Below are 57,671 nucleotides of genomic sequence, written 5' to 3'. Positions count from 1 at the left end.
TTATTTTTTATAACAATGACTTTGAGATTTTTATTAAGCCCAATCAGTATCAACCTTATTATGGTGAATTTGAAGTAAATGCTCTCGGCACTCTCTGGGAATTATTTTTAGCCCGGCCATATCGCAGAAATGGTCCGGTATTAGACCATTGGGACTTAAATGGCACCAAAGTCGGAGTAGATGTTCAAGGAACTTTAAATGACCCTTCAGACATAGATGAAAGCTGGAGCGTTGAACTAGCCATTCCCATCAAACCATTAGCTAATATAGACCGTGGCAATGACTTCGGGGTTGGAAGCATGTGGAGAATAAATTTCTCCAGAGTTCAGTGGCAGCATCAAATAACCGATGGTGTGTATGAGAAGAAAACCGATGATCAGGGTAACAGATTACCTGAGAACAACTGGGTTTGGACTCAACAATCCGCCATTGACATGCACCGGCCGGAGCATTGGGGATACTTATATTTCGCTGAAAATCAGGACTCAGAAATAGATAAGGATGGCTTAGAAAACGAATATCAGCTTCTATTTCACCTGTATAGAAATCAGCTTAATTGGCAGAGAGATAACGGTACCTTTTCTGCAGATATTAAAAATCTCGGGGGGAGTAATTTCAATATTAACGAAACTAAACTTACCGCTAGCACCACCTTAACAAAGCTGGGTTTTGAACTTACCGTTACAAATTCTGAACAGACTTCTCTTACCATAAATCAAGACGGCTATATCATAAAAACACCATGAACCATAGATTCACCCTCTTATTCGTACTCACTTTTGCTCTTATTTCACAAAGCTGTACTCAAAAAACTGAACAAGTAAATACTTTTATGGTCGCAGCTTGGACCGGTGCAGATATTGCCGAAACTGAAGATGAATGGCGTGACAAGCTTGAAGATTTTTCTGCAAATGGTCTGTCTGACTTATTTCTGTCTGCAAGCCCTGAAGAAACGGAAAGAGTTGTGGAGTACGCTTCAGAATACAAGATCAACATCCATGCATGGGTTTGGACTTTAAACAGACCTGGCGATTCTACCGCGGCACAGAATCCGGATTGGTATGCTGTGAACCGTAATGGAGATAACTCTTATGACTACCGGGCTTATGTTGACTACTATCAGTGGCTATCTCCTTTCTCACCCGGAGCTCGGGAATACATTAAGTCCACGATGCAAGAATATGCCGAGATACCCGGTTTAACTTCTGTCCACTTAGACTATGTTCGTTATGTTGATGTGATACTTGGAGCCGATCTTCAGCCTAAATACGATTTGGTTCAAGACCGCCAGTTTCCAGAATATGACTACGGTTATCACCCTATCGCCAGAGAAGGTTTTGAAGAACTTTTTGGGGTTGATCCCATTGAAATGGAGCATCCGGAATTGAGTATGGAATGGTTACAATACCGGCTTAATGCGGTCACCAGCTTGGTGAATGAGATTTCAGAAATTGTACACGATCAAGATAAATTACTGACTGCTGCTGTCTTTCCTTTTCCTGAAATGAGCCGTCAAATGGTCCGCCAGGATTGGGCTAGCTGGAACTTGGATATCGCACTACCTATGCTCTATCAAAATTTCTATCGACAGAACCTGGAGTGGATTAAGTTTTCTGCAGAACAAGGAGTCCGTGAAGCCCATGGGAGATTCAATATCGTTGCCGGACTCTATATCCCAAGCTTAACCCCTGATGAACTGAGAACAGCTATTCAAAAAGCAAAAGAAGGTGGTTCTAAGGGGATTTCAGTTTTCGATGTGAATGCCCTTAGCGATGAACATTGGGAAGTACTGAAAGAGACTAATAATTAGTCTTCAGCGAGAGCATTCAGTTTTTCAAGGTTATCCTGAACTCTGAGTGCTTCAATAGCCTCGTCTATTCCACCTTTCATGATGTTATCCAGATCATATAGCGTAAGGTTAATACGGTGATCTGTAAATCGGCCCTGCGGGAAATTATAGGTGCGGATTTTTGCTGATCGGTCACCCGTGGAAATCTGACTTTTACGCTCCGCAGCTCTTTCCTTCTGTTTCTGCTCCAACTCAATGTCGTACATCTTGGCGCGAAGCATGGTGAGTGCTTTTTCCTTGTTTTGATGCTGAGAACGCTCTTCCTGACATTCAACCACAATTCCTGTCGGTTCATGGGTCAGGCGAATGGCTGAGTCCGTTTTGTTAACGTGCTGCCCTCCTGCTCCACTGGCACGGAAAGTATCCACCCGAACGTCTCCCATATTTATATCTATATCGACTTCCTCAACTTCCGGTAAAACTGCCACTGTTGCAGCTGAAGTATGAACGCGTCCCTGACTTTCGGTCTCAGGAACTCGTTGTACACGATGAACGCCACTCTCGTACTTCATCTTCCCAAATACTTCATTTCCTTCCAGCTGAAATACAATTTCCTTATAACCGCCTTTTTCGGAATGATTGATGCTCATGATACTCATCTTCCAGCCCTGCTTATCCGCATAGCGACGGTACATCTCAAACAAATCGCCTGCAAAAATAGCCGCTTCATCTCCACCAGTTCCAGCCCTGACTTCCACAATCGCGTTATTAGAGTCTTCCGGATCTTTAGGAATCAGCTTCATCTTAATCTCTTCCTCAAGCTCAGCCAGCTGCTTTTTTATCTCGGTATTTTCATCTCGGGCCATCTCAGTAATTTCAGCATCCTCATTCATTTCAATGAGTTCATTGTTGCCTTTCTGACGATCAGTGAGATCTTTCCATGTATCATAATCCTGAACCAGTTCTTCGAGATCACTGCGTTCTTTAGTAAGTTCAGTATACTTATCAGGGTCATCAAATACGGCAGGGTCACTCATAGCCGCGTTCACTTCTTGAAACCTTGATTTAATTTGCTTTAGCTTTTCTTCTATATCCATTGTAGAGCTGATATTGTTTGAGCCTCAAAATTAAGGATTAAGAATCAGTATTAATACCTATTTCACAAAAAGCTTTTAAACCGGAAGATAGATTCACTCCCTAATCATCCTTACCTTAAAAGAAAAACTCTTTATGTCTCGTACTTCTATTCCTGCGAACCTCAAACTTGGATTTCTTGGTGCCGGTCAGCTTGCCCGAATGAGTGCACTTGAAGCCTTTCGATTTGGTATTCAAGTTTCCGTTTTTTCCGATCGAACTGAGAATGAACCCGTTCAGTTTATGACGCCTTATTCTACTTCAGGATCTTTTGATTCAGTAGATGATATGGTGGAATTTGCGAAAGGCTGTGATGTAATCACTCTGGAAAATGAATTTATAAGTTCTGACATACTAAAGGAAGTTCAGGAAAAAAGCGGGACTCCGATCTTTCCATCTCCTGATAGCTTTGCACTCATCGAGAACAAACTAATTGAGAAGCAAACATTTGAAGCAGCAGGTATTCCTGTCACACCCTATAAACTGGTTAAAAGTGAATCTGATTTGTCAGAATTTGGAGATCAACATGGCTGGCCGTTCATGCTTAAATCTTCCAAAGGCGGTTATGATGGGTATGGAAACGAGACGGTCAGGGATTTAGAATCCGCAAAACAGGCATTCTCGAACCTTGGCGGAGATAAAGGGCAGGATATATTAGCTGAGGCCTTCGTTGATTTCACCAAAGAACTCGCAGTACAAGTAGCACGTAATGAAACGGGCACCGTAGTTTACCCTTGTTGTGAAACCGTACAGAAAAACCATATTTGTGTGGCGGTTTTATCCCCCGCTCCTGTAGAAAAAATCGTGCAGGAAATGGCTCAGGAACTTGCTGTAAAAGCAACTGAGGCTATTGATGGAAAAGGTATTTTCGCCTTTGAGTTTTTCTTAACAAAAGATGGTCACCTTATTCTAAATGAATCTGCGCCCCGCCCTCACAACTCCGGTCACTACACCATTGAGGGAACCGTAGCATCCCAGTTCGAAAATCATGTGAGAGCCGTATTGGGACTTCCACTTGGATCAACCCGACTAAACAAACCTGCTGTTGCCATGATAAACCTGTTGGGCACTCATAAACGTGCTGCTGAGACTGACCATATTTCGGAAGCACTGAATGAAGAAAACGGACACCTTCATGTATATGGAAAAGTAGACAGCAAGGTAGGTCGTAAAATGGCTCATTATACTTTGTTGGGTGAAAATCTGGAAGAGACTTATAAGAGTGCTCTGCATGTGACTCGAAAGATCGAGATTTAACATTGGTTCGCACCGACGCAGAGCGTGCGGAGCGAGGTATCTATATCCCACAAAATTGGGATTCTGATTTCTAAATTCTGAATTCTATATTCCTTTTCAAAGATTAAACTCAAATAATGATTCAACAATGAGTAATCCAATCGTCGGAGTAGTAATGGGCAGCGACAGTGACTGGCCCACCATGAAAGAAGCCACTGAAATTCTGGATCATTTTGGCGTGCCTTACGAGAAACGAGTGGTTTCAGCTCACCGCACCCCCGATGTTATGGCGGATTATGGAAAAGAAGCCCGAAATCGGGGAATCAGGATTATTATTGCCGGAGCCGGAGGAGCTGCCCACCTTCCGGGGATGCTAGCTAGCCATACAACCCTGCCTGTTATCGGCGTACCGGTTAAAACAACGGCTCTTGGCGGCGTTGACAGTCTTTACTCTATCGTCCAAATGCCCAATGGTATTCCTGTAGCTACAGTTGCTATTGGTAAGGCTAAGAATGCCGGTTTACTTGCTCTTCGAATGTTAGGTATGAATGATGATAGTCTCACCCAGAAGCTGGAAACTTATCACAAAGAAATGGCTGAAGAGTCGATGAAAAAGACAGAAAACCTGAAATAGGATTCTAATCTAGCCTGGAAATCTGTCACAGCGGCTAAGGGTTCCTGCTTAAATAAACCGGGAAGGAAAAACTCCTTAATTTCTGATTGATTTAAATATTTGATTTATTTACTCTGGTAAAAAGGGTCAAATATTGAGTTATGAGAGATATAAAGGGGTTTTACGTTCTACTTTTCTGCTTTTCGCTAATGATAGGCGGTTGTTTTCGAAATATGGACTGCTTATTTGAATTACCGGAGAACAATAACCAAATGGCACTGATGGAGATAATCTTTAGTCCTGATTTCTCCCAATCAGAAATTCTTAGAGAATCTATTTTCCCTGGTGAAGGAACACACTTTTCGTACGAGCATGAGCTCTCTCGATTTCATTATTCATTCCATAGGAGAATTGCACTTTTTGATAATGCTGACCATGGATTTGTTAACTATGGGTTTGATAAGCAAGTATTTGATCAAGGGTTCTCGGTAACAATCATTCCTTACCTGCCAGATAACTCAAGCCCAAACCGAAGTGATTATGACTACCTCCTCGAAAATAATGAGACGGTATTTGACCTGTGGTCCAGCATAAAGCCTGAGAATCCTTTTTCAGGAGATAGTGTAAGTACTTTTTCATCATCTTTGATCAGGTATAATCACACGAATTCAGACACATCCGTCATATTTACACATGAACCGGTTTTTATCGATTCGTCTACCTTTTCCAATATCAGAATAGTTGATCTGCGATATACCCTAGGTGGAACCCTTCTGGTTATCCTTAATGAAATAGAGTATCAAATAGAATACATAGAAGACTACAATTACTACCATGGTGTTGAAAGCAACCATAATATGTTCTTAATTGAAATCAATAGCGATAATTCGGTAGATACTCTTTTATCTGTTCCAGAGTCCGATGCTAAATTCCCCCTTACTAACCTTTACGTTACTCAAAACATGATATTGATGAGTGCAAATCAATACACCTATGAGTATAACATGACATCAGGAGAAATGGGATTATTATATGAAGGTACCATTCCTCGTAACGTGGCCGTGGATGAGCAATCACTGACTTTTGACGATGGGAATAAATACTACCGGCTTGAAGATGATCATGTGTTTGATCTCTCTGCATACTTTAGCAGTATTGCTTACTCCATTCCTTACCAAAATCTGGTTGCTGTTCAAACTTTCGCTGATAAAGATAAGATTTTCATTTTTGACGTAGATACCGAAGCTATAGTACATACCATTACTATAGATGATTTACCTGAATTTAATCCTGTTAATGGTGATTCCAGGTATCGTTTAGAGAATCCTATTTTCACTGCACAGGGGGAATTAGTTCTTATGTATTTCCGCGAAACTTACTTAACAGACGAAGATTATGAACGCCGGTGCGAATAACTTGCCCTTTAAAATTAATTACACGCTATCCTTTGTGAAAGGCCTAAAATAACGTACTTTTAGGATGGATTTTTGACGACAGTTAGACTACAAATTTTTCTGATATAGCTCTTATTTCTCTTACAATCCGATAATTTATAACCACAATTTGATACTATGAATATTTATATAGGAAACTTGAGCTACGACGTAACAAGTGACCAACTTAGAGAAGTTTTTGAAGCTTATGGTGAAGTTAGTTCAGCCAAAGTTATTACTGACAGAAACTCAGGTCGTTCTAAAGGCTTTGGTTTTGTTGAAATGGACAATAAAGCTGCAGCAGAAGCTGCTATTGAACAACTTGATGGCGCCGAAATTGACGGCCGTTCTGTAAAAGTTAACGAGGCTAAACCTCGAAACTAAGTTTTCCGTTTTTTTGATTTTCAAGCCCTGCATAACAACCGTGTGCAGGGCTTTTCTGTTTTATTAATTTGACCAAAAAAGAGGGTAACTTTTACACTCCCTGTTAGTACATAGAAGAGTATTATTAAATTTAAAAACTATAGGAGCTTTCATTATGATTATGACAACCACAAATAACCTGGAAGGTAAAGAAGTAAAGCGCTATCTCGGTATCGTAACCGGGGAAGCCATTTTAGGGGCGAACATATTTAAAGATTTCTTTGCTGGTATCAGAGATATAGTAGGTGGGAGATCAGGTGCGTACGAGAAAGAGCTTAAAGAAGCTCGCAGAATTGCATTCGAAGAAATGGAAATGAAAGCTAACAGTGTTGGCGCTAATGCTATTCTGGGAATTGATATTGATTACGAAACGATTGGGGCAAATGGCAGCATGCTTATGGTTACCGTGACCGGCACAGCCGTTTCTGCTGAATAAATAAATTTAAAGATTGAAAGGGCATGATTAAGCATGCCCTTTCATTCAACTACCCAAACATATCTTTCATCTTAGAAAAGAAGTTCTTCTCACTTCCATCCAAGTTTTTTGGGTCGAAATTATCTTCATCTTTAAAAGACTTCATCGCTTCCTTCTGCTTGTCAGAAAGGTTTTCGGGCATATAAACATTTAGGCGTACATACTGATCGCCGTCTCCGGAATTATTGAGTCCTTTGATTCCGCGCCCTCTCATTCGCAACATTTTACCAGGTTGTGTACCTGCATCAATTTTTAGTTTGGCTTTTCCTTTCAGAGTTGGAACCTGAACTTCAGTTCCAAGAACTGCATCTGGGATGCTCAAGGTGAGGTTGTAATAAATATTATTACCATCACGGTCAAAGTGCTCGTGCTCTTTCTCTTCAATAAGGACAATCAGCGATCCTGCAGAGCCACCACGTCTTCCGGCATTACCTTGCCCTCTTAGGGTTATATAATTCCCGTTAGAGACGCCTGAAGGGATATTCACCTTAATGGTTTCCTCTCCTTTCACACGTCCTTCGCCACTACATTTCTTACACTTATTCTTGATGATGCGACCTTCACCCGCACACGTTGGGCAAGCCTGTACATTCACCATTTGGCCAAGCATGGTTCGGGTCACTTGCCGAACTTCACCCATTCCGTTACATGTAGAACAAGTTTCGAAATCTGAATCGGTTTCAGCGCCGGTTCCGCTACATTCGTCGCATTTAATCTGTTTTTTGATCTTGAGCTTTTTCTCTGCTCCAAATGCAATTTCTTCCAGAGTTAACGGCATTCGGATCTTCATATCTGAACCAGGCTGTCCTGGCTCGCGGCGACTACGTGAACGGCCTCGGCCACCCCCGCCTCCAAAAGCTTCTTCACCAAAGAATCCACTTCCGAAAATATCACCAAATCGACTGAAGATATCTTCAAAGCCCATATTGTCGAAGTCGGCTCCGCCACCGAAACCTCCCTGACCATTAACACCTTGATGACCAAACTGGTCATAACGAGCTTTTTTATCGGGATCTTTCAGCACTTCATATGCTTCTGATGCTTCTTTAAATTTCTTTTCGGCATCATCATCCCCCTTATTTCTATCGGGGTGAAATTTCATGGCCTTTTTGCGGTAAGCTTTTTTAATCTCAGCTTCCGAAGCACCTTTATCTACACCTAATATCTCGTAATAATCTCTTTTAGTGGACATGTTTTACTCGCTTACAATTACTTTAGCGTGTCTTACTGTTCTATTTCCAATCTTGTAGCCATTCTCTATTACCTGGAGCACTACATCACTTCCTGTCTTTTCATCCGGAGCCGGCTGTTTCATCATTGCATCATGAAGATTAACATCAAAGGGAACGCCAGTATCATCAATTCGCTCTACTCCATGTTTCTGAAGTACATTCTGAAATTTGTCGGATACCATCTGAACCCCTTCCAGAAAGCTATTTTCTATCTCCGATTCTTCTGCAGCTTTCAGAGTTCTTAGCAAGTCATCACTAATAGGCATGAAATCTTCTAGTGCTCCGGCCTTAGCTTCCTCAAATAGCTGAACGCGTTCTCGCTGTACGCGCTTTCTCACATTATCTAACTCAGCTGCTTTCCGGAGTAAGCCATCCTTTGTATTAGCCAGCTCTTGCTCCAGCTCTTCAATTCTGCTATCCCGTTCATCCTTTTCTTCTTCTGAAGCTGCTTCTTCAGTATTTGTATCCTGAACTTCTTCAGCAACCTCTTCTTGGGTTGAAATTTCTTCTTCTGAAATCTTTTCTTTGCTCATCTACCTATTCTCAGCGTTAATTCTTAAAAATTTTCTTTGATTTGTTCTGATTAGAGCAAATAGCATGCCATCAATTGATATCAATAACCGGAGTGACAAAGTTACTTCATTCTGTCATCACGCCGGATTAATGACACAAAAAAACCCACATACAACTTAATGTATGTGGGTTTTCTTTGAATCTCTTATCGGGCTATGAGCCGATCTGGCTTACGCAATCACCGGCACAAGTTTGTACACTTGGTAGATTTAGCACGCTTACTTCAGGCAAAGTTGCTCCAAAAGTACTTTCCACGGTTTCAAGTACATCATTTACAAGCAACGCATTTCCTCTTTGATTAGGATGAATCCCATCCGTAGAGAAGACACCATTTGGACTAAAGTCTGGCGCTAGATTTGTTCCGGAAACTCTAATTCCAAGCTGACCATCGCTTAATCCAAATAAATCTGCAAAAGTGCCATTAGCTGCATTTGTACTATGGAAAGCAATCCGGGTTGAATTTGCGTTTGCTCCTTGTACTACCTGTTGCATAGTACCATTGAAAGTCTGGCGAGCAGTCTCAATCTCTACAATCTCATCACTTGTCAGCGTATATTGGTCAGCTAAAGGAACAACGACACCAATTTGTGACTGAGGATTGTTTGGATCAGCTAAGGTACCCAGAATTGAACCTGCTGGAAGCAGAACCAACTCGTCGCCTAACTGAGGAATATCTCCCATCATAGGTCTTGCCTGCTCGTACGGTACTAATGCAGCGCGTTGTGCAGCACTGATAGCACCTGCTCCTTCAAGCTGATCGAACTTAGGACCAAGATCTTCCAGGTTATCATCAACAATAAGAATTGGGTTGGCACCAGCTGAGTATTCTACTTTTCTCATCGCAGCGTCTTGTGCATCGTGGCCAAGGTTTGCTACAATCCCATCAAGGGCAGCATTAAATCCGGCAAAAGCTTGATTAAGTGCTCCTGCTGTAGCCTCATCAAGTGTGACGTTATCATAGGTAACCGCACGGAAATAAGGAATAGCAAGAATTGGCGGAATATCAATTACAACCCCTTTAAGATCAGGTACCGACATCAGTGTGTTGACCACCGCACCAAAACGAGTCTGGTAATCAGCAGTAGATGTGAAAATCGCATCGTTTGTAGCTCCGCTTACTGCAAATCCAAGTACATCATTGTTCCCAATCCAAAGTGAAAAGAATGTTGGCCCCGCGCTAATAGCATCCCCTAGTATGGTTGAACCGTTTGATCCATCCTGACTTGGGTTACTTGCAAAGCGAGCATAAAATGGACTGTAAGCAGGATTCATATCAGAATTTGGCCCACCGGTTGCAGCAGTCAGAAGCTGACCTACCTGTATTCCCGGAACCCCAAAGTTGTTTAGCTCATTTGTTGCCCCGGTATAAGGAGTAATGGCGTCACCACCCACTACAGGTGATGGCCCCGGAATACTGGTATCAAGCTTAAATCTTCCTAAGATACCAACTTGTGAATTCGGGTTTGCCACAGCTGTATTAAACCCATTAACAGAATTTATGTCAGGCTGATTGAAGTTCTCAGTTCCGCCTACAACTTCGAATTGTGCATTCATCATTGCTGCAACTGAGTTTCCCTGACCTGCGTTGTACAAAGCAGCATCCATATAACCAGCAGTAAGCGAATTACCGATGGCTACATAATTACTGAAATTAGCATCACCTGCGGTATAATTTACATTAGGTTCACCGGGTAATGGATTATCATTTATTCTGTCATCTATAAGGTCTTGTTCCTGACCTTCGCAGCCTGTAAAAACGAGAGCTGCTACTAAAAGTAATTTTGAAAGTTGTTTAAAGCGTTTCATAATAAAATCTCTTTTTAATTAGTTCAGGAATTGATCGAATGTGACGGAGAAGTAATAGATAGCTCCCATCTTCGGGTTACCAAAAGAGGTCGTATATCTTTCATTTAGAAGATTACTTCCACCCAGCTTCAGAATCGTGTTGTAGTCATTCAACTTGTAGCTTATCTGACCATCTAGCGTGCCGTAAGCAGGAACTACAGCAGCTCCAAATGATGATTCCCAGAAGAAAGCATCTTGCCAGCGGTAGGTTAAGCCGAAACCAAGATTGTCAACAACTTCACGGTTTTCAAACCGAACATTATATCTCCATTCCGGAGTGTTGTAGCTGGCTCGGAAACCCTGATCGATTAGATCATCCTGATCCAACAACTTGTTGTATGAAACATTACCGCCTACAACAAAGCCTTTAGGCAACGATAAGTCTAAATTCACGCCCCATCCATGAGAGTTCACGGTACCATCAGCGTTCACATCAAATCCATACTCCTGAGTGACAACACCGCCATTAATAATGGCATCTTTACCAGCATCACTGTCTGAATCGAAAGCACCCGGATCTTCTGCTAAACCATTCGGGACACCTTGAACGAACTGGATTTCAGCAATAAAATCTGTGTATGAGCTGTAGTAGTAGTAGGCATCTACCATGAGCCTATCGAACAGCATCGACTTATAACCTAATTCATAAGTTTGAACTTTTTCCGTCTCAAACTCTTCGAATTCAACAGCCTCTAATGCTGCCCTTGCGTCTGCAGCGCTACCTCCACTATTGGCAATTTGCTGAGCGTCATCTACACTTTGAGCGGTATAGACAGTATTGGTTTCAAAGCGGTAACGGTCTACAAGAGTTTGATTACTACCAATCAGAAGTCGGCTTACTACATCAAGGTTAATAAACTGATCTTGTGTAGTTGGGATTCGGAAACCGGTCTGATAAGAAGCACGAATATTGTGCTGATCAGCTATAGTAAATAATGCAGAAACACGAGGAGAAAATTGTCCGTCGAAGTATTCGTTCTTATCGTAGCGAACAGAACCTTGTAAATTTAACTGATCATCTAAAAAGCTCTTGGAGGCTTGTACATAAGCACCCCACTCATTGATATCGAATTCCTCTTCGTTGTTTACATCTTCATAGGCAAAAAGAGTTCCTTCTGAGTTCAAATCATATATACGGTAATTACCACCGGCTACAAGTTCAACTGTTTCAGGATCAATGATTTCTGAAAAGTTATACATCCCTTCTACGTGGTAGAGATCTGACTTCTCGACAAACCGTGCACCGCCATCTGCAATAGAAAGGGATCTCAGAGAATCAACGGCTCGATCAAAAGCAGGGGTTCCAGGAAGATATTGCTGTTGACTTGCGGTAGCTGCATTATCAGCGGCAGCATGAGCTTCTTCAATTGTGGCGCCCTGTGTTCTTGCTCCTGCAAAGGTCTGGAAATACGGTGTTATATAGGAAATTTGATTTACCCTCGTTGCCACCGTATTAGCTGCGTAAGAATCGCCCGCATCTTCCTGAGTGGTATATGCTCTTAAGAAGAAATTCTCATTTCTAAGCTCAAGTTTTGCGGTCCAAATATTGAAATCATCAAGAACAAAACGGTCATTTGCAGTATATACTGTACTACCATAACCAATATTGTACTGACCTAAAATCTCGTATTCATCATTTATACGATAATGAAGTGCAGTACCAAGTTTTAAACTTTCTGTGGTGTTATCCACGAATTCACTTTCACGAAATCCCGGTGCAGAAAAATTTCCTCTTGGTCCATCGGGGATAAGACTTCGGATAGCTGCAGTTTGTGCACCCTGTGCTCCGCCACCGGCAATTAAGCCATCAGCTATAGAACCAAGGTTGAGGATATCATCCCCATAAATATTAACTCCGTTAAATACTCGTCGGTCACCTCTTTCGTAATCGCCTCGCTCTACAATTCCGCTTTGGTCACGATAATCCTGCCCTACGAAATCCTGAGCCCTCAAATATGAGCCCGTCACTTTATAAGCGAATTTGTTATTCACGGCGTTGGCATACCGAAAATCGTAGCTTTGATATAACGAAGGGTCTTCAATTTCGCTGTCTATCTGATTAACACCTTGCTTAATGTTGAATGAGACCCCTTGGTACTCAAAAGGACTTTTACTGTTCATAAGTAAAATACCATTCAAGGCATTTGGGCCGTAAAGTGCAGAAGCAGAACCTGGAATCAATTCTGCGCTTTCTAAGTCAATCTCAGAAATACCTACAATGTTACCTACCGAAAAGTTGAGGCCCGGAGCCTGGTTATCAATACCGTCAATTAATTGTACAAAACGTGTGTTACCGTTTGCGCCAAACCCACGGGTGTTGATAGACTTAAATGTCAAACTTTGAGAACTGAAATCAACTCCCTGCAAGTTTGCAATCGCATCATAAAAAGAAGGAGATGCTGCAGTTTGAATATCTAAAACGTCCATTTTCTCAATGGATACGGGTGATTTTAGGATACTTTCTTCCACCCTTGAAGCCGAAACAACTAAATCGCCTCCGGAAATAGTTTCTTCCTCTAATGCAATCTCAAGGTCATCTACCATTGAATTGGTAATTTCTATTCGCTGGCTTCTAAAACCAACAATAGAAACAATGAGTGTTAATGGAGGGTCTTGTTGAACCGTTAAACTGAAAGTACCATCAGGCCTTGTTGCCGTCCCGATTACTTTACCGTCAACCCGGATATTAACCCCGGCTAATGGTTCACCTTCAACATCAGTAACTAAGCCTGATATTACGGTTTCATCCTCTATTATTTTATTTGATGCATATGCAAGCGTACTGCATATACAAAAGGTTAGTATCATGCATAGTGCAAATACTCGCTGAATCATGTTGCTCATTGGTTTGATCCTTTTGATTATTGTTTGGCAGGCCAACTATTTTATTCCGTCTGTTAATTTTCTCTCAGACAGGCGAACTGCTTTTATTGCCGATAATTTTAGGTAACCAAATAAAAGTCTGTTTTGGGCATAAATGCAAGCGCTTCCATTACTTTTTATTTGTGCATGAATCCTTTGCAAATCTTATCCTTAGCAATACTCAACAACGCTCTTTAGCTTTATAGTCATGAACACTTTCTTAAAACCATTTTTACTGTTACCACTTTTTTTGACGCTTTTCCTTGTTTCTGCGAATTGTCAGCCTGACGAAGAGTACCAAAAGCTTGAAAAAGAATCTGTTCGGTATTTAGCCCTGGGAGACTCATACACTATTGGAACAGCCATTAATCCCCAAAATAGTTACCCTTACCAGTTGGCTGATACGCTTAGAATGATGGGTATTTCAGTTGACACCACACAAATAATTGCTACCAACGGCTGGACAACCACCGATTTAAAAGGTGGAATTCAGGAAACAGCTCCAAGCTCCGACTTTGACTTGGTATCTCTTTTAATTGGAGTGAATAATCAATACCAGGGAAAAGAAATTGAGCTCTATAAAACCGAATTCAGAGAGTTATTAGAGCAAGCTATTGGTTTTGCCGGAGGAAATGCGGGGAACGTATTTGTCATATCCATCCCAAATTATGGAGTTACTCCTTTTGCAGAATCCCGAAACCCGAAGAAAATTGGGGCCGAATTAATCGAATATGACCGCATAGCCAGAGATATCAGCAGTGAATATGATATTCCTTTCATCAATATTACACCGATTTCAGAATTAGCTAACTATGATTTATCACTATTAGCTTCTGATGAACTTCACCCTTCGGCTAAAATGTATAGCATGTGGATTGGAGAAATGCTGCCAACAGTCACAAAAATCATAGAACAATGAAGTATGAATTTAACCTTACCCATCTTGTTGCTTCTAAAGATCCATTAACGGATCGTGTAACTTTTACTGAATCTATTGAATTCAAACTTTGGACCACCGTTGCGATACTTAGCTATTTAAGCTTTCACTTGTTTACTCTGCTGGATATTGAATTGGCTGACTGGCAGGTAATGCTGTTAGCTGCTACCATGGTTATTGGCTATGGCTTTGCATTTATGGGAGTGTTGTTCAGAAAAAGCGCCGGTAAAGCAGAGCTAACAGAAAATGAAATACAGCTGTTCCCAACTAAAAAAGAGGAACAGTTTCCCGATTCTCCCATAGAAGTAAACACTGATTCTGAAATCAAAGTATACGTTATTCAGAAGCTAAACTGGTTTAGCCCAAAACTAATACTCCAGGTATCTATTTCTAACGGAGAAGAGCCGGAAACTTTCACCATTAAATTGGGAAGTAAAAAAAGTAAAGAACAATATTTAGAGGTTCTGGAAAGTTGGTACAGGCGTGGATATTCATTAGAAGAATACGACGTTTCGGGAAGCCGGATTTTTAAATTAGACAGAGGAAAAAATTATGCAGACGTTCAAGAAATCAAGAAAGAGTATGGTATCAACTGGTAGAAAACTTGGGAAAATCACACTCACTGTAAGCCTTCTCTTTTTTGGTGTGAGTTGTAAATCCATGGCTCAGCAGCAGCCTATTTCTGAACGTACAATCACCATAAACATGAGTGCATCTGAACTCCTTCCGGCTAACCTCATTATCTTTAATGTGAACATCAACGCTGAAGCTGATACCCCAAAGGAAGCTTTTGAAGCTCATAAAGAACGAGAATCTTTACTTGCTGATCTTTTAAAAGAATTCGACATCAAAGAAGAGGATATTGATTTTGAACCCATCAGAATGAATAAAAGGTATCGGAATGAAAGCCAGACAACGGTTACAAATCAATCCGTAAGTCTGTCTTTTAATAATTTTGGAACGTATGAGAAAATCCAAATTACACTCATCGAAAATGGGTTCGACTCATTTAATGGTCAGTTTTCTTCTACTGAAATTTCAGAAGGAAAAGAAAAAGCTTTAATCAGCGCTATAGAAGCGGCGAAAGAGCGAGCCGAACTCATTGCAAACACTTCGGGAGTTGCATTGGGACCAGTGCAAACTATTAATTATTCCGATCATCAGATTGGGATACCCCGTAAATCAAGTATGATGGCTATGGATGCAGTGAGAAGTGAGTCCTCAATGATGGACTTTGCTCAAACAGTTTCCGTTACCGCCAACATCAACATTTCTTTTTCCATCAAATAGTTTTGTGATTGGCTAATCATCGACCTTCATCTGACGACTTAAGTTCGTCCGATGAATAAATAAAGGCTAGGGATAGAATTGCGTCTGTTTTTGGAGTGAACAATTCGTCAGACCACTGATACATTGTATCTCTGTTCAGGTTTTTGCCAAAGTGGTCGGACGAGCACGGAGTAGCATCCGGTAAAATTCTAAATTACCATCGAAATGGAACCCGGATGACACTGGTCTTTTTCTATTGAGTAGGTTCGTTATTGGTTAATCGTTATTCGTGGTTTACGCTTCACGAATAACGATTAACGAAATCACGGCTCAACGGCATTTACTGCTTTAAAAAATTCGGCGGTTTTAGCCAGTCCCTCTTCACCGTTCAATGCAACATACCAATATTGCTCAATAACACCTTTGTCACTCTGCATAAGCAGCTGCATGGTTCCTTGCGATTTATGTTCAGCAATCACCCAGTTTCCGATAATGTTGTAATTCATTCGGTCATTCGCCCCAAAAGTCTGATTTCGGTTAAACTCGAAAATCTGATCAGTCATCACTCTTGTTTCGGGATGGTTCTCAAGCTGGCTGAAATCAACACCCGGATCTTCTTCACCCCTTCGGATAAATCCCTGGAGGGCAATAGGGCGATTTTCTTTAGGTAAGGTCTGCAGAGCCTGCAGGGCTATCACTGCTGAAGCCTTATGGTGACCATGAGTAGTCTCATAGGGCAGCATCAGGAAAAGAAAATCATACTCTCCCTCTTGCATGATGTTTGCAAGTTTGGTTCGTGCCCAATCCGTGTTCCATTTTACTAAAGGAATACTCACATCCTCGGTATACTCAAAATCGGGCTGATCTAAAAAGAAGTAGTTGCGGATTCCTACAATATCTCCCCCGGCCATCAATTCCTTTTTACGGATACCCGGCAGCCACTTTCTTCCCACCTCTTCTGTATCCAACTCTTTTCCATCCAGCTTCCCTTCATAAATATAGCTTCCCAGGGTTGAATAGGTGTAGCCTCCCTCTCCATTGGTAAGCAAAGCTAAATCCACAACTCCGTTTAACAATTGGGTTGTTTTAAAAATTGTAGCTGAATAGAGAGCATCATCATCAGGGTGAGCTGTGACTAAAAGTACTTTTGGCTTGTAATCAAGTAATGCATCCTGTGCATTTAGAGTACATACCAATGTGATGGATATGAAAAATGTGGTAAGTAGCTTTTTCATCTTTATTAATGGATTAAGTATTGAATTATAGCACTTCAAAATAAGGTCTTTCAATCAGTATTTGGGAGATAATCTTCTGGGAGCATATCACATACTTTTTTCAGTGACCAATACACCGCAATTTACTTCTACTCATCTTGAATGCACTCAATAATTTATAATCTATCTTTAGATATATTCCTTCAATACATCCCACACGGTTTCCGCGATCACCTTATGTCCTTTGGGCGTTGGATGAATTCCGTCCCCTTGAATCAATTCTTCACTCCCTCCGAGTTTATCCATAATGAGTGGAATTAAAGGAAGGTCATTTTCTTCGGCCAACTCAGGGTAAATAGTTTGAAATTCTGAAGTATACTCCTGCCCTAAATTTGGCGGGACTTGCATACCGGCCAGTATTATTTGTCCATTAGGATTTTTAGCCTGAAATTTTTCAATAATTTTCTGAAGGTTTTCTTTGGTCGAACTTAAGTCAATACCTCTTAATCCGTCATTGCCTCCCAACTCCAAAACCATGAGATCAATATCACGGCGAAGAATCCAGTCAATACGCCGTAAACCACCGGCTGAAGTCTCACCGCTTAGCCCGCCATTAATAACTTCATAGTTCATTCCTAATGAATCAATCCTATCCTGCACAAGAGCAGGAAAAGCTTGCTCCTGCTGAACTCCGAGTCCAGCGGTGATGCTATCACCAAAAAATAAGATGGTTTGGGCTTCCGTCTCCTGAGCTTGTACTGAAACAGCCATCAATAAAATAAGTGCGATTGTTAATTCTCTAATCATAAATAACATTGTGAATTTTGTGCCGTAATAATTGTCAAACTTTAAAGGAATGTTATTTGATAATTCCTTTGTTTGTTTCGGTATAACTCCAAAAAGAAGAAACGTGTCAAATATACTCGAAGTTCATCAGTTATTCCGCAAATTTAAAAGCGGAACAAAAACATTAACCGTCGTTGACGATATTAATTTTTCAATTCAGGAAGGTATTTCCTGCGCAATTGTTGGTCCGTCCGGTTCCGGCAAAACAACCTTATTAGGTTTATGCGCCGGACTTGATCGCCCTTCTTCCGGAAGTGTATCCCTCAACGGAATTCCACTTAATCCCTTAAACGAAGACGAACGGGCTCAGGTTAGAAACAAACATGTTGGTTTCGTGTTCCAGACATTTCAACTTGTGCCTACCTTAACCGCTGTAGAGAACGTAATGGTTCCACTTGAATTGCGTGGCGAGGGAACAAAGGAAGTCCGGGAAAGAGCTATTGAATTACTCACCAGCGTTGGCCTTGGCGACCGTACCCATCACTACCCTACCCAACTTTCCGGAGGTGAGCAACAGCGAGTAGCTATAGCCCGCGCATTTATCAATCAGCCAAAGATTCTTTTTGCTGATGAACCGACCGGAAACCTGGATACAGAAACCGGGCAGTACATCGAAAAGCTTATTTTTGATCTAAACGAACAGCAGGGAACAACCTTGGTGTTGGTAACTCATGATCTTGAGCTCGCTAAGAAATGTAATCGCATTATCAAGCTCAAAAATGGTCAGGTTCACGAAGACAGTTTTGTTGAACAGGAACCTGAAACTATTGCTAAATAGACCATGACAAATAATCAAAATTCTATCTGGTGGACATTTAAAATGGCATGGCGTGATTCCCGTTCGAATCGCTCCAAGTTGTTTCTTTTCATGGCAGCAATTATTGTAGGTGTGGCTGCCCAAACGGCTATTACTTCCTTCCGGGACAACCTCAATACCAGCATTGAAAATCAATCCAAAGAATTACTTGGGGCTGATTTAGAAGTTGAACGTAACGCTCCCTTTCAGCCTGAATTACAAGAGGTTTTAGACTCACTTGGCGGTGAAGTCACTACCGGGTTGGAATTCAATTCGATGGCTTTCTTCCCGGGAACCGGAACTACACGTTTGTCACAAATCACAGCTTTTGAAGGAGATTTTCCCTACTACGGTGAATTGGTCACCGAACCGGCAGAGGCCGCAGATTTGTACCAACAAAATCAGTCTGCCCTTGTTGACGAACCCATTATGCGTCTCTTTGGTGTGGAACCCGGCGACTCCGTGAAAATCGGTCAGGTTACCTATAAAATTGAAGGCGCTATTATTGAAATTCCGGGTCAGCCCGTTGCAGCTACCTTCTTTGGGCCTCGAATATTCATCCCAAAAAATAATGTTGAAGAAACAGGATTGCTACAGCGCGGAAGCCGTTTAGAATATGTTTCCTATCACAAATTCCCGGAAGGAACCGACATGCAATATGTCGATGACCGTCTTGATCAGCTTCGTGATGAGCAGAATCTTCGTTTTGGTTATGATACCGTTGCCGAGCGTGAAGAAGAAGTTGGTGAAGCCATCCTATATTTATCAAACTTTCTAAACCTTATCGGCTTTATTGCTTTATTGTTGGGTGGAATTGGAGTAGCCAGCTCAATCTTTGTATATATCCGTCAAAAAATAAATACCGTTGCTGTACTGCGTTGTGTAGGTGTGTCTTCGAATCAGGCCTTATCCATTTATTTGATTCAGGCGGCTGCAATGGGACTTATTGGCTCCGTACTCGGGGCTATCCTTGGGTCGGGAGTACAACTTTACCTGCCGGTTTTGGTTCAAGACTTTCTCCCTGTTGACATAGAACTCTATATTTCGTGGACTTCAATTTTTACCGGAGTGGCAACAGGCGTTATCATATCTGTATTGTTTGCCTTATTCCCGCTCTTGGCTGTTAAAAAGATTTCACCACTGTTTTCCATCCGTTCTGTCGAAGTGAATTTGTCCAGTCTCCTACAAAACTCTACTAAGATTATTTTGGGGACAGCGCTCGCACTATTTGTGACAGGCTATGCCTGGCTAATGCTTGGTGAATTCCTGCCCGCCCTTTTCTTCACATTAGGTCTAGTGGCATGCCTGTTATTACTGACCGGTTTTGCTAAGCTTATTATGAAAGGAGCTCGGAAATTCCTTCGTGCTGGATTCAAGTATGAGCTTCGTCAGGGCCTCGCAAATTTATATCGGCCCAACAATCAAACAACTACCCTTCTCCTTACTTTTGGATTAGGTGTTACCATGATTAGCTCGCTGTATCTAACTCAAGATATGCTGCTTGATCAGATTGATTTTGGAGGTCAGCAGGATCTGCCAAATCTCGCCTTGTATGACATTCAGTACGACCAAAATGATGGTGTAAATGAGATCATCAAATCCAATGGACATCAAGTCCTGCAAAATGTCCCTATTGTAACCATGCGTATTCAGGGAGTGAATGGGATGACTGCAGAAGCTTACGATCAGGACACCACTCGAAGAGTTAGCGGCTGGGCCCTTAATAGGGAATACCGGGCTACCTATCGTGATACCTTGCTGGCTTCTGAAGAATTAGTAAAAGGCGAATGGATTGGAAGTGCAGATGGTATGGATGAGCCCTTCCCTATTTCCATTGAAGAAGATCAAAGAGATAACCTGGCCATAGATATTGGCGACACCCTTACCTGGAATGTTCAGGGAATCCCAATACAAACGTATGTCGCAAGCACAAGAACCGTTAAATGGGATCAGCCCCAGCCGAATTTCTTTGTGGTTTTTCCGGCCGGAGTTTTAGAATCTGCTCCCCAGTTTTTTGCCACTACCATCAATACAACCAGTCGCGAAGCTTCACTGACACTTCAGCAAGATATTGTGCAAGGTTATCCTAATGTCTCTGCTATAGACGTTGGTCTTGTTATAGAAACCGTCCGAAATTTCATCGATAAGGTAACCTTTGTGATACAATTCATTGGGTTGTTTAGCATCATTACAGGGCTGATTGTTTTGGCCGGCTCTGCGGCTACCAGTCGATTCCAACGCATTCGAGAAGCCGTTCTCTTACGAACTTTAGGTGCCTCCAAAAAGCAGGTCATAAAAATTCAGGTTATCGAATATGTACTTCTTGGAGTGATGGCATCAATTACCGGACTCTTTCTCTCTCTTGGAGCAAGCACACTAATCGGTTACTTCTATTTTGATATAGAGTTCGTTCCGAATTTTGCCATCATTGGTATTGAGATACTCATACTTACCGCCTTAGTCTTGGTGATTGGCCTATTCAACACCAGAGGCATTCATAATAAACCCCCATTAGAAGTATTGAGAGCAGAAGCTGCTTAAAACATTATTATAATCTTGGAACATCCCTAGTTAAAGCCCTTTTAAGTGATAGAACGATAATTGAATCATCTATCATGAAGATATTACGCTTTAAAAGCATCGCAGTACTTGTCCTTTTGCTACTCCCATTCACTGCTTGTAAGAACTGGAGCAAAACAGCAAAAGGTACTACGATTGGTGCCAGCGCTGGAGCATTGGCGGGTGCTGTAATCGGTAAAGCAGCAGGTAATACCGTAGCCGGAACTATTATTGGAGCAGCCGTAGGTGGAGCTACGGGAGCTGCCATAGGTAACTACATGGACAAACAGGCTCAAGAGCTCGAAGAAGAACTCCAAAATGCTGAAGTCGAACGGGTTGGTGAAGGCATTAAAATCACTTTCGATTCCGGAATCCTTTTTGATACTGACTCCTATACACTGAAAGACCCCTCGAAACGGGATTTAGAAGACCTTGCCAGAGTCCTAAAGAAGTATGAAGACACTAACATCATGTACGGTGGCCATACCGATAGCAGGGGATCAGAAAGCTATAATCAAGATCTTTCAGAGCAGCGTGCTCGTTCGGTAGCCGAGTTTATGGCTTTTATTGAAGTTGACCCTGAAAGAATGACTATTGTAGGTTACGGAGAGGAGAAACCAGTTGCTACCAATGAAACTGTTGAAGGAAGACAGAAAAATCGCCGTGTCGAAATTGCCATCTGGGCAAATAATGAACTTAAACAAGCGGCAAAAGAAGGTGAAATTGGTGAATAGAATCTGATTCTTTTTAAACCTCAGTGAGTCCTGTAACTATTCGTAGGTACAGGACTTTTTTATTTTATTTCTCAAAAACTATCACGATCCTGCAAAGCAATAAATGAATCAGACTTTAGCAGATGAAGAATATTAAACGCGTGATCCCAAGGCCTTCTTTCCTCTCAAATAGGAGAAGCTCGAAAAAACCTGGGCAAGCACCAGGAACACTTCACTTTACAGGTGAAAAAAAGTTAGAAAGCGTTGTAATGAATCTTTATGATTATGATTCAGAACAACTGGCTGAGCATGATCTTTCGGAAATTGATGATAGCAAACCGTATCTCGATTCCCCTTCAAAAACATGGATCAACATTTGTGGGCTTCATGATATTGAGAAGCTAAAAGAAATTTGGGGTTACTTTGAACTCCACCCTCTGATTCAGGAAGATATTCTAAATACCCACCAGCGACCAAAGGTAGAAGAATACACTGATCATATGTTTTTTGTGCTGCGTATGATGACGATTGATGAAGGAACGGGAGAGCTAAAAGTTGAGCAGGTTAGCATCGTCTTATCAAATAATTCAGTTTTATCCTTTCAGGAAGATGAATATCCTATTTATGAGCCTGTTCTTCATCGGCTCAGAAGTGGTGCTCCACGCCTACGGAAGAATGGACCTGATTACCTTGCCTATGCTCTCATAGATACCATTGTTGACCATTATCTGAAAGTGATGGAAAAGCTGGGAGACGAGATTGAGGAACTCGAAAACGAGATTCTTGAAAAACATCATGACTCAATACCAGAAAAAATTCACGCCCTGCGCCGAAAGTTAATTTACTTTAGAAGAACGGTCTGGCCACTACGAGATAGCCTGAATTCGCTCTTGCGGGAAGAGTCACATCTGATTCATGAAGAAAATAAAATCTTCTACCGTGATGTATATGACCATTTGGTTCAAATTATAGACGGAATTGAAAACTACCGGGACATGGCTATGGGAATGATGGATATGTACATGTCTCAGGTTAGCAACAAGATGAACGAGGTGATGAAAGTTTTGACTATCATCGCGACCATATTTATTCCACTTACTTTTATTGCCGGAATTTATGGAATGAACTTTGAGTACATGCCCGAACTTAGCTGGCAATGGGCATACCCAACCGTTTGGGGAATTATGATTGGGGCGACCATTGGTATGATTTTTTATTTCAGGAAAAAGGACTGGCTATAATATGATTCCCAAAAAAAGAGCCTCAATCACGAGGCCTCTTTTTAACTAACTACGGATCTTTGGGGGATTAAAAAAGAAACTTAATACCCGCTAATATTTTAAATGTGCTTACTTGTTGATCAACTACTTCTGATCGAACAACATCTTCGGAGTCGTCATAATAGTTATACAGTTCCGAACGGTCTTCCCAAAATGAATATTGCCCGTTTATGTCCAGAACTATATTCTTTGAGATATTTGCACTGAAGCCTCCAGAAATAATATTCCTGTCTGATTCAAAAACTTTACTCTTGGCTGGCAGAAAAGCATAACCTGCTTTCATGTTGAACTGGTTATTAATCTGGTAGCCAAGACTACTCTTTAGGTTTACTACCTGATTATAGTTTTCTCCCATGAAAGCATCCAAATCGCTTTGCTGATCTATTAAATCCACTTCGGCATCAAAACCAAGATTGTTTCCTGTCACTAGATCAAGACTGAGATTGGAGTGATTGATATACTCTCCGGAAATAGACAGACTAAAACCCGCAACATCTTTCAAAGCAAAACCGGCACTAAGTTGCCCTGGCTTTTTAATTCGATATTCATAGTCCTGATCACTGGCAAAATCAGACTCAAAAGGCGTTGAATCGTCATCAAGTTCTGTTAGAATTGAGGAATAATAGCTTTCCCGAATCACCAAGGTGGATGGTATTAAGTAGCTAACCCCAACATTAAACTTTGGTGAAACTTCATAAATAATACCGCCACGCAAGGAAAATCCAAGGATACTCGCATCAATTTCATCGTGTGTTAAAATACTTGAGATATCAGTGCCCACATCGTTGACATCGGAAGGAATAAAGGTGCCGTTGTAATCATTCTCATCATCCTCTTCCAGAAAATTTCTTCGGTATTTGTAGCTACCTGATGTTAACCCAGCTGAAATCCCAAGAAACAGATTCTCCTGGAATTCAGTCCCAAAGAAAAAGGAATACTCCCCAATATTAGTGGAACTGGTTACTTCTGCATTTTGAGAAATACCTGGGAAATTTTGAAATCCAATTCTAAAAATTGATTCCAGGTAAGTAGAATCCACATCACCCCAGTCAATTGCATAGGCATTAAAGGCTATATCGTAATAGTCACTGGTTGGTTCTTTAAACTGATCAGTGATAGTGCTTTGGTTATTCCGCCCCCCTACTCTATATATTCTTTCTTCATTTTTAAGCTGATTATAGCCTCCGCCTAAAACAAAACTCCCTTGCTCAGTTGGTATTTTATAGACAAACCCAAGGTTGCCCAATTTGGTTGAATTATCATCCGAAACAATCGTATTGCCCAAATAGCTGTTTTCATATTCTACCTGATTATTAAATAGGCTGAAGTTGAAATAGCCGTCTTTTATAAGTGCCACACTTGCCGGATTATCGGCGAAACTGCCATATCCATTCGGGGCTGCTACAGATGGGAAATACCCGGTACCTGCATCCCCATTAAAGTTCTGTGAGCTGAACTGTAATGCCAAATTTGAGTACAACACCTCATTGCTGCCGTCCTGTGCAAAAGCGTCAATTGGTTGAAACAGTATGGGCATCAAGAGAAAAAAAAGAATCCTCTTCATAGTGATATAATAATTTTTTGATTGGGTTTAAGCCTGCAGCTTAATTTCCGCCGCGGCTTCTTTTACTACCTGAACTGCCTGATGATTTACTTGATGATGATCCTCTGCTTCTGCTTACTGATGAAGATCGGCTTGAGGAAGAAGTACTTCGTGTAATGCTTCTTGTAGTTTTGGATGAAGTATTCGTTCTGCCTATAGTAGAAGACCTTTTAGTTGATGCTCCTACTCTATCAAAAAAGCTTTTGCTTGAATTTAAGCTTGCTCTGCGACTAGAACCTTTAACAAAATCACTTAAACTAAAAGTAGAACTGTAACCGCTAAAAGTACTGTTTCCACGTCGAGCCGGGATAGTATATGTTCGGGTTGAAACGTCAGGAATGTTTATATCTCGGACAGAAGTAGTACTAAGTGCCGAGTAATTATTTCCTGATCTGGATCTGGACTTCCCGGTTTTGCCACTTCCGCTGCTTTTGCTGCTTCCATTGCTTCGCCCTACAGAAGATCCACCCCCTCTGCTTCGGCTTTTACCTGAACTTGAGCGACTTTTACCTACAGACGATCCTCTTGATCTAGTTCCAGAACTTTTACCCACGGAACTTCCTCGTCCGGATGAGCGGTCTGTTGTTCGCACACGGGTTCCGGTATTAATCCCCCTCGATCTTGTGACACCTGATCCTCTTGACCGTGAATCTATGCCACTACCAGATCGAGTTCGGTAATCTCCTGCACTGCCATATAAACCGGAACCTCTTGGTCCTTTCCTATATAAATCAGCGCTTCGTCGATATTTCTTAGCTCTGTGATAGTCATTATACACAAATATTGATGTTGAATATGGATGGTGCCATCCCCAATAACCGTAATCATAATACCCGCCCCAACCATAGTATGGGTAGCTGTAGTAACCATGTCCATAGCTTCCAAATCCTATCCAAAAAGAATTATGGTAACCACGATTATATTGGTAGAAAGGTGTGTAGTGAGAACGGTACCAGCTATTATAAGCCCAAGGCTTGTAGCCATAAAAATAGTGATCGTCTATTGCAGCAGAGTATCCTTTACTGTATCCATCTCCAAAACCATCTTCATATCCATACCAGTAGAGTTTATCCGCATAGTTCTTTTTGTACCATGTCTCAGTTTCATAGTCCTTGTAATAGATATCGTCTTCCTCTAAAGCCATTTGCTCATCAAGGTATTCCTCATCGCCTTGATTGTAATAAGCTGAGTTATCTTCACCCTCAGTCTGATCAAAATTATCCCAAGCGTAATATCCTGCATAGCGATCGTTCTCTAAAGGATATCGATCATAGGTTTGGAATTGCGTATAGCATCCGGTGAATAGGAAAGGGATAAAAAGCAGTATTAACGTGGAAACTGAATTTTGATACTTCATAGCAACACCTTTTTGAGGCTTGGATTTTGTCAACACATCCATAATAACTCTATACTCTCTCACATTATATCACATGTTAATGTTAATGAGCTTGACATAAGATAATCAAAAAAGAAGTTTAAGAGCTGCAATTACCCTAACGTTTTTAACTCTTGAATTAAAGGCAGAAGTTTGAGCTTCATTTTCAAAATCTGTGTATTCATAAAGAGTTCTCTTTTTCTGTTTTTGGTAATATTGTCCATTAATATCAAATCTCAAATTACTCAAAATCATGTGAGAGATACCGGCAGAAAGCTGATTGACATTTCCAGGTTCCCGAACATTCCTCTCCGGAAGAAAAGCATACCCTGCCCTCAAGGTTGTTTTATTGGTGATGTGTACCTCTGTGCCAGCATGTATATCAAGTACATCATCATAATTTTCTTTCAAAAGGTTGTTGGTAACTGATTGTTTATCTCTCCAAATGTCAAGGAAAGGGGCTCTGTCATCTCTATCAGCTAATAAGTTGTACTTCATGTTCCGATAATTTGTGTACTCAGCTGAAAGCGATACTGCAAATTGATTTACTTCATAGGCCAATCCGGCTTTTAAAATACCCGGTTTGTTAATACGGTATCTGATATTTCCATCGCTTTGTATTTCAGAGAAAAAAGGTTCTGAATTATCATCAAGAGATGTTTGGATGAAATACCTTTTTCTTTCTGACAAATGAATTGTAAATGGGAATTGATAACTGATTCCTGCATTTAGTCCAGGCCTTATCTTATAAACGAGTCCGGTTCTGAATTTCCATGCTAATATCTTTGTATCGATTCTGTCATTGACCAGAATATTGTCAATGTCACTTCCTTCTATAAAGTCGCCATCATAATCGTTCTGGTTATCTGTTTCCAAAAAATTTTCCCGGTGTTGAGACTCCCCCTGAAGAAAGCTTATTGAGAACCCAACAAACAAATCTTTTCTAAATTCAGTAGCTAAAAAAGCGGTGTATTCTCCTGCATATGTCTGAGATCGTATTTCTGCTTCCTGATTAATTCCAGGAAAAGAGCCCGGTTCAAAGCCAATACGGAAAATAGATTCAAGATAAGTTTGCTCTACATCTCCCCAGTCTATTGCATAGGTATCAAAGGCTAAGTCAAAGTATTTATTGTCTGCATCAAGAAATGAATCGGTGATGGTGCTGTTATTATTTCGCCCCGAAATACGATATGTGTTTGCATTAGAAATTACCCGGTTATATCCGACTCCAATCACTAAGCTCCCTGTGATTGCCGGTACACTATAGGCTACCCCTATGCTTCCAAGTTTATCATTTTGCCAATCAGTCTTATTTTTGGTGCCGAGATAACTGCTATTTGCTGAATCAGTATCCCTGAAAAAGCTAAACATAAATTCACTGTTCTCAATCGTTGCCATGGAAGCAGGATTATCTATATAGCTGCCAAAACCATACGCCTTGGCTACCGATGGCATCATGGAACCAGGGTCAGCATTAACGTTGGGTGAGGTAAGTTGAAGGGAAAAATTGGAAAATCTTTCAGGTTCCAGCTCCTGTTGTGCATAACCTTCAAAAATCGGAACCAGGCACAAAATCAGGATATAGACATTTCTCTTCATAGAAGGTGTGTAGCGATTTTGATGACTTTAGAAAAAAAGCAGGTAAGCTAGTTTCCGCCTCTCGACCTTGAGCTTGAGTTACCATCACCTGATGATCGTGAACGGCCTGTTGAACGAGTTGTGCTTCCAGATGATCTTCCCGTGCTTCTCACCCTTGTGCCGCTTGAATTACTCCTCGTGACAGTTCTTGCTCTACTTACAGAAGAACTAGTAGATCGTGTTCTTGAGCTTTGATCATAGATCAAACCACTGTTTCTGGGACCTAAACGGTATTTTTTAGAGTTTTCAGCGTAGTTTTTAGCTCTTGTATGATCATTATACACCGCTACAGCTGTAGTGTTTATGCCCCAACCACCGGTTGTACCCCAGTAGCTGTCATAGTAATACGGCCCATAAAAATTACTTGAATACGGGTAATAATAATAACTCCAAAATCCTGCAGGATTATAGTACCAATGTCCTGAATGGCTGTTTGCATAAGCTCTCCCGGCATCTAACCTATAACCCCAATATAGAGGGCCGAACGCCATTCCAAAACCTTCCCCCCAAATATAGTGCCGATGATAACGATGGGGATTTGAATACCATCCCGGGAAAGCCGAAACGTATTCAGGGTTACGAGTAGTACTGTTTAATGTCTTAGAATTAGCAGAATAGCTTTCTGTAGAATCTATCCCTTCCCAGTTTACTTTATTTAAAAAGCGTTCTTTATACCACATCTCCTTGTTATAGTCTTTGTAGAAAATGCCCGCCTTTTTTAAAACTACATATTCATTCTCGTACTGCTGCTCATACTTTGCTGATGTCTTTAACTGAGTATAGCATCCAGATATGAATACTGATACTACTGTAATTAATAAGATATCAATGTTGAATGACTTCATGACTATATAAATTACTCGTTCAAGTCTAAAATACTGAATATTTAATTACTTAAACTAACATGATCATGCTAATTAAATCTCTCCACGGAGTGACTTCGCAATTACTTCTGCCTTAGAATTAACATGAAGCTTCTTATAAATGTTTCGAATATGTGCTCTAACCGTATCTATGGAAATATCAAAACGGTCCGCAATTAGTTTATAGCTGAGTCCATCAACCAATCCATTTACAATATCTTGCTCGCGATTGGTTAGCATGCTGTCCTCATTTTTCTTAGGAGCTTCTTCATTGAAATGAGAAATCACCTTGCGGGCAATTTGTGGTGACATTGGTGCTCCGCCTTTCATGAGGTTTTCTATCGACTCCTTAATTTCAGGGAGTGAAGTATGTTTCAATAAATAACCGGAAGCGCCTGCTTTGAGCGAATCAAAAATCTTGTGTGAATCATGATAAACGGTAAGCATAATGATTTCCACTTCAGGATATTTCGACTTTATAATCTCCATTCCCTTAATGCCAGACATTCCAGGGAGTTGAATGTCCATAAGAATCACATCAGGCTTTTGGTGCTCCTCAAGGTGATCCAGCATTTCCTCAACGGAGTCAACCGCAACCGGACAATCCATTTCTTTCTGCATGTCCAGATAACGTTGTATTAAATCCCGTATTTTTTTGTTGTCTTCAACAATTCCTATGACAGCCATAATTACAGTCCTTAGTTAGTTTTTAATTTCCCCTCAACCTTTATTGCAAACCCGTTTTCTGTATCAATAGTAATGTCTGCTCCAATTCTTTTCGCTCGCATATCCATGTTACGTAATCCGTGTCCGGTTTTCTTAGTTCCTCTTCCGGTAGTACCGTTATCAGTAATTAAAAATTCGAAATAACCATTCTGATTTTTCATACTGATTTCTACCCGGTCACCATCAGAGTACTTCGCAATGTTGTTTACCGCTTCTTTAAAGATCAAATATACATTTTCCTTAACTGAAACAGGAAGCTGATTGTCCATGTTTAGATTGTCGAAGTTATACCGGACCTGCATGTCTTTCGACTCCAGCGTGTGGAGGATATAGTCCTGCATTCGATCCGTCAGGTCTCCCAGGGTATCATTTCGGGCATCAATCGACCAGACAATATCATCAAGGCTGGATACAATTTTTCGGCATTGTTTACCAATTTGTTCAAGCGATTTCTTGAACTCAGAATCAGCATCTCCTGCCTGAAGAAAGTCAGATTGCAGGGCAATTTCAGTTAAACTTGCTCCTACATCGTCATGCAAATCACTGGCAATGCGTACACGCATTCTTTCTATATCAATCATTTTACGAGCCCTGTAATAATTATAGAAAAGGAAGATGATACCTACTACGATCGCAAACATCAGAATCCAGAACCACCATTGCATCCAGAATGGAGCTGTAATCGTAAATTTCACTTTTTCAATATCAGGGCTCCAAGCACCATTAATATTTCTGGCATGCACCTGAAACGTATAATCACCCGGCGGTAATGAAGGATATTTAACAGATCGGGAGCTAGTCTGTTGCCAGCCCTGATCAATTCCATTCAACCGATATTCATATAAAATTTGATTCGGTGCCGTAAAGTTGATTCCAGCATACTGAAATTCAATATTGTTCTCTTTGTAAGAAAGTATAAACCGCTCATTAGGTTGTAACTCCCTTCCAGACACATTCACCCCGACTAAATGTACTTTTGGAGGTACCTGATTGCCTTTATATTCGCTGGGAGAAAAGCGGCTTAATCCCTCAACAGTACCAAACCATAAACGACCCTCCTCGTCTTCGTACACTGCACCAAGGTTGAGTTCATCTGAAATTAATCCCTGTTCTTTATTTAATACCTGAAATGCCTGATTTCTATCTTCCAATTCGGCACTGAAATATTCTTCCTTATCAAAACGAACTACTCCATCTGTAGTACCGATCCAGTACAACCCATTCTTATTCTGGTAAATGAAGTAACAAACCCTGTCAGGTAGTCCATCATCTATGGTTATGCTCTGAAACCTTAACCCATCAAACCAAGCTATTCCTCCAAAAGTTGAGGCCCAGACTATGCCGTCATCATCTTCTAGTAAGTTCATTACTGCATTATTGGGAAGGCCTTCCTGAATGGCAAAACTCTGGAATTCACCTTGGCGATATCGGGTAATTCCTCCATAAGTAGCTATCCAGATTGAGCCATCTCTTCCTTCTACCGAGTCCAACACCCGGTTATTAGCTAAGCCATTTTCGGTTGTGATCTGATCGAATTCTGTTCCGTCATACCGAATAATTCCATCATCATAAGTGCTTATCCAAAATGTCCCGTCCGAAGCCTCCATTATACTTCTGACTTTGGTATATGGGAATTCCCTTTCTGAAAAAACTCTAACCTGTTCATTTTGGATATAAGCTAAGCCTTCACCCATTCCGATCCACATGCGCTCTTTAGAATCAGTAAACAGGGTATACATTAGGTTGTCTGGGAGATTGGCATTCATCCCGTGATCATTAAATTCACCGTTTTTTAGTGAGGAAATCCCCCCTCCATATGTTGCAATCCAGAAATCTCCATTCGCATCCTCTGCAAAAGATGTAACCAGATTGTTTGGCAAACCTTGCTCTGTGCTGTAGTTTGCAAAGTAGCTCCCAATGAATAAATTCACCCCACCACCATATGACCCCAGCCAAATATTACCTTCCAAATCTTGGATAGAAGAATAAATAATTTCTGTAGAAAGACCCGAGGCTACTCCATAATTCTGAAATGTTGAACCATCAAAAAAACTCGCACCCTCTTCCGTTCCAATCCAAATATTGTTGTCTTCTGTGATAGTGATTGTTTGAACAAGATTGTTTACCAGACCATCGTCATCATCTAGTAAAGTAAACTCACCATCAGTGTATTTTATGAGTCCCGCTCTGCTTCCAATCCAGACCGTATTTTCAGCATCAACCTGGATATCCCGTATTCTTTGGTTTGGAAGGCCGTTTTCTTCATCATAATTAATGAAATTTCCATCTCTTAGAACCGTAATTCCTTCACGAGTGGCAAACCAAATTTCTCCATTTTGCCTTTCAGCTATAGCACGCACTCGGTTATCAATAAGGCCATTTGATGTGGAATACTGGGTAACCAATTGCCCTTCTGCGTATTGCCAGACACCATTGCCATCTGTACCAAACCACATGTTCCCCAATCGATCTTCATGGATGCTGATCACCGTCATATTTAACAAAGAAGAAAGCGCGGGAATAGTGGCAATACTGTCAGCTTGCCAATAGTTAACTCCTGCTTCTGATCCAATCCAGATCTTGCCTTTGGTATCCTTATGTAAAGAACGAATGCGGCTGCTATTCAAACCTTGCTCTTCAAAGAAGTTTTGAAACCTGATCCCATCAAATCTATTAAGTCCGTAACCGGTAGCTAACCATATGTAACCCTCATCATCCTGAGCTAAATCGTTGACTACCGACTCACTTAATCCTTGTTCAATAGAAAAGGTCCTAAATGGATAGCGCTGTGCATCAACACTTTGAGCCAAACATAGAAAAGTGAGTAATAAGGTAATTGCTGCTTTCATAACTCAAATGTAACGGAAAGATAGGGAGATTAGTAGGATTGAAATTCATTGACATAAAAAAAGCCCCACCTGCTGAAAAGCATGAGGGGCTTTTTTTCTCACGATAATTAGATTAACCAAGATATGCTCTTAAAGCAGCACTTCGGTTATGATGTCTCAGTTTTCTGAGCGCTTTTTCTTTAATCTGTCGAACACGCTCACGGGTTAGATCAAACCGTTCTCCAATTTCTTCGAGCGTAAGTGAGTGCTCACGTCCAATCCCAAAGTACAATCTGATTACCTCAGCTTCACGGGTTGTCAACTTCGAAAGCGCTCTTTCAATTTCTACTTTGAGGGATTCGCCCATCAAGTCGAAATCAGGATTTGGAATCTCTTCGTTTTCAAGAACGTCTAAGAGTCGGTTGTCTTCACCCTGCGCAAATGGCGCATCCATTGAAAGGTGTCGTCCCGAAATCTTTAAGGTATCAGCAACTTCACCAACGGTCATTTCTAAACTTTCAGCAAGCTCATGGGCAGAAGGAACACGCTCATACTCCTGCTCTAGTTTTGAGAGTTCTTTACCAATTTTGTTCAGTGCACCAACACGATTTAACGGAAGGCGAACTATACGAGACTGTTCTGCAAGAGCCTGTAAAATAGACTGACGAATCCACCATACTGCGTATGAGATGAATTTGAAACCACGAGTCTCATCAAAACGTTTTGCAGCTTTGATCAATCCAAGGTTACCCTCGTTAATCAAATCGCCGAGGGAAAGTCCCTGATTTTGATATTGCTTAGCTACCGAAACTACGAAACGTAGGTTAGCTTTGGTTAAATCTTCGAGAGCTCTTTGGCTCCCCTTTTGAATTTCTTTGGCCAGCCGGACTTCATCATCCGGTGTAATAAGTTTCTCTTTTCCAATTTCGTGCAGATAACGATCTAATGACTCTGACTCACGAGTAGAGATTCCAGAACTTTTTGCCACTTTATATACCGTTTAATGAATGTTTGCGTACGCTAGTTGCGCAGATGATATGTGTATAAGCTTTTTAAATCACGCGTGAAAAGCTTAAATATTGCGTCTGCGTCTTAATGAATTTTACAATTGAATAATATACGTAATTCTTCAATCAATTTTAAACACGATAAGTGTATTATGAAGCTTTAATCATCTGCTAAAAAGGATCTTCCCGGAAATGCATCTTCTAATCCAAAGAAATCAGCGACACTGTTGGCTATATTTGAAAACGTTTCCCCTGTCTCTAGATTCACAGACGCAGCCTTCCCTTTCGGAAAAACCAGCAGTGGCACAAATTCTCTGGAGTGATCGGTGCTTTCAGAACAAGGGTCATTACCGTGGTCTCCGGTGATAATCAGCAAATCCTCTTCCCTGATTTTTGAAACGATGGCAGGAATAGCCCTGTCAAATTCTTCCAGACTTCCCGCATAGCCTTCGGGATCTAAGCGATGCCCAAATAATTGATCGGTATCAATCAAGTTCATAAACACAAAGCAGTTATTCATTTGGGCTGACATCAAACTCAGAAGCTGCGAAATTCCCTCTGCATTACTTTTGGTTGGGCGATATTGAGTAAATCCGTTCCCGGCAAACAAATCAGCAACTTTACCAATTGAGTATGTTTTGATGCCTGAATCATACAACTTTTGAACCAGATTATTCTCTGGGGGGATGGATGAATAGTCATGCCGTTTGTCTGAGATGCGTTCAAAATTTCCCGGCTCACCTGTAAATGGACGTGCAATCACACGCCCTACCTCATGCTCACCAATACAAATTTCATTTCGAGCAAATTCACACCACTCGTATAACTTTTCAACCGAAACTACATCGTTATGACAAGCTACTTGAAATACGCTATCGGCAGAAGTATAAACGATTGGGTTACCAGTTTTGAGGTGCTCTTCTCCGTAATCACGAATAACATCGGTTCCCGAGTACGGTTTATTGCAAAGAGCTTTTTCAACACCAATTCCTTCACAAAAATCTTCAATAACAGATTGGGGAAATCCATTGGGATAGGTTGGAAAAGGCTTATCAAGTTGGATACCGGCTATTTCCCAGTGACCGGTGGTTGAATCTTTCCCAGCAGAAACTTCCCTTAGTTTTCCAAATGCTGCTATCGGGTTTTCATTTTCCGATACAGATGGTAAAGGAATGATATTCCCGATTCCCATTTTTTGAAGATTCGGTAGTTGAACCCCGGTTTGCTCAGAAACATGTCCTAACGTATTCATGGATTGGTCGCCGTACTCAACAGCGTCTTCTTGAGCGCCTACTCCTAATCCATCTACAACTATTATGTACGCGTTACCCATTAACCTTCCACCAACTCTGCCTCATTATCATTCATCACTTTAGACAATGCTTTTTTAGCCTTTTCAATCACCTGATAAGCATTCCCGTTTTCATCATTAAGCTGAGTATACCCGGCTTTAAATTGAGCCCGCAGGGTTCCGCCTATAGAAAGATTCATCCCAGCTTCTAGCTTTGACTTCATTTTCTCCATCCAGAAAACCACGGCTTCTTCATCATCACTTTGAATAAGAACCGCATATACATAATCGGAATTGTAACCTACGTAACCGGGAACACCATATCGGGTGGGATTCAAGACTGTGACAAAATCGGTTTGAATTTTCTGAAGGTCTTCCAAACGATATTTTGTTCTCAGGCCGGATACATCATCAGGGGCTATTAATACTAACCAGGTCTTTTCCTGATTCCCACTTTTGGCTTTAAACAGTTCATTATTAAGAGCCACTTCCCAGAGCTCAGGCATAAATGCCCCAAAGTTCTGAGTCAATAATTCCTCTATCATTCCGGATTTTTTTACGGATGATTGAATACTTAGCGCTGCGATCCGAACTAAATTTGAAAGTTTATGCTTGGTCGATTCTTTGAAAGTAAGCGGATCATTATCATAACAAACTACCACACCCTGCCGGCGATCATGAATCATAACCGGGATAGCATAGGTAGCACCTTCCGTTCTTTTTTCATGAGAGGTGATGCGCCGCGGGTTATTATTGAAGTGCATCGTAAAAACGGGCTCACCTTTTTCCAGAGCCTCATATGCAACGCTCTTTTCTTCCAGCTGAAGACCCAGTTTAGGGGCTGTATTAGTACTTCGGGATCGTAAGACTACATTCCAGGATTCCATGCCCGGAGCCAGTAAAACTGCACCACCGTTGGGTAAATTCTTCTGCATTTCGTTGATCATCTTGGTAAGAATTTCAACCCGATGTGCCCGGTAGTCAATCTGTGCAAGCGATTGTTCGTAATCATCCCATTCCTGTTGCTGTTCATGTAAATCAACAACCTCAAGATAGGTGTCCAAAACACTTACCAAGGCATTATTGTAGGACATAATCCGGTCATGGATTTCTTCCTGATCAATTTCTTGCTCACTTTCTAAAACCGTTAGCGCAACGGTCTCACCCTTATTAATAAATGGGATTATGAGAATATGCTTAGCCTGAACGAAGTCAAAATAGTGGATTAGTTTAGCTTTTGGAATATCCTCTCCAACAACCAGCTGTACAATCTCTTCTGTATCTTTAAACTCATTGAGAAAGTGGTTTTCAAAAGCCACACGATCCTGGAACATGACATTGGGCAAACCTGTGCTGTTGGTTTCCCAGACAAATTGCTGCCGGGATTTATTTACCCAACATAAATAGGATAGCTGAACTTTTGTTGAAGTCCGCAGCAGGTGTACCAGATCTTGCAGAATCTGTTTGTACTCTCGAAGAGCTTTTTCTTGACGATCTAAAGACATTTGCTATGTTTTAATAACTGTTAGTCGAATTGAATTGTAAGGAATTTTTAGGTGATTTGGTGATAAAGTGATAGAGTGTTGGATATGGTGATATTTCACCCAAATCTGTTTGTACTGCCGGTTCTGTATTTAACGATCTTTAAGATATAAACCGGCAACCTCACTATATCACTTTATCACTCTCGCCATTTCTTCTGCTTCTTCCACCATTCGTTCGAAAGAAGACAGTCCCTTGTTCCAGAAATCAGGCTGAGTAATATCCAGACCCATTTTAGCCACTAAGTCTTGAGGCCATTCAGAACCTCCAGCACTCAATAATTCCAGATAGCGATCTGAGAATCCATCAGGTCTTTGAGTGTATTCCTCATAGAGGGCCAGAACCAGTAACTCCCCAAATGCATACGCATAAACATAACCCGGGGTGTGCAAGAAATGAGGAATGTAACTCCACCAAATTCCATACTCATCGGTGAGTGAAACTGAATCCCCATAAAGAGCTTTTTGCTGTTCCATCCAAAGTTCTGAAAACCGTTCGGTTGTCAATTCGCCTTCTTCTCTGCGAGCTGTATGCATGGCATGCTCAAAACGATTCATGGAAATCTGACGAAAAACGGTAGCTATGGTATCGTCAATTTTGCCTATTAGAAGAGCTAGTTTTTCTTTTGGATCATCCAGCTCTTTCATCAACTTCTGGAAAACCAGCATTTCACCAAATACAGATGCCGTCTCAGCGGTAGTTAACGGAGTAGAAGATTGGAGAACTCCTTGCTGTCTCGATAAGTACTGATGTACACCGTGCCCAAGTTCATGAGCCAGTGTTTGCACATCCCTTATTTTTCCATCGAAATTCATAAAAACATATGGGTGAGCAGACGGAACTGTACCTGCCGAATACGCACCTCCTCTTTTGCCAGGTTTAATGGCTGCATCAATCCAGCTTTTTTCAAAAAACTCTTCGGTAATTTTCCCCATCTGTGGATGGAAATTGGTGTAAGAATCCAGCACCATTTCTTTTGCCGAAGTCCAATCTATCGTTGCCTCATTTTTCATAATCGGGGCATACCGATCATAATCCTTCATTTCGTCGAGCCCGAGCAACTGCTGCTTGAGTTTGTAGTACCGCTGAACCAAATCATACTTTGAAGTCACGGAATCAACAAGAGCGTTAACCGTTTCCTTATCGGTTTGATTGGAGAGGTTTCTGGAGTCAATCCAGCTATCGTACTTACGCAGCTTGTCATTGGTCGATTTGTCAGCCAGGAGGGTATTAAATACAAAGGTCAATGAGCGGCTAAGATCATTAAATTTATTAGTAAGAGAAGCATGTGCACGTATCCTTAAATCACGGTCGCTTTCATGTAGCTTACTAAGTACTTCTTGCTCACTAAGTTCTTCACCATCGAGTTCAAATTTGGCTGAGCCCAGCGTTTCATCAAAAAAGCGAACCCACGCACTTCTACCCGTAACTGATTTCGCGGACAAAATCTGCTCTTGCTTTTCCTCGAGCACATGTTCTTTGTACCGTCGAGAACTCTCCAGGTAATGCTTATACTTACTAAGTTCTTCACTCTCGATCAGCTTATGAGCATCTTCATCCGGAATTTCAAGCCATTCTACATCTAAGAAAACCAGTTTTTGACTCACTTCAGATGATAGCTCATTAGACTCAGCAACCAGCTTTCCATAACTCGTATTGGTGGTATCGGTTGACCATTGCAAATATGCGAAAGAGCCTAACTTTCCGGCTAAATCTAAAATATCTTCGTATTCATCCAGCATGCCCTTGAATGCACCTGCATCCAACTCAGAGACTTTTCCTCGATACTTGTTACCAAAAGCCTCAGCTTGTTCTAAAACTTTCTTTTTGTCTTTGGCTAGTTGAGGGTCTTCGTTTGATGAATAAAGATCGGATAAGTCCCAATTAATATTTTCTGCGCCGGTCTTTTTCTTAGCTGAATTTTCGCTCATTCCTTAATTTTTTTGATCTGCTTTAGTCTGAATTTTCAGAACTTGAATATAGGGCTTGACGAAAGCGAATTAAAGCTTCTGAATGGCTTTATTTTCTATTGCTCTCATTCGCAGGAGCAATTAGAATTTAGTGAACTCTTAACGAATGTTAGAGTGTGGTCCTCTTTTTGAAATGGAAAAGCTAAATGAAAGTTCAAAGCGACCTTCGGTATTAACCTGATAATCAGCGTGAAGCTGTTCGAGTTGGGCATTAATAAGACTTAGCCCAAGGCTGTTTGTATCCTTAAAATCATTATCATGCTTAAAACCTGGTCCGCTATCATTATAACTAAAGTCGAGTTTCCCATCTTCGATCTCTATCGAAATGTTAATTTGTCCGACATCAGTTTCCTGAAAAGCATATTTAAAGGAATTGGTCAGTAGTTCATTCATCAGTAGACCGAGCGGTATGGCCTGATTTATGTTTACCTTACAATTTTGCACATTCTGATTAATTTTAATCTCTTTATCTGACTGCATGGTTCTGTAAATACCCGGGATCAGTTTATCCAGATAGTTCTTAAGGTTCACTGAAGATAATTGCTCCGTTTGATACATCAACTCGTGCACCATCGCGATAGACTGAATACGGTTTATACTTCGCTTTAGTGGAATTTTGATCGGGTCTTCAACCTCCATGCTCTGCAGTTCTAGCAAACCAGAAACGATGGCCAAGTTGTTTTTTACCCTGTGATGGATTTCGGAGAGCAGGGTCGTTTTTTCCGAAAGCGCCTTTTTTAAAACCTTTTCCTGCCTTACCCTTTCAGTTATATCTTGGTGAACTGAAATCCAGTGGGTACAATTTCCTTCTTCGTCTGTAACAGGTACCAGCCTTAGGTTCACCCAAAATTCTGTTTTATCTTTCTTGTAATTAATTATTTGAAGTTCACAGGCTTCTAGGTTTTCTTGTGCCTTCTTTAACCTTAGCAACTTCTGTTTGTCGGTATTCTCACCCTGAAGGAAAAGAGGGTTTCTCCCCATTACCTCTTCCTCACTGTACCCTGTAAGATTATAAAAAGCCTGATTTGCGTACATGATTTTAAACTCAGAAATATCCGTACCCTCCACCTTTGTAATCAGGACAGCATCTTCCGTACTCGTGATTACTTTTTCGAGCAGCTTAAGCCTCTCCTCTTCCTTCTTTTGTTTGGTGATATTCTGAGAAAAACCACCCAAAGCATAAACGTTCTCATTACTGTCTTTTATAGGAAATTTAGTTTCATCAAAAACCTGCTCACCAATTCGGTGTTTAAAGTTGATAATCTTGTCATTTTCAATAACCTCTCGGTCTTTGTTTTTACACCAATCGGCAAAGTCTTTGTCAAAAATGTCATAATCGGTAATACCGGGCTTTAAATCTTTTCCTAAGAAACTTTTATAAAGGTTATTGAAGAACAAATATTTGCCCGAAATGTCTTTCAAAAAAATCACCATCGGGGCGTGATTCATCATTATCTGCAACTGTTGTTGTTGCTTCTTGATGGCGTTCTCGGCTTTTATTCTATCACTAACATCAATAAAAGTAGTAACAACACGCTCTACTTCTCCCTCTTCATTTAATTGAGGATTCGAGTCTACCAAAAACCATAAATAATCCTCCTTCTTTGGATTATAAACTCCCATCATAACGTCATGGACGTATTTTTTGGTAGCTATGGCTTGTGCCACTGGTAATTCTTGTGTGGGGAATTCGGTTTCATCCTCTTTGATGATTTCCCACTCCTCATGATCTGCAGGCCGTCCATGTAAATCATTTTTACTAACCCCCAATAGCTCTTCAGCTTTCTGGTTAGACAGTAGTATATTCGAATTTACATCCTGTATTACCACTCCAATCTGGAGATCATCAATTAGTTCATTTAATGAATTACTTGTCTTGGATTTATATTCTGACTCATTTTCCATAATCACCACATCATGGCCTAAATGTATCAGCAAAGGCTTGCCCTCACTTGATGAGTCAAAAATACTGCACTCCCACTTAATGCTTTTGTAGTTATTCGAGTTGCTTACCCTACTCTTATTTATGATGGTGTAGGGACTTTTCCTTCCATTATTGGTACAAGCCAGCATTCCGTTTTTCATTTCAGGAATATCTGAGGGGTGAAGGATATCCGTAAAATTGGCGGGAGGGGATTGGGAATGGGCGAGGAATTCCTCTCTGTAATAGTCGTTAGCGAATAGAATTTCACCTATTTCATCTGTTACTAAAACGTATGAATTCTTTGAACTGGCTAACCAGCAAGGGATTTCGGATAGTAGCTTTTTTTTCAATCCTTTCAATAACTGCACCTTGGAAGTTTCTGTCTAAAATTTATCAACATGAATTTCAGCGCAGGAAAGAATTCTTCCGAGTCTATAAACTCTTATGCTCATAATAAAAACGCCTTCCCTTTAAATTCTTTTATTAATGTAGTTAATGCATTCGATGAAAACTAAAGGTTCAACAAATATTTACTATTCAACTACTCTAAGTCTTTGAAATAGCAATCATATAAAATATCGTTTTTTAAGAATGTAATCCTTAATTTTAGTGTTATTGAATTTAACAGAGGCATACATTAATTGAAAAAATTGAGTATGCATCTACTACTATTTTAAATCGCCGCCAAAATCCCTTAGAGGTTTATATCCATTGAAATCACTTGAAACTGTATTTGGCCCTAACTCAGCCCTCGTAGAAGAACTTTATGACCAGTATCAGCAAGACCCCGGTTCCGTCCCTGCTCACTGGAAAAGATACTTTGATGAATTAGAAGGCAAACCTGTTGATGCTACTGAGCCGGATGAACTTCAACCCTCTGAGCAAAAAACTTCTGCTCAACCTTCAAATGGATCTGAAAGCACTGCTCAAAAGCAACCTGAAACCAAAAAGGAACCAAAGAAAGAAGTTCAAGCTCCCAAGAATGCGTCGCTGGAAAAAATTAAAGGGGTTGCTACCAAGATTGTAGAAAACATGGACGAAAGTTTGGAGGTACCAACGGCTACCTCACTTCGTGTACTTCCAGTTAAAATGATGGTTGAAGACCGAACCATCATTAACCGACATTTACTAAAACGGAATGAACCCAAAGCTTCATTCACGCATTTTATTGCCTGGGCAATTATCCGTGCATTAAAAGACTTCCCAAGCCTGAATTGCTCCTACCTCTATAAAGATGGAAACCACTACCGGGTTGTTCCTGATTCTGTAAACCTTGGGGTTGCCGTTGACCTTGAAAGCCGTGACGGTTCCCGAAATCTCGTTGTTCCTAACATCAAGGGCGTAGATAAAATGAACTTCAAAGAGTTTCTGCATGCGTATGCTGAACTCATTGACAAAGCCCGAAATGGTAATCTTCAAATAGAAGATTTTCAAGGAACAACTATAAGCATCACAAATCCGGGCACCATAGGTACCGTTTCTTCTGTTCCCCGACTAATGAAAACTCAGGGTGCTATTATTGCTACAGGAGCTATTGATTATCCTGCTGAATACAGAGCCATGTCGAAAGACGTTCTGAATCAACTGGGTGTCAGTAAAGTGATGACGGTGACTTCTACTTATGATCACAGAGTCATTCAGGGTGCTGAATCTGGCATGTTCCTTAAGAGAATGGATGAGCTGCTCAGTGGACAAGAAGATTTTTATGATCAGATTTTTTCTGACCTCGACATCCCTTACGAGCCTTTACCCTACGGACAGGATAAATATTCCGGCCCGCTTTCTGGTGGAGCAAATACCCTTGAGCATGACAGCCGGGTTGTAGGCGTATGGAGACTCATCAATATGTACCGCATGCGCGGGCACGTACTTGCCGATCTTGATCCTTTGGAAAAAGAGCCAGGCAAAAATCCCGAGTTAGACCTTGAATACTACGGACTTTCGTTGTGGGATCTTGACCGTGAATTCTATTGCGGCGGTTTAGGAGGAAAAGAGCGTGCTACACTTCGTGAAATTATCAGCCTGCTCCGTGATACTTATTGCGGAAATATTGGCGTTGAATATATGCACCTGCTTGATCTGGAAGAAAGAAAATGGCTTCGTGAAAGTATGGAGTCAACGGGAAATAATGCCCAGCTTAGTAAAGATCATAAGCGAGAAATTCTGCATAAGCTGAATCAAGCTATGGCTTTTGAGGAATTCCTCCATAAGAAGTACATCGGGCACAAGCGATTTTCATTGGAGGGTGCCGATTCCCTAATCCCCATGATTCACTTCATGCTTGAAAAAGCTGGTGATCATGGAATTGAGAAAATGTTCATGGGCATGGCTCACCGCGGAAGGCTGAATATGCTGGTAAACATAATGAACAAACCTTACCATCGCGTTTTTGCCGAGTTCGAAGGAAATGTAGACCCCGATTCTATCCAAGGCTCCGGTGACGTAAAATATCACCTTGGCGCAAGAGGAACTCATAAAACAGCCAATGGTTCAGAAATTGAACTGCAGCTGATGCCAAACCCATCTCACCTCGAAGCGGTTAATCCTGTAGTTGAAGGCGCCGTTCGTGCCATGCAGGATCATCATGAAAAAGAAGATCCAGCAAAAAGAGTTGTTCCTGTGCTTATGCACGGCGACGCTGCTTTTGCAGGTCAGGGCGTTGTTGCTGAGACGTTGAATATGTCTCAGCTGGAAGGTTATAAGACCGGCGGAACAATGCATATCATCATCAACAATCAGATTGGTTTTACGACATTACCTAAAGACGGACGTTCAACCGAGTATGCCTCTGACTTAGCCAAGATGATTTTAGCTCCGATTTTCCACGTGAATGGAGATACTCCGGAAGCTGCTGTTCATGCTATCCAAATGGCCCTCAATTATCGCCAGAAGTTTGGCAAAGATGTTATTATAGATCTGATCGGATATCGTAAACACGGGCACAATGAAGGTGATGAGCCTGCATTTACTCAACCCGGCATGTATAAAGAGATTAACGATCATGCTCCGGTTCGGGATTTATATACCGAGCATTTGGTTAAGAATGGTGAGCTCACCAAAGAAGAAACTCAGCAGATTTTTGATGAATTTGATCAGCTGCTTCAGGAAGCGTTTGAGGATGCTAAAAAAGCACCAAATCTTGAGATTACCGATAACCTCATCGATCGTACGGAAACCCCTCAAGAGGATTGGAATGCATATCCGGATACCACTTATCCGGCTGAAGACCTTAAAGAAATTGCGGTCAAGCTAAATACGGTCCCTAAAGATTTTGACGCCAATCCAAAGCTTCTTAAGCAACTTGCTAAGCGAGCTGAAATTGTAAATAACAACGAGAAGAAAATTGACTGGGGCTTTGCTGAACTGCTGGCCTTCGGTTCTTTATTGAAATCAGGTAAAACTATTCGTTTAACTGGGCAAGATGTTGAACGAGGGACTTTCTCTCACCGACATGCTGTACTTCATGGGACCGAAACTAATCAAAAGTTCACCCCGCTAAATAATCTTTCCGAAGATCAGGCTAAATTTCATGTGCACAATAGCTTGCTCAGTGAATTCGCAGCCCTTGGTTTTGAATTTGGCTACAGTGCTGAAAAACTAGATGCGCTTGTCATTTGGGAAGCTCAGTTTGGTGATTTCGTGAATGGCGCTCAAGTTATCATCGATCAGTTTATTTCTGCCAGTGAAGCCAAATGGGGACAGAAATCAGCGTTGGTTATGAACTTGCCTCATGGTTATGAAGGTCAGGGACCCGAACACTCCTCTGCCCGACTCGAACGTTTCCTCCAGCTTTGTGCTGAGGACAATATGCAGGTGATGAATGTAACTACACCGGCTCAGTACTATCATATGCTGCGCCGTCAAACGCTTCAGGAGAAAAAACGTCCTGCTATCTTAATGACGCCCAAGAGTTTACTACGCCACCCTATGGCTACCTCCAGCCGGGATGACTTAGCGGATGGAAAATTTCAGCCGTTCATCATAGACAATGATTTTACCGATGCTAAAAAGCTGAAGCGATTGGTTATTTGCTCTGGTAAAGTTTATTACGATCTACTGAAATATCGTCAGCAAAATGAAATTGATGATGTTGCCATTGCACGTCTTGAGCAATTCTATCCATTTGCTGATGACGAAATTCAGGAGCAATTGAAGGACTTCAAAAACATCAAAGATATCGTTTGGTGTCAGGAAGAGCCTAAGAATATGGGAGCATGGAACTTTGTAGCACCTCGATTTATGGAACTGCTGCAAGATGGTCAGAAGTTAACTTATGCAGGTCGTCAAGCTTCCGCTTCGCCTGCTGCCGGCCAGAAGAAAATCCATCAAGCCGAGCAAGACAAGCTGGTTGAAGATGCGATGGTCGTCTAAATCCAAACTCATTACATGTTCTAAAAAGCCCGTCAGCATTACTGACGGGCTTTTTTTGTTCCTACTCTATCATTAGAAAGCTTTAGATTTGTTGTAACTAGAATGGGTTTTCCTTAAAGTAATACTACTAAGAATATTATACATACCATCAAGAACATGCAGCTCTTTAAAACAGTACTCTCACTCCTTTTTGTATTTGGATTTACTCTCCAAGGCTTTTCTCAGGATTTTTCATTCACTAAAGCAAAAGCAAAAACAAGCGGAGAAGTTCAGTATCAGGTTGATGTTAATGAACAACGAATCCTTAACAATCTTCGAAAAGGAAGTAGCCTGGAATATCGTCTTGATGGAAAGAGCTTCAGGCAAACTGTTAAACGTGTCAATCAATTTAGCTTTGGATACACCGGAGTAACCGGACACCCTGTTCAGGGAAACAGCTACAGTAACCTGATGATTAAAGAAGGCAAGCTAACCGGAATTATGCATTTTGATGGCCAGCCATATCGTTTAGCAAGTGAGAATGGCGAGTATCAATTTTTTCCGATTACGGAAGAAGCCCATCAATGCTCACTGGATGAAGTTGCAACCGTTAATAATTCTCTTCAAAAGTCGGTGATGAATACCGGTGGGGAATATGCTATACCCAATTATGATTTAGATGACTACAGCGATACTACTACCGTAGATGTTCTTGTTCTTTACACGACAAAAGCTAAAGAATGGGCATCAGGGTCAAACAATTCGATAACAAATGATATTGACGAAATTTTCGCACTTAATGAAAGCTTTAAGAATGACATAATTGAAAACAGTGAATTAGCGCTTAAAATCCGCTTTGTTGGATACGTTGAAATTGATAACGCTACCGCTACATCAACCGACGACAAGCTGGATAATATGAGAAATAATGTCTACACCGGTAGCACACATACTTCTGATACCGTTGATATACATAGCCTTCGGAATCAATTTGGAGCCGATCTGGTGGCTCTTGTAGATTCGATTCAAGATACTGGAGGTTTGGGCTACCGACCTGGAAATATTGGAGGCACTTCTGCTAATGCATATACGGTTAGTCGTGTTCAGCAAATGTCATTTAATTATGTATTAATGCATGAGATCGGGCATAATTTTGGTAATAGCCATGGTAGAATTCAAGGAAGTGCTGCTGCTGGTGAATTGGGGGGAATGTTTCAATTTTCTACAGGTTATTATTTCGAAGCCTCGGATGGAAGTAATTACAATACGGTAATGCATTACGGTGATTCAAACTCCTCCGATATCCCCTATTTTTCTAACCCAAGAGTAGCGTATTTGGATAGTGCATCAGGGTCTTACACAGGAGATGGCGGTCCTTCAGATAATGCGCTATCAATGACATTAGCCAAAAACTGGTTAGCAGATTACCGGGAAACGGTAGTTGATCCTCCTATAATTGCACTTTCTACTACTGCTATTGAAGATACCGTATTCCCATCCGGTGTTTCGACTCGTAATATAATTATTGAAAACACAGGCGACTCAGATTTAGAAGTTAAGCTGGATGGGGAAATGGTCTATTCCTCGGCATTGAAAATGAGAAAAACTATCAAGCAACCTCTGAATATTTTCTATGGATTTGAAGAATCCGAAGGATATGAAACCGGAACTTACTCAGCTTATAATAACTGGAAAACTACTAACGACGACTTAGATTTTGAGATCACAACATCTCAGTCAGCTACAGGTTCACAATCTTTAAAGATTCCAATGACCAGTAACTTTCCTAGCCTCTACTCTCCTTATCTGTCGACAAGTTCTACTTATTCCAGCTACAATGTTTCTTTCAAAGTATATACGGAAGGTTCGGTAAGTGCTATTCTCAGAACAAGGTCAGCTGATGATAAATTATCTTCAGGTGTATGGTTTCACGATAGCAATTCTATCTATTTCAGAAATGGTGGAACAAATTATACTGGCAGTGGTGATTCTTACTCTGCTGGTTCCTGGTATGATGTATCTGTTGATATAAGTACCGATAATGGTGGAGAAGCTGTGTACAATTACGAAGGTGAAACTAGAACCAGGTCTAGTGAATCTACATTTCCAGAAATATTCGAGATCTCTCTTCAAGCCTCAGGTTCTTCTAATTATGTTTATATAGATGATCTTAGAATCACAGCCGAAGATTTATATGGACCTGCTCTCACAATCAGCGACAACAGCATGACGATCCGCCCCGGCGAAACCGATACCATGACTGTTACTTTTTATGGCAATGGATACGATGAGGGTGTTTATGATGGTAATATTTACCTCACAACCAACGATCCTAATAATGATTCCCTGACTATTCCAGTAGATCTTCGCATCGATCCCAACAATCTCAACTCCAATGGTGAATTTGCTTTAGAACTTACCGGTCAGGCAGGCTTTCGTTTGCTTGCTGCACCTACCGATGTAAACCTTATGGACTTCCTTGAACCACTTCATACTCAGGGAGCAACCAACGCCGATGTTACGAATGGAGGCCCGGTCGTTTGGACTTGGGATAAAACTTTTACTGGAACCACTAATGTTGGCTGGAATCCTGTAGCAGATTTAGACACCACCCTCTCCTCCGGTGATGCATTTCTCGTTTACGTATTTGATGAAACGGTCTATGGAGATTCAACTTCACAAGGCTTTCCAAAACTGCTTCCGATTTCGGGCACAACGGTTAGTTCTGCAACTCCCTCTGTAAACCAAAATGCAGATGGGCTCACTATGGTGGGAAATCCATACCCCTCTACTATTGATTGGGATAATGTTTCAACTACCGAACTTGAAGATGCAATTTATATCTATGATCCCAATGCCAGTTCGTGGGAGTCTTATGTAGGTGGTATTGGTGACATTACAAACGGACTGATCAAAGCTTTCCAGGGATTCTTTGTTCAATCTTCGGCTTCGATATCAAGCGGACCAGCTATTTCTTTTGATACGGGGGATATCTCCTCCGGAGGTGATTTTTATGGAAAAGACAATCAGAAAATCTTTGCTCGTTTTGAAGTTGAAGACCCAAAATTTAACCTCAGTAATAGTGCCTGGGTAGTATTCAATAATCAGGCTACTGAAGCTAAAGATTCATTTGATGCTTTAGAGTTTCTTCCTCTTTCTGCGGATTACATCTACACCTCAACAATGGCTTCTGATGGTACAGAATTAGATATCAATGCCCTTCCCGAATTTGATCAAACACTGGAACTGCCTCTTAACATCAACTCTAATATTGCAGAGTCTGTCGAGTTTACCCTTACGGATATTTCCGGACTCGAGTATGTAGATATCTCTATATCTAATGGGGATTGGTCTAAGGAAATTGAGCTCAATAAATCAGTCTCATTGGATTATACCCCCAACCCAGTAATTCAGAAAAATGGGTTTCCAGTTTCTTTCAAGAAGGAAAATCTAAATGAATATAAATTAGTTTTCAGCAAACGAAGTACCGTTTCCATTGAAGAGCCTGACGTACCTCAGGAATTCACCCTCCAACAAAACTATCCGAATCCGTTTAACCCAACTACTTCCATTCAGTTTGGGCTTCCAACAACAGCTACAGTGAAATTATCGGTTTACAATGTGCTTGGTCAACTTGTGGATGTGTTAATCAATGAACGCCGGCAGGCTGGATTTCATACCGTAAATTTTGATGCCGTAGATTTATCGAGCGGAGTGTATCTGTTTAGAATTGAAGCCGGATCTTTTGTTGACTCAAAAAAGATGGTTTTAATGAAATAGAGTTTCAATTAAGGCTTTGCATAATGGCAAAAATAAAAACCGTTAACGAATACATCTCAAAGCATGAGAAGTGGGAAAAGAGCCTGAATCACCTTCATTCTTTGATTTTTGAAACTGAACTTGACGTTAGCATAAAATGGGGGCAGCCCGTTTATTCTCTAAATGGTAAGAATGTTGTTGGAATTGGAGCTTTTAACGCACACTTCGGACTTTGGTTCTTTAACGGCGCTTTACTTGATGATCCTGAAGGGCATCTTCATAATGCTCAGAAAGGCAGAACTAAAGCTATGCGGCAACTGCGTTTTGAGGATTTTGCAGATATCAATGATGGAATCATAAACCAGTTCTTAAAACAGGCGATTGCCAATCAAAAAGCTGGAAAGGAAGTTAAAATTGATACCAAAAGGAAAGCCAACATCCCTTCTTTATTAGGAGAATCACTTTCTGTGAACAAAAAACTTAAAGCCCAATTCGACAAATTGACTCCGGGTCGTCAGCGTGAATATGCAGAGTACATTTCAACCGCCAAGCAAGAGGCAACCAAAAAGCGCAGGTTACAGAAAATCACTCCGATGATTGAAAAAGGAATAGGGCTTAACGATAAGTATCAAAAATAGCTAAAGACTTAAAGCTCGTACTCAAATTCATAAAAGTGCTTCCCATCCTTAATATTGATGGACATTTTACCAGTAAGCCCTTCTAATTCATCCGTACCAGAATCAGGTACTACTTCCAATACGAGGCGATCATTACCTTTATCCATTATCCCAAAATGCTGCAGCACAAAGCCACCTCTCTTTCCAGATAGCTTCCCAGTCACCTGCTCCATAGCTACGTACCCTGCGGATCCTTTTACCGGAGTCATGGCACTAAGCATTTCTCCTTTACTGGTGGCATCCAAATCACCGTGGAATGTCTTATCAATAGACATCCGGTTAAGAGTAATACCACCCTTGCCTTCCGCATATCCATCAATGGGGTTAAGCTTTACTTCAAATTTCCCGGTCACCTTCATGTATTCTATTCTTTATTTGGAAATTTCAATGCTAAAATTGCGCCGATATAGGCCATTGGAATATAGGCTCCTACAATATCAACGATATTAAACCAAAGCGGGGCTGGGAGCATAACTACATTAGTTGCACCACCCAATAGGAAAAAACAGCCAATAAAAAGTGCCCATTTCTTTGGTTCGGATACTACAAAATAAGCCGTCAAAAAAGCCCCGACTAATGTTCCTAAAGCATGGGCTAAAAACGGCATTAAAAAATGTTTGGGTTGAAAGAGATGCATAGACTCCCGCAGCCCTTCCATCGTGGTGACATCTGCCCCACCTGGTGGTGGAATAATGGATCCGCTTATCATGATGATCCCCATATTAACAACTCCACCTACTATAATACCGGCCAGAGCAGCTAGGCTATTTCTTAGAAATGGTTTCATACTTGTTGGTTTAATGGATTGGAAGACAGGAGATTATAATGAATCCTTCAAGTAATAAAAAAACCCCGACCAACTTAATGATCGAGGTTTAAATCTTGTCAGAGATTTATGAGAGAAGATGATTTACATCATTCCGCCCATGCCTCCCATTCCTGGCATTCCGCCGCCCATGCCACCTGGCATGCCGCCTCCGCCACTATCATCATCGTCGCCTTTAGAAGGCTTCTCAGAGATAACAGCTTCAGTGGTGAGCATCAATCCGGATACAGAAGCAGCATTTTGCAGCGCTGTTCTGGTTACTTTAGTAGGATCGATTACACCAGCTTTGATCAAGTCTTCGTACACTTCGGTACGAGCGTTGTAACCAAATGAATCTTTGCCTTCAAGTACTTTCTGAACAACGATTGCGCCTTCGGCACCTGCGTTGTTTGCGATTGTACGAAGAGGAGCTTCTAATGCTCTGCGGATAATTTGGACACCAACGTTTTCGTCAGCATTGTCGCCTTTGATCTTGTCAAGAGACTTAATGGTACGAAGCAGAGCCACGCCACCACCAGGTACAATACCTTCTTCTACAGCTGCGCGTGTTGCATGTAATGCATCTTCCACACGAGCTTTTTTCTCTTTCATTTCAATTTCAGAGGCTGCACCGATATAAAGTACTGCAACACCGCCGCTTAATTTAGCGAGACGTTCCTGTAGTTTTTCACGGTCGTAATCAGAAGTTGTATTCTCAATCTGAGATTTAATCTGATTTACTCGAGCCTGAATATCTTTTTCTTCACCGTTTCCATCAACAATAGTTGTTGAGTCTTTGTCGATAGTTACGCGAGATGCGCGGCCTAGAAAATCAAGAGTAGCATTTTCAAGCTTGTATCCGCGTTCTTCAGAAATCACGGTTCCACCTGTAAGAATACCAATATCTTCTAACATTGCTTTTCTGCGGTCGCCAAATCCTGGTGCTTTTACAGCAGCAATCTTCAGAGAACCACGCAGCTTGTTAACTACTAATGTAGCTAATGCTTCGCCTTCAATATCTTCAGCGATAATAAGCAGTGGGTTTCCGTTTTGTACTACTTTCTCTAGAATTGGAAGCAGATCTTTCATCGAAGAAATTTTCTTATCGAAAATCAGGATGTAAGGATCTTCCATTTCTGTAACCATCTTCTCAGAATCAGTTACGAAGTATGGAGAAAGGTAGCCACGGTCAAACTGCATACCTTCTACTGTTTCCAGATAGGTTTCAGTTCCTTTGGCTTCTTCAACAGTGATTACACCATCTTTACCAACTTTTTCCATTGCATCGGCAATCAAGTTACCAATGAATTCATCGTTGTTGGCTGAAATAGTACCGATTTGAGCAATCTCTTTACGGTCGTCAATGTCACGACTCATTTTGGCGAGATCTTCAACAATTGCTTTAACTGCTTTTTCAATACCGGACTTTAAGTCCATTGGGTTTGCGCCCGCAGTTACGTTTTTGAGACCTTCGCTTAGAATGGCTTGTGCAAGAACAGTAGCTGTTGTAGTACCATCACCGGCGTTATCGCTGGTTCTGGAAGCTACTTCTTTTACCATCTGAGCGCCCATGTTTTGAACCTTATCGGAAAGCTCGATTTCTTTAGCTACAGTAACACCATCTTTGGTTACTGTTGGAGCTCCGAATGATTTCTCAATAACAACATTGCGTCCACGAGGTCCAAGCGTAACTTTAACAGCATTGGCAAGCTTGTCAACGCCTTTCTTTAACGCGTCGCGAGCTTCTATATCGTAGTGAACTAACTTAGCAGACATAATTATCTATAATTTTAAGTTTGTGATTTAATTCTTTTGAAAAGGTGGGTTACGAAACAATTCCCATAATATCAGATTCGCGCATAATGAGGTACTCTTCTCCTTCCAGAGTTACTTCTGTACCTGCATACTTGCCGTAAAGAACTTTGTCGCCTTCTTTAACGGTCATCTCAATTTTATTGCCGTTTTCCACTTTTCCGGCACCTACCGCTTTTACAGTTCCTTGCTGCGGTTTTTCTTTAGCCGTATCGGGGATGATAATACCTGAGCTGGTTTTCTCTTCGGCAGGTTCTGCCTGTACCAACACGCGGTCGCCTAAAGGTTGAATGTTAGCCATGTTTATGACTCCTGTTAGTTTTGATTAATGGTTTCATATTTTCTTGAGGACAAGCCTCTTCGTTTCCAACACACTTAGTGCAAGTTCCGTACCAAACGATCTGAAAAATTCAAACCACTGCTTTATTGCTCTCTTTTAGCAGGATTATTGTAGAAAGGCTTCGTTTGTTAAGATAAGTTGTCAGTCTGCTCTAGATGCTCTGCCAACTTTGCATAGGTTTCAGGTTCCCAATGCTCGGCTCTGTCATCAAAGTTGTAACCTTCAGGAAGATAATCTCCCAATACAGGCTTCAAAGAATTACTTAATTTTTTGCGGCGCTGATTAAAGGCGGTTCTTACAATTCTCTTCAGCGTATCATCAGCATAAGGGAGGCTTGGTTTATCGAACTTCAATTTGATAACTGCGCTCGTCACTTTTGGAGGTGGGCTGAATGAGTGACGGCTCACTTCAAATAAAATTTCAGGTGTACAAAATAGCTGGGTTTGCACACTGAGGATACCATATTGTTTGGATGACGGGTCTGCAACCAATCGTTCAGCTACTTCTTTCTGCATCATCAGGATGGCTTCTGTAAACAACGTTCGGTTTTCAAGCAGGTCAAATAGAATGGGCGTCGTTATGTAATACGGAAGGTTTCCGATCACCACATTGTTTTTATCGGCTTCTACCATTTCCTGCCAAATTACCTTAAGCACATCTTGCTGGTGAATTGTGATGTTACTCACTTCTTCTTTGAGGACGTTAACCGCACGCTGATCAAGTTCTATCGCATGCAGATTATCAAACTTCTCGGCAAGCCACTTTGTTAAAGCTCCCGTTCCCGGGCCAATTTCAATTACACGATCCTCTTTTCCTGCGACTATGGCATCAATAATTTGATAAACGACAACCTGGTCGGTTAAGAAATGTTGCCCCAGGCTTTTTTTGGTTCTGAATGACATTGGCGACGATTGACGATTGACGATTGACGATTGACGATTGACGATTGACCTAAGGTTGCGTTTAAGGTTCCTAAAGTCAAAAAATAAAATTATAGATTTGGTCATTGGTCATTGGTCATTGGTCACTATTAAATAGATTTGTACCTTAAGTTCAGCTTGGTAATCTTAAAGCATTCATTTTTGCATACACTTATTTAGATGAGCTTTCTCGAAAAAATCGGATTAGGCCAAAAGAGGAAAGAGCTTACCCCTCTTATTGGTGACAAGAAAAAGAAGGAACAGGAAAGGTATTCACTGAAAAGGAATCCGTACATCCGGATTGCCATCCTGATTTTTTTTATAGCACTAAGTGCCTTTTCACTTCCCCGAAATCCAGTTAACTCCGGGTTGAACTATACGGAAGGCCAGCCTTGGAGAAATCCTGATTTAACGGCTCCTTTTACTTTTGCTCTAAACAAAACGGTTGAAGAGCTTGAAAATGAACGTGAGGACATTCGGCAGAAAACAGCCCCTATTTTCAGGGTTGATACAAATGTTCCCATTACCGTACAGGCCCGGCTTGACTCTATCTATCGCGATATACAACCTGTACTCGAAAGTTATACGGATTGGCAATCTTCAAAAAGAGCTGAACAGGAAAGAGCCTATGATGACAGCACTAGGTTTGCTCAGGAATTAAGCCAAACTGAAGTTCAACTCACCGAGCCCTCCTGGCAAGTATTACTTGATAGTTACGACCGTGTTCAGCAACTGAATCTTCCTCCAAATCAATTTTTAGGGGTGAATGTAAAACAAGAGCTGGAGTCGTTAATTGATGAGTTGATGAGTCAGGGCATTATCAACAGGAATAAGAGCAATCTTAATACCGGTAAAATCACCATTAGGAATACTGTTGAAAGCACAGAGCAGTCTGTGGACTTGGCGCGGGTCAGAGACTTACGGGAAGCAAATGAATACATGCAGTTCAGGCTTAACAGAACTTTTCCCGATAGCCTGACTCAACTAGCCATAGAGCTTTACAATAAAGTCATCATCCCAAATTATAAATATAATGAAGAGGACACTCAGGCTCGTTTAGAAGAGGCTTTATCAACTATTTCGGAGAGTAAAGGTGCTATTGCTCAGGGACAGGTTATTGTACGCCGCGGAGATCTTGTTACCCCCGAACGTGCCAATATTTTGAAAAGCCTTGCTGAGGCTCGTTCAGAAAATGCTACCAATATTGAGAAATGGGTCCGTTTTGCAGGGCAAATAGTGATCATCATCGCGGTGACTTTTGTGTTCTTCATGTACATCTATTTATATCGAAGAAACATCACTTCCGATAATGGACTCTTCTTACTCGTTTTCCTGATCATGGGTTTGGTTTCGTTTGGCTCAGGCCTCGTCAATTACCTTGACATAGCTGATCCTTACATTATTCCGATCGCCATAGCTCCCATTGTCCTTACCATTATTTTTGATTCGAGGGTTGGTCTTGTTTCATCCATCACACTCGCAACACTTTTAGGATTAGTAAATGGGAATAGCTTTGAGTTTGTAGTGGCTACTTTTGCCGCTTGTAGTTTGGGAGTATTCTCGGTTCGGGATATCAAAGACCGCTCACAGTTCTTCTTTACAACTCCCGGTATTGTATTCGTTACTTATGTGTTGGTGGTGGGATCTTTCAAAGTTGCTACACTCAGTGGCTGGGAGATGTTTGCCTCTGATTTGATGTACATCGCAATCAGTTCGGTATTTATCCTGTTCACCTACCCTATTATCCTTCTTTTTGAGAAGCTCTTTGGCGTCACAACCGACTTCACGCTTATTGAACTTGGCGACACCAACCAGCCGGTGCTCAAAGAACTGATGAATAAAGCGCCGGGTACTTTCCACCACAGTCTTCAGGTAGCAAACCTATCGGAAGCAGCTGCCTCAGCCATTGGAGCCAACTCCCTTTTATGCCGTGTGGGTGCTTTATACCATGATATTGGCAAAATGGTGAAGCCCGAATATTTTGTTGAAAATCAAACTAAAGGGGTGAATGAGCATGACAAGCTGAAGCCCCAGATGAGTGCAATGGTCATTAAAGCGCACGTCAGTGAGGGCGTTAAAATGGCTGAGGATGAAGACCTTCCAGAGATTATTATCGACTTTGTGAGAACCCATCACGGCACCTCTGTTATCCGCTACTTCTTTGAAAAAGCTAAAGAAGATGACGATATGAAAAGCATGCTTCAGGAAGACCAGTTTCGCTATGAAGGTCCGCTTCCTTCTACAAAAGAGACGGGTATCTTGCTTTTAGCTGATGGAATTGAAGCAGCTTCTAGGGCTATGAAAAATCCGACCTACAGTAAGCTCGAAAACTTAGTCAACCGCATGGTAGACGATCGTGTTGCTGAAGGTCAGCTTAGCCACTGCCCACTTACATTTCGCCACCTACAGATTATTAAAGAAACTTTCCTCAATATTTTGGTTGGTGTGTATCATAGCCGGGTTGAGTATCCTGAAGACAAAGAGCGTGAAAAAGATGAGCGGGCCAAAGAAAAAGCAGCTGAGGCTCAACGAGCAAACGCTTCTGAAAATGGCTCCGAGCAACATCAGGAAGAAGAAACAAACGAGTAATTGTGGCTTTTAAGCAAGAACTGGATTTGTACCTGCAGTTTGTTAAGCTTGAAAAAGGACTGACCCAGAACTCTGTAGTTTCCTACAAAAACGATTTAGAACGCTACTTCCGGTATCTCACCACTGAAACCAAAATTGGAGACTTATCCGGAGTTACACTCAGCCATATTGAGGATTTTTTAAATTTTTTAGTGGATGAAGAACTCCTGTCAGCCAGCTCCTTAGCCCGGAACATTTCGAGTATCCGTGGTTTTCACGAATTCGCTGTGGTTGAAGGAATTACAAAAGCTAATCCAGCCGAACTTGTAGAGCTCCCCAAAAAGGCATCCAAGCTTCCTGAAGTTTTAGATCGTGATGAAATTGAAGCGATCCTCGACACCCCGGATTTAACTACGAACGCCGGAATTCGGGATAAAGCTATTTTGGAGACGTTATATGGAACCGGAATGCGTGTGAGCGAGCTTACGGGACTCGAACAAGATCGCCTCATTTTTGAAATTGGATTTATCAGAGTGATTGGGAAAGGAAATAAAGAGCGATTGGTCCCTGTAGGTGAAATTGCCCAAGATGCTATTTCACATTACACCGAGCGCGTTCGCCCGAAGTTTTTTAATCCCGAAAAAGCACACAAAGCGAAGAATAAAGTGTTTTTAAGCATGAGAGGCAGTGCTTTATCGAGGATGAGTATTTGGAATATCGTCCAAAAGGCATCCGAGAAAGCGGAAATAGAAAAGAATGTTTACCCTCATATCTTCCGCCATTCTTTTGCTACCCATCTGCTGGAAGGCGGTGCTGATTTACGAGCCGTTCAGGAAATGTTGGGGCACTCTTCCATCCTGACTACCGAAATTTATACCCATGTAGATCGTTCGTTTCTGCACCAGGTGCATAAGGAATTTCACCCCAGAGCATAAAGTTCTTAATAAATTTACATTCTTTTCGTTCAGCTTTACACTTTAGTTCTCTTATTTTAATAGAAATTCAATAATAAGATCTGATACATGACCAGCACTCGTTTACTTTTCCTGCTTATTACTTTTGTATTCGCATCTCAATCCTTACCCGCACAGGTATTCAATTCAAAAAGCTATTCCAATGGAATGGTGGTGTCTGCAGATAAACATGCTTCCGAAATTGGAAAAGAGATTCTTCAAAGTGGCGGAAATGCTGTTGATGCTGCCGTCGCTGTCCAGTTTGCTTTAGCTGTTACTTTACCCCGAGCCGGTAATATTGGTGGCGGTGGATTTATGATGGTCCGTTTGGCTAACGGAGAAACCGCGGCTTTGGATTTCAGAGAAAAAGCACCTCAAAGTGCTTCAAGAAACATGTATATCCGTAATGGAGAATTCAAGTCAGATTTAAGCTGGGAAGGCATTTTAGCCGTAGGTGTTCCAGGAACTGTTGACGGTATGATTAAAGCGTTAGAACGATATGGGCGCTTGCCACTAGATGTAGTCATTCAACCTGCCATAAAGTTAGCCAGAGAAGGATATATACTCTCATATTCACAAGCTGAGGACTTAAACAACCACAGAGATACCTTCAATAAATATCAGGCTTCTGCCAAATATTTCACCACCGGTGATACAACCCTCTTTGAAGAAGGCGATTTGTTTGTACAGGAAGATTTGGCAGAAACGCTGGAACGCATTTCGCGCTTTGGCCGGGAAGGTTTTTATTCGGGCCCCGTAGCTGACGCTATTGTAAGTGAGATGGAAAGATATAGGGGCATGATTACCTATCGCGATCTTCGTAATTATGATAGTAAATGGCGCGATCCTGTAGTGGCTGAATACCTAGACTATGAGCTTCATATCATGCCTCCGCCAAGCAGCGGAAGTGTTGCTATCGCTCAAATCTTAGAAATGATAGACGAGTACCCCTTAGCTGATTTGGGACATAATTCTGCTGATTATGTTCATGTTGTTGCTGAAGCCATGCGCCGGGCTTTTGCTGATCGTTCTTTCTATTTAGGTGATCCTGATTTTGTGGATATTCCCATGCAAGAATTATTAAGTGAGGAATACAATTCAACCCGCATGGAAAGCTTCTCTATGGAAGAAGCCACACCATCTTCCTCTCTGGCCCATGGTGAAATTGCCGGGGCTATGGAATCTTCAGAAACAACTCATTTTTCTATTGTTGACTCCGATGGAAATGCAGTGGCTGTTACCACTACCCTTAATGGATCTTTTGGAAGTCATGTTTCGGTGAATGGAGCCGGATTCCTTCTTAATAATGAAATGGATGATTTCTCAGCTCAACCCGGCGAGCCTAACGCATACGGTCTCATTGGCGCTGAAGCTAATGCAATAGAGCCCGGCAAACGAATGTTAAGCAGCATGTCACCCACTATAGTAACCAAAGATGGAAAAGTAGATATGGTGTTAGGTGCTGCGGGCGGACCCAGAATTATAACCGCA

Annotated in this window: 43 protein-coding genes (2 of these 43 cut by a window edge); 20 read left to right on the top strand and 23 right to left on the bottom strand. The window is 41.3% G+C overall.

Annotated elements, in window-relative coordinates:
* Positions 1 to 746, top strand: partial view of a carbohydrate-binding family 9-like protein gene (locus tag CL667_08020; GenBank protein MAL17644.1) — the 3' portion only. Its footprint begins 358 nt before the window's first position; only the last 746 of its 1,104 coding nucleotides appear in the window; its start codon lies off the left edge, out of view; the stop codon is at positions 744 to 746.
* The gene (locus tag CL667_08015) at positions 743 to 1,810 is read left to right on the top strand and encodes a hypothetical protein (protein ID MAL17643.1); all 1,068 of its coding nucleotides are present in this window, start codon (positions 743 to 745) and stop codon (positions 1,808 to 1,810) included. The genes CL667_08020 and CL667_08015 overlap by 4 nt, the downstream gene beginning before the upstream one ends.
* Here the strand turns inward: CL667_08015 and CL667_08010 are convergent.
* Positions 1,807 to 2,880 carry a peptide chain release factor 1 gene (locus CL667_08010; protein MAL17642.1) on the bottom strand — a complete coding sequence of 358 codons (1,074 nt, stop codon included), beginning with the start codon at positions 2,878 to 2,880 and terminating at the stop codon, positions 1,807 to 1,809. The two genes, CL667_08015 and CL667_08010, sit on opposite strands and share 4 nt — an antisense overlap.
* Positions 2,881 to 3,019: 139 nt before the next feature.
* On the opposite strand from CL667_08010, the gene CL667_08005 reads away from it, so the two are divergent.
* The 5 genes from CL667_08005 (at position 3,020) to CL667_07985 (ending at position 7,064) form a co-directional block, all read left to right on the top strand.
* Positions 3,020 to 4,180, top strand: a complete 1,161-nt coding sequence (locus CL667_08005) for a 5-(carboxyamino)imidazole ribonucleotide synthase (GenBank protein MAL17641.1) — start codon at positions 3,020 to 3,022, stop codon at positions 4,178 to 4,180.
* A 127-nt stretch (positions 4,181 to 4,307) separates the two neighbouring features.
* Entirely contained in the window at positions 4,308 to 4,793 is a 486-nt protein-coding gene (purE, locus tag CL667_08000) for a 5-(carboxyamino)imidazole ribonucleotide mutase (protein ID MAL17640.1), read from the top strand.
* Positions 4,794 to 5,044: 251 nt separating this feature from the next.
* A complete protein-coding gene (locus tag CL667_07995; GenBank protein ID MAL17639.1) occupies positions 5,045 to 6,187 on the top strand; it encodes a hypothetical protein in 1,143 nt (380 codons plus the stop codon).
* Between the two features lie 156 nt (positions 6,188 to 6,343).
* Positions 6,344 to 6,589: an RNA-binding protein gene (locus CL667_07990; GenBank protein MAL17638.1), complete on the top strand. Its 246-nt coding sequence runs from the start codon at positions 6,344 to 6,346 to the stop codon at positions 6,587 to 6,589.
* Between the two features lie 154 nt (positions 6,590 to 6,743).
* Positions 6,744 to 7,064: a hypothetical protein gene (locus tag CL667_07985; protein MAL17637.1), complete on the top strand. Its 321-nt coding sequence runs from the start codon at positions 6,744 to 6,746 to the stop codon at positions 7,062 to 7,064.
* A 49-nt stretch (positions 7,065 to 7,113) separates the two neighbouring features.
* Here the strand turns inward: CL667_07985 and dnaJ are convergent, their stop codons facing one another.
* The 4 genes from dnaJ to CL667_07965 all read right to left on the bottom strand — a co-directional run bounded on the left by dnaJ (position 7,114) and on the right by CL667_07965 (position 13,561).
* Positions 7,114 to 8,295, bottom strand: a complete 1,182-nt coding sequence (gene dnaJ / locus CL667_07980) for a molecular chaperone DnaJ (GenBank protein ID MAL17636.1) — start codon at positions 8,293 to 8,295, stop codon at positions 7,114 to 7,116.
* A gap of 3 nt (positions 8,296 to 8,298) precedes the next feature.
* The gene (gene grpE / locus CL667_07975) at positions 8,299 to 8,868 is read right to left on the bottom strand and encodes a nucleotide exchange factor GrpE (GenBank protein MAL17635.1); all 570 of its coding nucleotides are present in this window, start codon (positions 8,866 to 8,868) and stop codon (positions 8,299 to 8,301) included.
* 193 nt (positions 8,869 to 9,061) lie between these two features.
* Positions 9,062 to 10,714 carry a hypothetical protein gene (locus tag CL667_07970; GenBank protein MAL17634.1) on the bottom strand — a complete coding sequence of 551 codons (1,653 nt, stop codon included), beginning with the start codon at positions 10,712 to 10,714 and terminating at the stop codon, positions 9,062 to 9,064.
* 18 nt (positions 10,715 to 10,732) lie between these two features.
* Positions 10,733 to 13,561 (bottom strand): hypothetical protein, encoded by a 2,829-nt coding sequence (locus CL667_07965; GenBank protein MAL17633.1) that lies wholly within the window; start codon positions 13,559 to 13,561, stop codon positions 10,733 to 10,735.
* A 262-nt stretch (positions 13,562 to 13,823) separates the two neighbouring features.
* On the opposite strand from CL667_07965, the gene CL667_07960 reads away from it, so the two are divergent.
* The 3 genes from CL667_07960 to CL667_07950 are packed head-to-tail and all read left to right on the top strand — an operon-like array spanning position 13,824 to position 15,842.
* On the top strand, positions 13,824 to 14,534 hold the full coding sequence (locus tag CL667_07960) for a lysophospholipase (protein MAL17632.1): 711 nt from the start codon (positions 13,824 to 13,826) through the stop codon (positions 14,532 to 14,534).
* Entirely contained in the window at positions 14,531 to 15,151 is a 621-nt protein-coding gene (locus tag CL667_07955) for a hypothetical protein (protein ID MAL17631.1), read from the top strand. Before CL667_07960 ends, CL667_07955 begins: the two co-directional genes overlap by 4 nt.
* Positions 15,135 to 15,842: an SIMPL domain-containing protein gene (locus tag CL667_07950; protein ID MAL17630.1), complete on the top strand. Its 708-nt coding sequence runs from the start codon at positions 15,135 to 15,137 to the stop codon at positions 15,840 to 15,842. The genes CL667_07955 and CL667_07950 overlap by 17 nt, the downstream gene beginning before the upstream one ends.
* A 302-nt stretch (positions 15,843 to 16,144) precedes the next feature.
* Here the strand turns inward: CL667_07950 and CL667_07945 are convergent, their stop codons facing one another.
* On the bottom strand, positions 16,145 to 17,056 hold the full coding sequence (locus CL667_07945) for a PIG-L domain-containing protein (protein MAL17629.1): 912 nt from the start codon (positions 17,054 to 17,056) through the stop codon (positions 16,145 to 16,147).
* Positions 17,057 to 17,224: 168 nt separating this feature from the next.
* Positions 17,225 to 17,842 carry an arylesterase gene (locus CL667_07940; GenBank protein ID MAL17628.1) on the bottom strand — a complete coding sequence of 206 codons (618 nt, stop codon included), beginning with the start codon at positions 17,840 to 17,842 and terminating at the stop codon, positions 17,225 to 17,227.
* A 103-nt stretch (positions 17,843 to 17,945) separates the two neighbouring features.
* Between CL667_07940 and CL667_07935 the strand changes: the two genes are divergently transcribed.
* The 4 genes from CL667_07935 to corA all read left to right on the top strand — a co-directional run bounded on the left by CL667_07935 (position 17,946) and on the right by corA (position 23,190).
* A complete protein-coding gene (locus tag CL667_07935; protein ID MAL17627.1) occupies positions 17,946 to 18,659 on the top strand; it encodes an ABC transporter in 714 nt (237 codons plus the stop codon).
* 90 nt (positions 18,660 to 18,749) lie between these two features.
* The gene (locus tag CL667_07930; GenBank protein MAL17626.1) at positions 18,750 to 21,218 is read left to right on the top strand and encodes a hypothetical protein; all 2,469 of its coding nucleotides are present in this window, start codon (positions 18,750 to 18,752) and stop codon (positions 21,216 to 21,218) included.
* Positions 21,219 to 21,292: 74 nt separating this feature from the next.
* Positions 21,293 to 21,970: a hypothetical protein gene (locus tag CL667_07925; protein MAL17625.1), complete on the top strand. Its 678-nt coding sequence runs from the start codon at positions 21,293 to 21,295 to the stop codon at positions 21,968 to 21,970.
* A gap of 122 nt (positions 21,971 to 22,092) precedes the next feature.
* Positions 22,093 to 23,190 carry a magnesium and cobalt transport protein CorA gene (gene corA / locus CL667_07920; GenBank protein MAL17624.1) on the top strand — a complete coding sequence of 366 codons (1,098 nt, stop codon included), beginning with the start codon at positions 22,093 to 22,095 and terminating at the stop codon, positions 23,188 to 23,190.
* A 67-nt stretch (positions 23,191 to 23,257) separates the two neighbouring features.
* Here corA and CL667_07915 read toward each other — a convergent pair whose 3' ends face one another.
* The 11 genes from CL667_07915 to CL667_07865 all read right to left on the bottom strand — a co-directional run bounded on the left by CL667_07915 (position 23,258) and on the right by CL667_07865 (position 40,364).
* Positions 23,258 to 24,793, bottom strand: a complete 1,536-nt coding sequence (locus tag CL667_07915; protein MAL17623.1) for a hypothetical protein — start codon at positions 24,791 to 24,793, stop codon at positions 23,258 to 23,260.
* A gap of 40 nt (positions 24,794 to 24,833) precedes the next feature.
* Complete coding sequence (locus CL667_07910) at positions 24,834 to 26,231, bottom strand: hypothetical protein (protein ID MAL17622.1); 1,398 nt, start codon at positions 26,229 to 26,231, stop codon at positions 24,834 to 24,836.
* Positions 26,232 to 26,294: 63 nt separating this feature from the next.
* Positions 26,295 to 27,806 (bottom strand): hypothetical protein, encoded by a 1,512-nt coding sequence (locus CL667_07905; GenBank protein MAL17621.1) that lies wholly within the window; start codon positions 27,804 to 27,806, stop codon positions 26,295 to 26,297.
* A gap of 47 nt (positions 27,807 to 27,853) precedes the next feature.
* Positions 27,854 to 28,690, bottom strand: coding sequence for a hypothetical protein (locus CL667_07900; protein ID MAL17620.1), 837 nt, complete (start codon positions 28,688 to 28,690; stop codon positions 27,854 to 27,856).
* Between the two features lie 72 nt (positions 28,691 to 28,762).
* Entirely contained in the window at positions 28,763 to 29,395 is a 633-nt protein-coding gene (locus CL667_07895) for a DNA-binding response regulator (GenBank protein MAL17619.1), read from the bottom strand.
* A gap of 11 nt (positions 29,396 to 29,406) precedes the next feature.
* Positions 29,407 to 32,283, bottom strand: coding sequence for a hypothetical protein (locus CL667_07890; GenBank protein MAL17618.1), 2,877 nt, complete (start codon positions 32,281 to 32,283; stop codon positions 29,407 to 29,409).
* A 112-nt stretch (positions 32,284 to 32,395) separates the two neighbouring features.
* The gene (locus CL667_07885) at positions 32,396 to 33,250 is read right to left on the bottom strand and encodes an RNA polymerase subunit sigma (protein MAL17617.1); all 855 of its coding nucleotides are present in this window, start codon (positions 33,248 to 33,250) and stop codon (positions 32,396 to 32,398) included.
* Positions 33,251 to 33,429: 179 nt separating this feature from the next.
* Positions 33,430 to 34,602 (bottom strand): phosphopentomutase, encoded by a 1,173-nt coding sequence (locus tag CL667_07880; protein ID MAL17616.1) that lies wholly within the window; start codon positions 34,600 to 34,602, stop codon positions 33,430 to 33,432.
* On the bottom strand, positions 34,602 to 36,065 hold the full coding sequence (locus CL667_07875; protein ID MAL17615.1) for a GAF domain-containing protein: 1,464 nt from the start codon (positions 36,063 to 36,065) through the stop codon (positions 34,602 to 34,604). Before CL667_07875 ends, CL667_07880 begins: the two co-directional genes overlap by 1 nt.
* 168 nt (positions 36,066 to 36,233) lie before the next feature.
* A complete protein-coding gene (locus CL667_07870; GenBank protein ID MAL17614.1) occupies positions 36,234 to 38,033 on the bottom strand; it encodes an oligoendopeptidase F in 1,800 nt (599 codons plus the stop codon).
* 138 nt (positions 38,034 to 38,171) lie between these two features.
* Entirely contained in the window at positions 38,172 to 40,364 is a 2,193-nt protein-coding gene (locus CL667_07865) for a hypothetical protein (protein ID MAL17613.1), read from the bottom strand.
* A 343-nt stretch (positions 40,365 to 40,707) separates the two neighbouring features.
* Here CL667_07865 and kgd point away from each other — a divergent pair, with 343 nt between their 5' ends.
* The 3 genes from kgd (at position 40,708) to CL667_07850 (ending at position 48,743) form a co-directional block, all read left to right on the top strand.
* A complete protein-coding gene (gene kgd, locus CL667_07860; GenBank protein ID MAL17612.1) occupies positions 40,708 to 44,367 on the top strand; it encodes a multifunctional oxoglutarate decarboxylase/oxoglutarate dehydrogenase thiamine pyrophosphate-binding subunit/dihydrolipoyllysine-residue succinyltransferase subunit in 3,660 nt (1,219 codons plus the stop codon).
* 156 nt (positions 44,368 to 44,523) lie between these two features.
* Complete coding sequence (locus CL667_07855) at positions 44,524 to 48,126, top strand: hypothetical protein (GenBank protein MAL17611.1); 3,603 nt, start codon at positions 44,524 to 44,526, stop codon at positions 48,124 to 48,126.
* Positions 48,127 to 48,149: 23 nt separating this feature from the next.
* Complete coding sequence (locus tag CL667_07850; GenBank protein ID MAL17610.1) at positions 48,150 to 48,743, top strand: hypothetical protein; 594 nt, start codon at positions 48,150 to 48,152, stop codon at positions 48,741 to 48,743.
* Between the two features lie 8 nt (positions 48,744 to 48,751).
* Here CL667_07850 and CL667_07845 read toward each other — a convergent pair whose 3' ends face one another.
* The 5 genes from CL667_07845 to rsmA all read right to left on the bottom strand — a co-directional run bounded on the left by CL667_07845 (position 48,752) and on the right by rsmA (position 52,641).
* Positions 48,752 to 49,150: a hypothetical protein gene (locus CL667_07845; GenBank protein MAL17609.1), complete on the bottom strand. Its 399-nt coding sequence runs from the start codon at positions 49,148 to 49,150 to the stop codon at positions 48,752 to 48,754.
* Positions 49,147 to 49,569, bottom strand: coding sequence for a hypothetical protein (locus CL667_07840; protein MAL17608.1), 423 nt, complete (start codon positions 49,567 to 49,569; stop codon positions 49,147 to 49,149). Before CL667_07840 ends, CL667_07845 begins: the two co-directional genes overlap by 4 nt.
* A gap of 123 nt (positions 49,570 to 49,692) precedes the next feature.
* A complete protein-coding gene (gene groL, locus CL667_07835) occupies positions 49,693 to 51,363 on the bottom strand; it encodes a chaperonin GroEL (protein ID MAL17607.1) in 1,671 nt (556 codons plus the stop codon).
* Positions 51,364 to 51,412: 49 nt separating this feature from the next.
* Positions 51,413 to 51,700 (bottom strand): co-chaperone GroES, encoded by a 288-nt coding sequence (locus CL667_07830; protein MAL17606.1) that lies wholly within the window; start codon positions 51,698 to 51,700, stop codon positions 51,413 to 51,415.
* 167 nt (positions 51,701 to 51,867) lie between these two features.
* Complete coding sequence (gene rsmA / locus CL667_07825; GenBank protein ID MAL17605.1) at positions 51,868 to 52,641, bottom strand: ribosomal RNA small subunit methyltransferase A; 774 nt, start codon at positions 52,639 to 52,641, stop codon at positions 51,868 to 51,870.
* A 198-nt stretch (positions 52,642 to 52,839) separates the two neighbouring features.
* On the opposite strand from rsmA, the gene CL667_07820 reads away from it, so the two are divergent.
* The 3 genes from CL667_07820 to ggt form a co-directional block, all read left to right on the top strand.
* Positions 52,840 to 55,248 (top strand): hypothetical protein, encoded by a 2,409-nt coding sequence (locus CL667_07820; protein MAL17604.1) that lies wholly within the window; start codon positions 52,840 to 52,842, stop codon positions 55,246 to 55,248.
* 2 nt (positions 55,249 to 55,250) lie between these two features.
* Complete coding sequence (locus tag CL667_07815; protein MAL17603.1) at positions 55,251 to 56,162, top strand: site-specific tyrosine recombinase XerD; 912 nt, start codon at positions 55,251 to 55,253, stop codon at positions 56,160 to 56,162.
* Between the two features lie 87 nt (positions 56,163 to 56,249).
* Positions 56,250 to 57,671: the 5' portion of a gamma-glutamyltransferase gene (gene ggt / locus CL667_07810; GenBank protein ID MAL17602.1), read on the top strand. The gene runs 273 nt beyond the window's last position; the window shows 1,422 of its 1,695 coding nt (coding positions 1–1,422); the start codon lies at positions 56,250 to 56,252; its stop codon lies beyond the right edge, outside the window.

This window comes from Balneola sp., assembly GCA_002694685.1.
Taxonomy (GTDB): Bacteria; Bacteroidota; Rhodothermia; order Balneolales; family Balneolaceae; genus Gracilimonas.
Note: the sequence above shows the minus strand (reverse complement) of the source record. Positions and strands in the feature narration are given on the sequence as shown.

Excerpts from the sequence above, each read along its gene's own strand:
- CL667_07875 (MAL17615.1), bottom strand. The coding sequence starts at position 36,065 with ATGTCTTTAGATCGTCAAGAAAAAGCTCTTCGAGAGTACAAACAGATT.
- dnaJ (MAL17636.1), bottom strand. The coding sequence starts at position 8,295 with ATGTCCACTAAAAGAGATTATTACGAGATATTAGGTGTAGATAAAGGT.
- CL667_07830 (MAL17606.1), bottom strand. The coding sequence starts at position 51,700 with ATGGCTAACATTCAACCTTTAGGCGACCGCGTGTTGGTACAGGCAGAA.
- CL667_07905 (MAL17621.1), bottom strand. The coding sequence starts at position 27,806 with ATGAAGAGAAATGTCTATATCCTGATTTTGTGCCTGGTTCCGATTTTT.
- CL667_07840 (MAL17608.1), bottom strand. The coding sequence starts at position 49,569 with ATGAAACCATTTCTAAGAAATAGCCTAGCTGCTCTGGCCGGTATTATA.
- CL667_07925 (MAL17625.1), top strand. The coding sequence starts at position 21,293 with ATGAAGATATTACGCTTTAAAAGCATCGCAGTACTTGTCCTTTTGCTA.
- CL667_07965 (MAL17633.1), bottom strand. The coding sequence starts at position 13,561 with ATGATACTAACCTTTTGTATATGCAGTACGCTTGCATATGCATCAAAT.
- CL667_07955 (MAL17631.1), top strand. The coding sequence starts at position 14,531 with ATGAAGTATGAATTTAACCTTACCCATCTTGTTGCTTCTAAAGATCCA.
- CL667_07850 (MAL17610.1), top strand. The coding sequence starts at position 48,150 with ATGGCAAAAATAAAAACCGTTAACGAATACATCTCAAAGCATGAGAAG.
- grpE (MAL17635.1), bottom strand. The coding sequence starts at position 8,868 with ATGAGCAAAGAAAAGATTTCAGAAGAAGAAATTTCAACCCAAGAAGAG.
- corA (MAL17624.1), top strand. The coding sequence starts at position 22,093 with ATGAAGAATATTAAACGCGTGATCCCAAGGCCTTCTTTCCTCTCAAAT.
- groL (MAL17607.1), bottom strand. The coding sequence starts at position 51,363 with ATGTCTGCTAAGTTAGTTCACTACGATATAGAAGCTCGCGACGCGTTA.
- purE (MAL17640.1), top strand. The coding sequence starts at position 4,308 with ATGAGTAATCCAATCGTCGGAGTAGTAATGGGCAGCGACAGTGACTGG.
- CL667_07880 (MAL17616.1), bottom strand. The coding sequence starts at position 34,602 with ATGGGTAACGCGTACATAATAGTTGTAGATGGATTAGGAGTAGGCGCT.
- CL667_07985 (MAL17637.1), top strand. The coding sequence starts at position 6,744 with ATGATTATGACAACCACAAATAACCTGGAAGGTAAAGAAGTAAAGCGC.
- CL667_07970 (MAL17634.1), bottom strand. The coding sequence starts at position 10,714 with ATGAAACGCTTTAAACAACTTTCAAAATTACTTTTAGTAGCAGCTCTC.
- CL667_08005 (MAL17641.1), top strand. The coding sequence starts at position 3,020 with ATGTCTCGTACTTCTATTCCTGCGAACCTCAAACTTGGATTTCTTGGT.
- CL667_07890 (MAL17618.1), bottom strand. The coding sequence starts at position 32,283 with ATGAAAGCAGCAATTACCTTATTACTCACTTTTCTATGTTTGGCTCAA.
- CL667_07930 (MAL17626.1), top strand. The coding sequence starts at position 18,750 with ATGGCAGCAATTATTGTAGGTGTGGCTGCCCAAACGGCTATTACTTCC.
- CL667_07820 (MAL17604.1), top strand. The coding sequence starts at position 52,840 with ATGAGCTTTCTCGAAAAAATCGGATTAGGCCAAAAGAGGAAAGAGCTT.
- CL667_07960 (MAL17632.1), top strand. The coding sequence starts at position 13,824 with ATGAACACTTTCTTAAAACCATTTTTACTGTTACCACTTTTTTTGACG.
- CL667_08015 (MAL17643.1), top strand. The coding sequence starts at position 743 with ATGAACCATAGATTCACCCTCTTATTCGTACTCACTTTTGCTCTTATT.
- CL667_07900 (MAL17620.1), bottom strand. The coding sequence starts at position 28,690 with ATGAAGTCATTCAACATTGATATCTTATTAATTACAGTAGTATCAGTA.
- CL667_07990 (MAL17638.1), top strand. The coding sequence starts at position 6,344 with ATGAATATTTATATAGGAAACTTGAGCTACGACGTAACAAGTGACCAA.
- CL667_07870 (MAL17614.1), bottom strand. The coding sequence starts at position 38,033 with ATGAGCGAAAATTCAGCTAAGAAAAAGACCGGCGCAGAAAATATTAAT.
- CL667_07855 (MAL17611.1), top strand. The coding sequence starts at position 44,524 with ATGCAGCTCTTTAAAACAGTACTCTCACTCCTTTTTGTATTTGGATTT.
- rsmA (MAL17605.1), bottom strand. The coding sequence starts at position 52,641 with ATGTCATTCAGAACCAAAAAAAGCCTGGGGCAACATTTCTTAACCGAC.
- CL667_07915 (MAL17623.1), bottom strand. The coding sequence starts at position 24,793 with ATGAAGAGGATTCTTTTTTTTCTCTTGATGCCCATACTGTTTCAACCA.
- CL667_07940 (MAL17628.1), bottom strand. The coding sequence starts at position 17,842 with ATGATTAGAGAATTAACAATCGCACTTATTTTATTGATGGCTGTTTCA.
- CL667_07995 (MAL17639.1), top strand. The coding sequence starts at position 5,045 with ATGGCACTGATGGAGATAATCTTTAGTCCTGATTTCTCCCAATCAGAA.
- CL667_07950 (MAL17630.1), top strand. The coding sequence starts at position 15,135 with ATGGTATCAACTGGTAGAAAACTTGGGAAAATCACACTCACTGTAAGC.
- CL667_07910 (MAL17622.1), bottom strand. The coding sequence starts at position 26,231 with ATGGATGTGTTGACAAAATCCAAGCCTCAAAAAGGTGTTGCTATGAAG.
- CL667_07895 (MAL17619.1), bottom strand. The coding sequence starts at position 29,395 with ATGGCTGTCATAGGAATTGTTGAAGACAACAAAAAAATACGGGATTTA.
- CL667_07945 (MAL17629.1), bottom strand. The coding sequence starts at position 17,056 with ATGAAAAAGCTACTTACCACATTTTTCATATCCATCACATTGGTATGT.